54 protein-coding genes and 1 riboswitch (1 of these 55 running past the window's edge) are annotated in these 57,671 nt (G+C 35.9%); of the genes, 45 read left to right on the forward strand and 9 right to left on the reverse strand.

From position 1 onward, the window contains the following. The first annotated feature begins 156 nt into the window (after positions 1-156). Positions 157-1,017 carry a 23S ribosomal RNA methyltransferase Erm gene (gene erm, locus SPD48_RS18865; protein ID WP_336259695.1) on the forward strand — a complete coding sequence of 287 codons (861 nt, stop codon included), beginning with the start codon at positions 157-159 and terminating at the stop codon, positions 1,015-1,017. Positions 1,018-1,217: 200 nt separating this feature from the next. On the opposite strand, the gene SPD48_RS18870 is transcribed toward erm, so the two are convergent. Continuing rightward, a complete protein-coding gene (locus SPD48_RS18870) occupies positions 1,218-1,370 on the reverse strand; it encodes a small acid-soluble spore protein P (protein ID WP_336259696.1) in 153 nt (50 codons plus the stop codon). Further along, the gene (locus SPD48_RS18875; protein ID WP_336259697.1) at positions 1,370-1,627 is read right to left on the reverse strand and encodes a DNA alkylation repair protein; all 258 of its coding nucleotides are present in this window, start codon (positions 1,625-1,627) and stop codon (positions 1,370-1,372) included. Before SPD48_RS18875 ends, SPD48_RS18870 begins: the two co-directional genes overlap by 1 nt. A 144-nt stretch (positions 1,628-1,771) precedes the next feature. On the opposite strand from SPD48_RS18875, the gene SPD48_RS18880 reads away from it, so the two are divergent. The 6 genes from SPD48_RS18880 (at position 1,772) to metE (ending at position 10,738) form a co-directional block, all read left to right on the forward strand. After that, entirely contained in the window at positions 1,772-2,752 is a 981-nt protein-coding gene (locus tag SPD48_RS18880) for a diaminopimelate dehydrogenase (RefSeq protein WP_336259698.1), read from the forward strand. A gap of 582 nt (positions 2,753-3,334) precedes the next feature. Then, the gene (locus SPD48_RS18885; RefSeq protein WP_336259699.1) at positions 3,335-4,624 is read left to right on the forward strand and encodes an NCS2 family permease; all 1,290 of its coding nucleotides are present in this window, start codon (positions 3,335-3,337) and stop codon (positions 4,622-4,624) included. A 105-nt stretch (positions 4,625-4,729) separates the two neighbouring features. Next, positions 4,730-4,832, forward strand: a riboswitch (SAM riboswitch). A 164-nt stretch (positions 4,833-4,996) separates the two neighbouring features. Next, the gene (locus tag SPD48_RS18890; RefSeq protein ID WP_336259700.1) at positions 4,997-5,197 is read left to right on the forward strand and encodes a YezD family protein; all 201 of its coding nucleotides are present in this window, start codon (positions 4,997-4,999) and stop codon (positions 5,195-5,197) included. 209 nt (positions 5,198-5,406) lie between these two features. Next, on the forward strand, positions 5,407-6,534 hold the full coding sequence (locus SPD48_RS18895; protein ID WP_336259701.1) for an aminotransferase class I/II-fold pyridoxal phosphate-dependent enzyme: 1,128 nt from the start codon (positions 5,407-5,409) through the stop codon (positions 6,532-6,534). Further along, the gene (locus SPD48_RS18900) at positions 6,531-8,384 is read left to right on the forward strand and encodes a bifunctional homocysteine S-methyltransferase/methylenetetrahydrofolate reductase (protein ID WP_336259702.1); all 1,854 of its coding nucleotides are present in this window, start codon (positions 6,531-6,533) and stop codon (positions 8,382-8,384) included. The genes SPD48_RS18895 and SPD48_RS18900 overlap by 4 nt, the downstream gene beginning before the upstream one ends. A gap of 65 nt (positions 8,385-8,449) precedes the next feature. Then, complete coding sequence (gene metE / locus SPD48_RS18905) at positions 8,450-10,738, forward strand: 5-methyltetrahydropteroyltriglutamate--homocysteine S-methyltransferase (RefSeq protein WP_336259703.1); 2,289 nt, start codon at positions 8,450-8,452, stop codon at positions 10,736-10,738. Positions 10,739-11,192: 454 nt separating this feature from the next. On the opposite strand, the gene SPD48_RS18910 is transcribed toward metE, so the two are convergent. Together SPD48_RS18910 and SPD48_RS18915 are read right to left on the reverse strand one after the other, a co-directional pair. Further along, complete coding sequence (locus SPD48_RS18910) at positions 11,193-12,611, reverse strand: amidase (RefSeq protein ID WP_336259704.1); 1,419 nt, start codon at positions 12,609-12,611, stop codon at positions 11,193-11,195. After that, complete coding sequence (locus tag SPD48_RS18915) at positions 12,604-12,786, reverse strand: hypothetical protein (protein ID WP_336259705.1); 183 nt, start codon at positions 12,784-12,786, stop codon at positions 12,604-12,606. The genes SPD48_RS18910 and SPD48_RS18915 overlap by 8 nt, the downstream gene beginning before the upstream one ends. Before the next feature lie 267 nt (positions 12,787-13,053). Between SPD48_RS18915 and SPD48_RS18920 the strand changes: the two genes are divergently transcribed. The 15 genes from SPD48_RS18920 (at position 13,054) to spoIID (ending at position 29,682) form a co-directional block, all read left to right on the forward strand. Next, positions 13,054-15,327 carry a transporter substrate-binding protein gene (locus SPD48_RS18920; protein ID WP_336259706.1) on the forward strand — a complete coding sequence of 758 codons (2,274 nt, stop codon included), beginning with the start codon at positions 13,054-13,056 and terminating at the stop codon, positions 15,325-15,327. A 373-nt stretch (positions 15,328-15,700) separates the two neighbouring features. Further along, positions 15,701-17,944: a S8 family serine peptidase gene (locus SPD48_RS18925; protein WP_336259707.1), complete on the forward strand. Its 2,244-nt coding sequence runs from the start codon at positions 15,701-15,703 to the stop codon at positions 17,942-17,944. Between the two features lie 537 nt (positions 17,945-18,481). Then, positions 18,482-18,841: an ATP synthase subunit I gene (locus tag SPD48_RS18930; RefSeq protein ID WP_336259708.1), complete on the forward strand. Its 360-nt coding sequence runs from the start codon at positions 18,482-18,484 to the stop codon at positions 18,839-18,841. A 22-nt stretch (positions 18,842-18,863) separates the two neighbouring features. Then, a complete protein-coding gene (gene atpB / locus SPD48_RS18935) occupies positions 18,864-19,586 on the forward strand; it encodes a F0F1 ATP synthase subunit A (RefSeq protein WP_336259709.1) in 723 nt (240 codons plus the stop codon). Positions 19,587-19,678: 92 nt separating this feature from the next. Continuing rightward, a complete protein-coding gene (atpE, locus tag SPD48_RS18940; RefSeq protein ID WP_110397176.1) occupies positions 19,679-19,891 on the forward strand; it encodes a F0F1 ATP synthase subunit C in 213 nt (70 codons plus the stop codon). A 117-nt stretch (positions 19,892-20,008) separates the two neighbouring features. Continuing rightward, positions 20,009-20,473 (forward strand): F0F1 ATP synthase subunit B, encoded by a 465-nt coding sequence (gene atpF, locus SPD48_RS18945; RefSeq protein WP_336259752.1) that lies wholly within the window; start codon positions 20,009-20,011, stop codon positions 20,471-20,473. Then, positions 20,470-21,015, forward strand: coding sequence for a F0F1 ATP synthase subunit delta (locus SPD48_RS18950; protein ID WP_336259710.1), 546 nt, complete (start codon positions 20,470-20,472; stop codon positions 21,013-21,015). Before atpF ends, SPD48_RS18950 begins: the two co-directional genes overlap by 4 nt. 18 nt (positions 21,016-21,033) lie before the next feature. After that, positions 21,034-22,551, forward strand: a complete 1,518-nt coding sequence (gene atpA, locus SPD48_RS18955; protein WP_336259711.1) for a F0F1 ATP synthase subunit alpha — start codon at positions 21,034-21,036, stop codon at positions 22,549-22,551. Between the two features lie 107 nt (positions 22,552-22,658). Then, positions 22,659-23,516, forward strand: coding sequence for an ATP synthase F1 subunit gamma (gene atpG / locus SPD48_RS18960; protein ID WP_336259712.1), 858 nt, complete (start codon positions 22,659-22,661; stop codon positions 23,514-23,516). A 38-nt stretch (positions 23,517-23,554) separates the two neighbouring features. Beyond that, positions 23,555-24,964, forward strand: a complete 1,410-nt coding sequence (atpD, locus tag SPD48_RS18965) for a F0F1 ATP synthase subunit beta (RefSeq protein ID WP_336259713.1) — start codon at positions 23,555-23,557, stop codon at positions 24,962-24,964. A 213-nt stretch (positions 24,965-25,177) separates the two neighbouring features. Further along, positions 25,178-25,576, forward strand: coding sequence for a F0F1 ATP synthase subunit epsilon (locus tag SPD48_RS18970; protein WP_336259714.1), 399 nt, complete (start codon positions 25,178-25,180; stop codon positions 25,574-25,576). 421 nt (positions 25,577-25,997) lie between these two features. After that, the gene (locus SPD48_RS18975) at positions 25,998-26,246 is read left to right on the forward strand and encodes a DUF1146 family protein (RefSeq protein ID WP_336259715.1); all 249 of its coding nucleotides are present in this window, start codon (positions 25,998-26,000) and stop codon (positions 26,244-26,246) included. An 83-nt stretch (positions 26,247-26,329) separates the two neighbouring features. Beyond that, positions 26,330-27,040, forward strand: coding sequence for a YwmB family TATA-box binding protein (locus SPD48_RS18980; RefSeq protein WP_336259716.1), 711 nt, complete (start codon positions 26,330-26,332; stop codon positions 27,038-27,040). Between the two features lie 33 nt (positions 27,041-27,073). Then, positions 27,074-28,402: a UDP-N-acetylglucosamine 1-carboxyvinyltransferase gene (murA, locus tag SPD48_RS18985; RefSeq protein WP_336259717.1), complete on the forward strand. Its 1,329-nt coding sequence runs from the start codon at positions 27,074-27,076 to the stop codon at positions 28,400-28,402. Between the two features lie 176 nt (positions 28,403-28,578). Beyond that, positions 28,579-29,682, forward strand: a complete 1,104-nt coding sequence (gene spoIID, locus SPD48_RS18990; protein ID WP_336259718.1) for a stage II sporulation protein D — start codon at positions 28,579-28,581, stop codon at positions 29,680-29,682. 53 nt (positions 29,683-29,735) lie between these two features. On the opposite strand, the gene SPD48_RS18995 is transcribed toward spoIID, so the two are convergent. From SPD48_RS18995 to SPD48_RS19005, 3 genes are all read right to left on the reverse strand, one after another. Beyond that, complete coding sequence (locus tag SPD48_RS18995) at positions 29,736-30,815, reverse strand: serine hydrolase domain-containing protein (RefSeq protein WP_336259719.1); 1,080 nt, start codon at positions 30,813-30,815, stop codon at positions 29,736-29,738. A 72-nt stretch (positions 30,816-30,887) separates the two neighbouring features. Then, positions 30,888-31,328, reverse strand: coding sequence for a MarR family winged helix-turn-helix transcriptional regulator (locus SPD48_RS19000; protein ID WP_336259720.1), 441 nt, complete (start codon positions 31,326-31,328; stop codon positions 30,888-30,890). A 130-nt stretch (positions 31,329-31,458) separates the two neighbouring features. Further along, positions 31,459-33,012, reverse strand: coding sequence for a GDSL-type esterase/lipase family protein (locus SPD48_RS19005; RefSeq protein WP_336259721.1), 1,554 nt, complete (start codon positions 33,010-33,012; stop codon positions 31,459-31,461). A gap of 431 nt (positions 33,013-33,443) precedes the next feature. On the opposite strand from SPD48_RS19005, the gene SPD48_RS19010 reads away from it, so the two are divergent. The 10 genes from SPD48_RS19010 (at position 33,444) to SPD48_RS19055 (ending at position 43,108) form a co-directional block, all read left to right on the forward strand. After that, positions 33,444-34,316 carry a M23 family metallopeptidase gene (locus SPD48_RS19010; protein WP_336259722.1) on the forward strand — a complete coding sequence of 291 codons (873 nt, stop codon included), beginning with the start codon at positions 33,444-33,446 and terminating at the stop codon, positions 34,314-34,316. 635 nt (positions 34,317-34,951) lie between these two features. Continuing rightward, positions 34,952-35,218, forward strand: a complete 267-nt coding sequence (gene spoIIID, locus SPD48_RS19015; protein WP_336259723.1) for a sporulation transcriptional regulator SpoIIID — start codon at positions 34,952-34,954, stop codon at positions 35,216-35,218. A 479-nt stretch (positions 35,219-35,697) separates the two neighbouring features. Further along, positions 35,698-36,642: a sugar kinase gene (locus SPD48_RS19020; protein ID WP_336259724.1), complete on the forward strand. Its 945-nt coding sequence runs from the start codon at positions 35,698-35,700 to the stop codon at positions 36,640-36,642. A gap of 10 nt (positions 36,643-36,652) precedes the next feature. Next, positions 36,653-37,297, forward strand: coding sequence for a bifunctional 4-hydroxy-2-oxoglutarate aldolase/2-dehydro-3-deoxy-phosphogluconate aldolase (locus tag SPD48_RS19025; protein ID WP_336259725.1), 645 nt, complete (start codon positions 36,653-36,655; stop codon positions 37,295-37,297). A gap of 165 nt (positions 37,298-37,462) precedes the next feature. Further along, positions 37,463-38,557, forward strand: a complete 1,095-nt coding sequence (locus SPD48_RS19030) for an alanine racemase (RefSeq protein ID WP_336259726.1) — start codon at positions 37,463-37,465, stop codon at positions 38,555-38,557. Between the two features lie 13 nt (positions 38,558-38,570). Next, entirely contained in the window at positions 38,571-39,758 is a 1,188-nt protein-coding gene (locus tag SPD48_RS19035; protein ID WP_336259727.1) for a M20 family metallopeptidase, read from the forward strand. 24 nt (positions 39,759-39,782) lie between these two features. After that, positions 39,783-40,244, forward strand: coding sequence for a RidA family protein (locus SPD48_RS19040; RefSeq protein WP_336259728.1), 462 nt, complete (start codon positions 39,783-39,785; stop codon positions 40,242-40,244). A gap of 84 nt (positions 40,245-40,328) precedes the next feature. Then, entirely contained in the window at positions 40,329-40,541 is a 213-nt protein-coding gene (locus SPD48_RS19045; protein ID WP_336259729.1) for a hypothetical protein, read from the forward strand. Between the two features lie 37 nt (positions 40,542-40,578). Continuing rightward, the gene (locus SPD48_RS19050; protein ID WP_336259730.1) at positions 40,579-42,057 is read left to right on the forward strand and encodes a sodium:solute symporter family protein; all 1,479 of its coding nucleotides are present in this window, start codon (positions 40,579-40,581) and stop codon (positions 42,055-42,057) included. A 289-nt stretch (positions 42,058-42,346) separates the two neighbouring features. Then, positions 42,347-43,108 carry an IclR family transcriptional regulator gene (locus SPD48_RS19055; RefSeq protein ID WP_336259731.1) on the forward strand — a complete coding sequence of 254 codons (762 nt, stop codon included), beginning with the start codon at positions 42,347-42,349 and terminating at the stop codon, positions 43,106-43,108. A gap of 77 nt (positions 43,109-43,185) precedes the next feature. On the opposite strand, the gene SPD48_RS19060 is transcribed toward SPD48_RS19055, so the two are convergent. Then, positions 43,186-43,482, reverse strand: coding sequence for a DUF4190 domain-containing protein (locus SPD48_RS19060; RefSeq protein ID WP_336259732.1), 297 nt, complete (start codon positions 43,480-43,482; stop codon positions 43,186-43,188). Positions 43,483-44,016: 534 nt separating this feature from the next. On the opposite strand from SPD48_RS19060, the gene SPD48_RS19065 reads away from it, so the two are divergent. From SPD48_RS19065 to SPD48_RS19125, 13 genes are all read left to right on the forward strand, one after another. Then, positions 44,017-45,018: a rod shape-determining protein gene (locus SPD48_RS19065; protein WP_336259733.1), complete on the forward strand. Its 1,002-nt coding sequence runs from the start codon at positions 44,017-44,019 to the stop codon at positions 45,016-45,018. A 38-nt stretch (positions 45,019-45,056) separates the two neighbouring features. Next, positions 45,057-45,875 carry a flagellar hook-basal body protein gene (locus SPD48_RS19070; RefSeq protein ID WP_336259734.1) on the forward strand — a complete coding sequence of 273 codons (819 nt, stop codon included), beginning with the start codon at positions 45,057-45,059 and terminating at the stop codon, positions 45,873-45,875. Positions 45,876-45,887: 12 nt separating this feature from the next. Next, the gene (locus SPD48_RS19075; protein WP_336259735.1) at positions 45,888-46,697 is read left to right on the forward strand and encodes a flagellar hook-basal body protein; all 810 of its coding nucleotides are present in this window, start codon (positions 45,888-45,890) and stop codon (positions 46,695-46,697) included. Between the two features lie 126 nt (positions 46,698-46,823). Beyond that, positions 46,824-47,108 carry a DNA-directed RNA polymerase subunit beta gene (locus SPD48_RS19080; RefSeq protein ID WP_336259736.1) on the forward strand — a complete coding sequence of 95 codons (285 nt, stop codon included), beginning with the start codon at positions 46,824-46,826 and terminating at the stop codon, positions 47,106-47,108. A 92-nt stretch (positions 47,109-47,200) separates the two neighbouring features. After that, positions 47,201-47,623 carry a 3-hydroxyacyl-ACP dehydratase FabZ gene (gene fabZ, locus SPD48_RS19085; protein WP_336259737.1) on the forward strand — a complete coding sequence of 141 codons (423 nt, stop codon included), beginning with the start codon at positions 47,201-47,203 and terminating at the stop codon, positions 47,621-47,623. 115 nt (positions 47,624-47,738) lie between these two features. Next, positions 47,739-48,017, forward strand: coding sequence for a hypothetical protein (locus SPD48_RS19090; RefSeq protein WP_336259738.1), 279 nt, complete (start codon positions 47,739-47,741; stop codon positions 48,015-48,017). Positions 48,018-48,696: 679 nt separating this feature from the next. Further along, entirely contained in the window at positions 48,697-49,209 is a 513-nt protein-coding gene (locus tag SPD48_RS19095; RefSeq protein WP_336259739.1) for an MgtC/SapB family protein, read from the forward strand. A gap of 362 nt (positions 49,210-49,571) precedes the next feature. Further along, on the forward strand, positions 49,572-50,615 hold the full coding sequence (locus SPD48_RS19100) for an ABC transporter substrate-binding protein (protein ID WP_336259740.1): 1,044 nt from the start codon (positions 49,572-49,574) through the stop codon (positions 50,613-50,615). A gap of 89 nt (positions 50,616-50,704) precedes the next feature. Next, positions 50,705-52,426, forward strand: coding sequence for an ABC transporter permease (locus tag SPD48_RS19105; protein ID WP_336259741.1), 1,722 nt, complete (start codon positions 50,705-50,707; stop codon positions 52,424-52,426). 19 nt (positions 52,427-52,445) lie between these two features. Beyond that, entirely contained in the window at positions 52,446-53,495 is a 1,050-nt protein-coding gene (locus SPD48_RS19110) for an ABC transporter ATP-binding protein (protein WP_336259742.1), read from the forward strand. Positions 53,496-53,517: 22 nt separating this feature from the next. Then, positions 53,518-54,252 carry an MBL fold metallo-hydrolase gene (locus SPD48_RS19115; protein WP_336259743.1) on the forward strand — a complete coding sequence of 245 codons (735 nt, stop codon included), beginning with the start codon at positions 53,518-53,520 and terminating at the stop codon, positions 54,250-54,252. A gap of 31 nt (positions 54,253-54,283) precedes the next feature. Further along, a complete protein-coding gene (locus SPD48_RS19120; RefSeq protein WP_336259744.1) occupies positions 54,284-55,138 on the forward strand; it encodes a Cof-type HAD-IIB family hydrolase in 855 nt (284 codons plus the stop codon). Between the two features lie 644 nt (positions 55,139-55,782). After that, positions 55,783-57,344, forward strand: a protein-coding gene (locus tag SPD48_RS19125) for an IS3 family transposase (protein ID WP_336259745.1) whose coding sequence is annotated in 2 segments (ribosomal slippage) — positions 55,783-56,440 and positions 56,440-57,344 — 1,563 coding nt in all. Because the reading frame shifts where the segments join, the coding sequence is not laid out codon by codon here. 57 nt (positions 57,345-57,401) lie between these two features. Here the strand turns inward: SPD48_RS19125 and SPD48_RS19130 are convergent. Further along, positions 57,402-57,671, reverse strand: the 3' end of a protein-coding gene (locus SPD48_RS19130; RefSeq protein WP_336259746.1) for a hypothetical protein. 1,356 nt of this gene lie beyond the right edge of the window; only the last 270 of its 1,626 coding nucleotides appear in the window; the start codon falls outside the window, past its right edge; it ends in the stop codon at positions 57,402-57,404.

A 57,671-nucleotide genomic window follows, 5' to 3' on the forward strand; every position in this document is an offset into this window, starting at 1 on the left:
TTGAATAAATTTAACCATTCTTTGTTTTCACCGAAGACGGGTTTATTTGCCGACGGCTTCTAACAGCCCCTAATTGAATAAGGATTGGTCTTTTTCCTTTTACTCTCCAGTCACAAGCAGATGCTTGTGATTTTTTTATGGAAAGGAAGAGACAATATGAATCAAAAGAAAAGTAAAAGAATGAAAAAAATAAATCGTGGGAGGCCACCGAATTTTTCCGGGCAACATTTGATGCATAATAAGAGGCTGATTCATGAGATTGTAGATCAAGCAAAAATCAGCACACATGATTTAGTTTTAGACTTAGGTGCCGGGAGGGGGGCTTTAACATTGGTTTTGAGTAAAAAAGCAAAAAATGTACTTGCTGTGGAATACGATAGTAAGTTTGTTGAAATTTTAAAACAAAAATCATGCCATGACCCAAATACTAAAATTATTCATCAAGATATTTTGAAAATTCATCTACCTAAAAAGCCATTTGTTGTAGTTTCTAATATTCCATATTCCATTACAACGCCAATTATGAAAATGCTTCTAAATAAACCTTCAAGCGGTTTTCAAAGAGGAGTTATTGTAATGGAAAAAGGTGCAGCTAAAAGATTCACATCAAGTTTTGTGAAAGATTCATATGTGCTTGCTTGGAGAATGTGGTTTGATATTAGGTATGTTAAAGGAATTTCAAGAATTAATTTCTTTCCATCTCCAAAAGTAGATTCAGCTATGATTACAATAAATAGAAAGGCTAAACCGATTGTACCTGTTACCGATTATTTAATCTTTTGGGGATTGGCCAATTATGTTCTTAAAAATCCCCAATTATCTATTGATTTCGCATTAAGAGGTGTATTTACCCCACCCCAAATTAAGCATTTAAAAAGAAATCTTCGAATAAAGAATGAGGTTCCAGTTGCAACTTTATCGGAACAGCAATGGGGATTTATATTTGAAACAATGGTGAAGCATGTTCCAAGGTTCAGGTGGCCGAAGATAAATAAAGCTAAAATAAACCATTTTTGAATCCTTAAACAATATAAATATCAAATTGGGCTACTTATTTGCTTTTGGGATATAAATATCTTTCTGCTCTTAAAATAACAGAAATAGAGAGTGTGTTTTCCAATTACCCTTTTACTAAAAGTCTTACCTCTAATATTCCATAATGCATAATCTTATGTAAATTAATAAAACCGCAGCAATAATGCCACGGCTTACATGTACTACATTCCATTTCCTGCATCATTACGCTCGCGATTTTGTTTGCTCATTTTATCCTGATGGGAGCCGCTTAACGGTTCTCCATATGGTTGTTTCGGACTTTTTGGCAAATTCGGTTTTTCTTGTTGCTTTGGTCCTTTAGGTTTTCCGCCCACTATGGATTCTCCTTTCGTTGATAGGTTGCATATTTGGAAAATATTTCTTCGTCCTCTAATAATCCACATACACCACATTGAATCCTTACATTTGGACCTCGATAGGAAAGATGAAAAGGTTCCTTATTTTCAAGATTATATTCCTGGATAATTTCTCCGGTCCCAGCGTCTAATTTTACAATTCTAGGGTGTTGTTCCACGATATTAAATCGACTTCGGTTCGTTTTACAATTTGGGCAGCAATAGGCACTACTCATCATAAACCCCTCCTTGCTAGTAAAGTTCCCAAAAAGTTTATTCTTTATGAATAGGAATGGAAAAATCTATAGATTGCACTTTGAATATAAAAACGATAGTATATAAACTAAATTACATATTGAATATTCTAGGTGGGATAATAGATGGCAGAAAAAATTAAAGTAGGAATTATCGGTTATGGAAATTTAGGTCGAGGCGCGGAACTGGCAATTCAACAACAGCCAGATATGGAACTGGTGGCGGTGTTCTCTAGAAGAGGTGTTGTTCAAACGTTTGATCAAAATGTACCTTCTCTTCATATTGATGAGGCGAAAAATTATCAAGATAAAATTGATGTAATGATTTTATGCGGTGGATCGGCTACAGATCTTCCCGAACAAACACCGCATTTTGCTTCCATGTTTAATACGGTAGACAGTTTTGATACACATGCTAAGATCCCTGAACACTTCGAATCAGTTAATGAAGTCGCTCAAAAAAGTGGTAAAACAAGTATTATTTCGGTTGGTTGGGATCCAGGTTTATTCTCGATTAATCGGGTTATGTCGGAAGCTGTTTTAGCAGAAGGAAATACGTACACTTTCTGGGGGAAAGGTCTCAGTCAAGGACACTCTGATGCAGTTCGTCGGGTGGATGGAGTTAAAGCAGGCGTACAATATACCATTCCTTCTGAAGAGGCAATGAACCGAGTTCGTCAAGGAGAGAATCCAGATCTTTCGACAAGTGAAAAACATAAACGTGAATGCTATGTCGTACTAGAAGATGGGGCGGATGCTGATGAGGTCGCAAACACGATCAAAACAATGCCGAACTATTTTGATGAATATGATACGACGGTTCATTTTATTTCTGAAGCGGAGTTGCAAGAAAACCATTCCCAAATGCCACATGGTGGGTTTGTCATTCATAGTGGTAAAACAGGAGAAGATACGAACCAAATTATTGAGTTCAGTTTAAAGTTAGATAGCAATCCAGAATTTACTGCAAGTGTTCTAGTTGCATATGCACGAGCAGCATGCCGTCTTCATAAGGAAGGCCAAACTGGCGTAAAAACGGTATATGATATTGGACCAGGTTATATTCATCCTTCATCACCAGCTGATTTAAGAAAAAAGTATTTATAAGTTCATTTTTTATCCAACGTAAGGAATATGCCGCGGTATCTTCTGCATACTAGAGGGATTCTGGTTAGACGGGCTAAGGAACCGCGGCGTTTGCCCTTGGGTAGGGTGATTTTTATTTTTCTACTTGGATTTTTTATTAATGGATCAATGTTTATTTCTTACCAAAGTTAGGTGGAATAGCGGTTTATTATCAAGCTGTTCCTTCTCCTTTCATAAAAAAGTCGGTACATTCTAGTCTTATCTGATTTATACCGGCCTCATTTTACTACCTCAATTTTTATTTTCTTCAATTTTTAAATCAACTTTGTAACAATTTTTTTACTATGCCCAGTTTTCAATCTTAATTTGATTTTTAGCAACTGGTGTAGTTTATTTCTTTCCGTGCATAATAATAGCGTTTACTTATACGGGAAATATAGAAAGATTCTTTCAAAAAAATAGTGTAAACATAATGATTTAAGTTTGAAATATTGATTCGGTTCGATTATGATATTTTTTGGAGTTCAACAATGTTGGACTTACTCGGAAATTCTCATAAACAAATAGGACTAGTTTGAGAATTAACATTATAAGGGGTATAACATGGAACGCTTATTTAAATTAAGACAGTCAGGAACGAATGTAAAAACGGAAATTTTAGCAGGTTTTACGACCTTTTTAACAATGGCATATATTGTTGTTGTAAATCCGGCTATTTTATCGGCAGCAGGGGTGCCATTTGATCAAGTGTTTTTAGCGACAATCATTTCAGCAGTAGTTGGTACACTAATTATGGCCTTATGGGCAAATTATCCGATTGCTATTGCTCCTGGAATGGGAATGAATGCATATTTTGTAAGTATTGTGGCAACACAAGGGGTTTCTTATCAAGTTGTCTTCGGGGCTGTGTTATTGGCAGGGCTCATTTTTCTGTTATTGACATTTACAAAGTTTCGAGAGTTACTACTTGAATCCATACCAGACTCTTTAAAGTATGGAATTACAGCGGGTATCGGACTTTTTATTGCTTTTTTAGGATTAAAAATGTCAGGTCTTGTCGTACCGAATGAAGACACATTAGTTTCATTTGGTGAACCTTCTGATCCTCAGACATTACTTGCGATTGTCGGTTTATTAGTTACCTTAATCTTAGTAGCTCGTAATGTGCAAGGTGCACTATTTATCGGGATGTTTGTAACGGCGATCATTGGATATTTTACCGGGATGCTACATATAGATAAAATTGCCTCGGCACCTCCGCCGGTTGTATTTTTTGATTTAGATATTGCGGGAGTATTTTCTCATTCACTTTATACGGTTGTGTTAGCTTATTTGCTTGTGACCATTTTTGATACGACGGGGACAATGATTGGGGTTGCCGAACAAGCAAATTTAATGAAAGATGGAAAACTGCCAAAGGCAAAAGCCGCATTAACTGCTGATGCAGTTGCGACAACGGTAGGGGCGACGCTTGGGTCAACGCCGTCCAGTGCGTATGTTGAATCATCTTCTGGGGTAGCAGTTGGAGGAAGAACAGGGCTAACCACACTAGTTGTTGCGATCTTATTTTTAATTTCATTATTTTTCTCACCAATTGTAGCGGCGATATCTTCTTTATCAGCGATTACAGCTCCGGCTTTAATTATTGTTGGTAGTTTTATGTTGGCAGGTCTGGCAAATATCAAATGGAAAGAATTTGATGAAGCTTTTCCAACTTTTGCTGTTGTTATAATGATGCCATTAACTTCTAGTATCGCAACAGGGATTGCCGTAGGATTTATTACGTATCCGCTTCTAAAAGTGATGCGAGGGAAGTGGCGGGAAGTCCATCCAATTCTATATCTATTTGGAGTAATTTTTGTCTTGCAGATGATTTATTTTCCGGGTCATTAAGTTTTCAGTAGGATAGATGAGGGTAAAAATTAATTAGCAGAAAAGGTTGACAACTTAAGAAAACAGTGTATAGTTATATTTACAATTTAATTTAAAAGTAATTTTTTCTTATCCAGAGAGGTGGAGGGACTGGCCCTTTGAAGCCTCGGCAACAGACTTTTTAAGTACTGTGCCAATTCCAGCAAGCTAAGTGCCTGAAAGATAAGAAGAGAAATGAATGAATAAATTCGACCTCTTCTTATCATGTAAGAAGAGGTTTTTTAATGGTTATTGGTCTACCAAAATCGTTTCTTTTCTTATTAGGCGCGACAGCTTTACGAGTTAGATTTTTGAACTTGTACTTTAATATTAAGCTGAAGGGGAGATGAGAATTTGAGTAAACTTGATGATGCACAAAAGGATTTTTTAACTGCTAGTTTACGAGAAATCGATTATGGTTCAGTAGTCATTACAGTCCATGATGGGCAAGTGACACAGATTGATACGACGGTGAAAAAAAGATTTCAAAAAAAAGCAAGCCGATTAACAAATCGTAATGTAGAAAGTAATTTAAAAACAACTAAACAATTTTGAGAACATAGGAATGAAAATTTAATATTATGCCGATTAGACAACTAAAGGCATCTTTCACTTTTTATCCAGAAATTCAGGCTGGTAAGGTGATAGATGCCTTTTTTTCTGTTAAGAAAATCTAAAACTTTCTTACTGCTCACTGGCTAAAACCGCGATGTCCTGGGACTGTGCTTACTCGTCCCAATTACTATTTGAAAGGGGTTTGGAGGATGACAGAACGATGTCGAAAAGAAACATTTCTTGTGCAAATTGGAAATCGGAGAGAGGAACATTTTCGGGCGGTAAGTACTCCACTATACTTTTCTACTGCATATCGTCATGAAGAAATAGGATTGGAAAATGGGTACGATTATATCCGCACTGGAAATCCGACTCGTAATGTATTGGAAGAAGCAGTTGCAGAATTAGAAGGTGGTGAAGAGGCCTTTGCAACATCCTCTGGTATGGCGGCTGTTCAGTTAGTATTTTCTCTATTTGATAAAGGATCACATTTTATTTCATCGCGTGATATATATGGTGGGAATTACAGATTGTTTGATTTATATGAGAAAAAATATGGATTTGAATTTTCTTATTGGAACGGAACGAATTACGAAGAGCTTGAAAAACTTATTCAAGATCATACGAAAGCAATTTTTATAGAAACACCGACAAATCCATTAATGCAAACGGTAGAGTTAAAGAAAATTTCGGAGATAACGAAACAATATGGAATTTTGCATATTGTGGATAATACGCTCTACACTCCTTATATCCAGCGGCCGTTAGAAGAAGGAGCTGATATTGTGCTCCATAGTGCGACAAAGTATTTGGCTGGACATAATGATGTGTTAGCAGGACTTGTCATTTCAAAAGGTGAGAAGCTTAATGAGGAGTTACGCATCTTACATAACTCAACCGGAGCAGTTCTCTCACCATATGATTGTTGGAGCCTCATTCGAGGGATGAAAACATTGGCACTTCGGATGAGGCAGCACGAATCAAACGCCAAGCATGTTTTAGAATATTTAAAGAATCATCCACTTGTAACAGAAGTATATTATCCGGGACGAGGCGGGATGCTTAGTTTTGAAATTATTGATTCATCCCTCGTCTCTCCATTCTTGCAATCATTAAAGTTATTTACATTTGCAGAAAGTTTAGGTGGGGTAGAAAGTTTCTTAACGTATCCTATTACGCAAACTCATATGGATATTCCAGAAGAAGTACGTGAATCATACGGTCTATCCAATCGACTGCTTCGTGTCTCGGTTGGAGTAGAACACGAGGAAGATATTATTGCCGATCTTGAACAGGCATTTGAAGCAGTCTCGAAATTGGAGGTGACCTATCGTTGACATTACGGGCCGAATTACAAGAGCGCATATTAATTGCAGACGGTGCAATGGGAACCATTCTCTATTCACATGGAGTAGATCGTAGCTTTGAAGAATTGAACCTCACTCACCCGGAACAAATCCAAAATGTGCATGAAGCATACATCAATGCTGGAGCTAACGTGATACAGACGAATACTTATGGAGCAAATTATATTAAACTTGCACGCTATGGATTAGAAGAACAAGTGAAGAAAATTAACCAAAAAGCAGTTCAAATCGCGAAAAAAGCGAGCGATCAGCGAGTTCATGTTTTAGGAAATATCGGTGGCATTCATGGGGCGCAAACAATTCTTGAATCAGATGAAGAAATAAAGCGAAGTTTTCGAGAACAGTTATATTGCTTGCTGTTAGAAGGTGTCGATGGACTTATATTAGAAACGTATTACAACATGGATGAATTAAAAACGGTCTTGCAAATTGCTCGAGAAGAAACGGATTTACCAATCATCACCAATGTCTCAATGCATGAGCCAGGGGTTCTTGAAAATGGAACGCCACTTGCAGAAGCATTAAAACAGTTAGAGGATCTCGGTGCTGATGTCGTTGGGGTGAATTGTCGATTAGGACCATCCCAAATGGTTACATCACTTGAATCAGTGCCTTTATTAGATAAAGCCTATTTAGCTGCTTATCCAAATGCAAGTATTCCAGCTTATCGAGATGGTGTGTTGTTTTATGAAAATGAACCAAATTATTTTACAGCTTGTGCTCGTGATTTAAGGGAACAAGGTGTTCGTCTGATTGGTGGCTGCTGCGGAACTACGCCAGAACATATTCAGGCACTTGCTGTAGGGGTTGAAGGACTCTCACCGGTTATTGAAAAAACAGTGATTAAGGAAGAACGAATTGAACTAATAAGTTCGAAGGGACATACAGAAGAAACATTAACTGAAAAAGCAAAAAAACGACATACGATCATTGTAGAGCTTGATGCACCAAAGCATTTAGATATTACTGAATATATTAATGGGGCAAAAGCTTTAAAGGAAGCAGGAATTGATGCCATAACACTTGCTGATAATTCACTAGCAACTCCTAGAATCAGTAATATAGCCATTGCAACTATCCTGCAGCAACATGGAATCAAACCGCTCGTCCATTTAACATGTCGAGACCGAAATTTAATTGGTCTGCAATCGCATTTAATGGGTCTTCATACACTTGGAATAAATGAAATTCTTGCGATAACAGGTGACCCGACTAAAATAGGAGATTTTCCGGGAGCGACATCCGTATTTGATGTCAATTCATTCAAACTGATTGAACTTATTAAAAAAGGAAATAAAGGAATCTCTTTTTCAGGAAATTCGTTACGAGAAAAAACAACATTTAATGTCGCGGCAGCATTTAATCCAAATGTCGCTAATGTGGAAAAGGCAGTTAACCGACTAGAGAAGAAAATTACAAGTGGTGCTGATTATATTTTAACTCAGCCAGTATATAGTAAAGAAAAAATAATTGAATTAAAGAGAGCTACCGCACATATAGAGACACCTATTTTCATAGGAATTATGCCGCTAACTTCAACGAAAAATGCTGAATTTCTTCATCATGAAGTTCCAGGCATTAAATTGACGGATGAAGTAAGAGTACGGATGAAAGCAGCAGAAGGAGATCGAGCTCAATCAACCGCTGAGAGTATCGCTATTTCAAAAGAGTTAATCGAAACAGCATTAGAGAACTTTAACGGAATTTATTTAATTACTCCGTTTATGCGCTACGACATTTGTGTAGAACTTGTAAAATTTATTCATAGTAAGACAGGAGTAGGAGCCGTAGAACAAAAGGTAGCGGCATTGAAAACGTAACATGTTAGTTGGAGTTTAATACATTTTAATAAAAAAATATTCATATAAAAATGGAGGAAAAAGAAATGGCGAAAATTAAAAGCTCTAATTTAGGTTACCCAAGAATTGGGGAAAATAGAGAATGGAAACGTGCTCTAGAAGCGTATTGGAACAGAACTATTTCCGAAGAAGAACTGACTGAAAAAACGGATGCGATCCGTCTGGAAAACTTAAAAAAACAAAAAGAACAGGGAATCGACCTCATTCCTGTTGGGGATTTTTCCTTATATGACCATGTATTAGATACGTCCGTGACATTTGGCATTGTACCAGAAAGATATAATTATTCCGGCGGTAAAGTAAATATAGATACATATTTTGCTATTGCAAGAGGGATTGATGACGCCGTCGCATCGGAAATGACAAAATGGTTTAATACAAACTATCACTATATCGTACCAGAACTGGACGGAGTTAAGCCGAAGTTAGTAGAAAACCGAGCACTTGATTATTATAAGGAAGCAAAGGAAAACCTCGGAATCGATGGAAAGCCGGTTATTTTAGGGCCGATTACATACCTAAAACTGTCAAAAGGGTATGAGCCAAATGAATTTAACCAACTTGTAGATACATTCCTTCCTTTGTACGTGCAAATTTTACAAGAACTTGCTGAAGCAGGAGCTACGTGGGTTCAGATAGATGAGCCAATTTTTTCGACGAATGTTTCGGAGGAAATTGTAGAAGCAGCTGAGAAAGTATATCGTGTATTTGCTAAAGAAGTGCCTGAAATAAAAATTATTTTTCAGACTTATTTTGAGAAAGTTTTTCATTTTGAAAGAATAAGTCAACTTCCAGTCGCAGGAATTGGCCTTGACTTTGTTCATGGGGATTCCTTAGAGTTACTGAGAACGTATGGTTTCCCGCAAGATAAGGTTCTAGCTGCTGGTATTATAGATGGACGAAATGTATGGCGAGCTAATATTGAAGAAAAGCTTACATTGCTTGAGACGATTCAGCGCTTTGTTCATGATGATCAGCTGATCATCCAGCCATCATCTTCTTTGCTTCATGTGCCAGTGACGAAAACATTAGAAGAAAAAATTGATTCTGTTATTTTAGAAGGTTTATCATTTGCAGATGAAAAATTGCAAGAAGTCGTTACACTCACAAAAGGCTTAGTCACAGGAAGAAAGAGCATTCAAACTGAAATTTACGAAGTAAAAGAAGCATTAGGTAATTTGCAAGCTACGTATCGCTCGAATAAGGAAGTAAGAGAAGAGATTACTAATTTAACTTTGGAAGATGCGAAAAGAAACGAAATCTTTTCAGAGAGAATTAAACTCCAGGAAGAACGTTTTAAATTACCTTTACTTCCGACGACAACAATAGGTAGCCTTCCGCAGACACCGGAAGTGAGAAGTACTCGGACGAAATGGCGAAAAGGAGAGATTACAGATAAAGATTATACTCAATTTGTATTTGATCAAATCAATCGCTGGATTGCCATCCAAGAGGAAATAGATATCGATGTACTTGTTCATGGAGAATTTGAGCGTAATGACATGGTTGAATATTTTGGTGAAAAATTTAATGGATTCTCAGTCACGGAATATGGCTGGGTACAGTCGTACGGTTCTCGTTGTGTAAAGCCGCCGCTCATTTTCGGAGATGTTTCATGGGATAAACCGATTACGGTGAAAGAGAGTGTCTATGCCCAATCATTGACAAACCGTCCGGTAAAAGGAATGCTTACAGGCCCTGTAACGATTTTAAATTGGTCATTTGTCCATGATACAACGCCACGTTATGAAATTATGAAACAAATTGCTTTAGCTCTACAAAAGGAAATCGAAGCTTTAGAAGAAAACGGAATTAAAATTATTCAAGTAGATGAGCCTGCACTTAGAGAAGGATTGCCACTTGATCATGAAAAATGGGAAGAATATCTAGAAGAATCAGCTTATGCGTTCAGGCTCGCAACAGCCACTGTAGCTGCAGATACACAAATTCATACACATATGTGCTATTCGAACTTCGAAGATATTTTTGACTGCATTGATGCCTTAGATGCAGATGTTATTTCTATTGAAACATCTAGAAGTCATGGCGAACTTGTCTCTACCTTTGAAGAAAATACGTATACGAAAGAAATCGGATTAGGGGTGTATGATATTCATAGCCCACGAATTCCGGCTGTCAATGAAATTAAGCAAAATATTAATCGAGCTTTGCAGACAATTACACCGAAACAATTTTGGGTCAACCCGGACTGTGGACTGAAGACACGAAAAGAAGACGAAACAATCGCTGCCCTCAAAGTAATGGTTGAAGCAGCAAAAGAGGTTAGAAAAGAACAATTAACAACACAAAGATAATCCTTGCGCGTCTTCTTAAGTAAGAAATAAGAGTGTTACCGAATAGAGAAAACACCTCTCTTGAATTCCAGTTGGTAGTTCAGAAGGGGAGAATCATCTAGTTCCATTCTTGTTAAGGATTAATTTTCACCTTACTAGTAAAAAAAGAAGAGGCTGCGACAATACAAAATTATCAACCGAAAAAGCGAACAATACGCTAGTTTAGCGGAGGAAATATACGTAGACTCCTCGTCGGCTAAAAACGGTCACGTCCTGTGACCAACGTCGACACTAGGACGTCCTGTCCGTCGCGGGAAAAGCACGAGTCCGCAGATCCCTGTAGCGACTCGAAACGAGGAGCTACAGAAGCTAAGGCCGTGCCCGTGGAAAGCGAAGTATATTTCCGAAGCTATCATACATTTATTTTGTTCGTCTTTTCTTTATTAAAAAATACTTTTGTCCCAGCCACTTTCTATTATGCTTTAAATAATAAATCAGGTTTTTTATTTTCAAGTGGGTTCGTTTGCTCAAAAGCATATCCAGCATTTAAGATTGCTGCTTCTCCAAAAGCAGGCCCCATGAATTGTAAACCTACTGGCAGTCCTTGACTAAAACCACAAGGTACTGATAATGCTGGCAGTCCAGTTAAGTTACCCGGCCCCATAAAGCGAATAATATTATCGATCAAATCAACTTTTTTACCGTTAAGATCTGCAAAGTCATCTCCAATATCATTTGGCAAGATTGGTAATGTTGGCATCGCAAGGATGTCTACTTGTTCAAAAGCTTTTCTGAAGTCATGTTTCAACTGTCTTCTTACTTGTTGTGCTTGCAAGTAATCAACAGCAGAAGGTAGTTCACCTAGTTCAAATAACATACGAATATCATGGCCAAAATCATTTGGTCTTGTTAACATATCGCTATGATGAATAGCAGATGCTTCTGATAGGGAAGTGACTAACTCTGCCCATTCGGCATATTTAAGGGTAGGAATCTTCACTGTTTGAACTTTAGCACCTTGGTCAACTAATTTCTGAATTCCTGCACGTACAAGCTTTTCGATTTCAGAGTCGACTTCTCTAAAGTAGTAGTCTTCCTCTATTCCAATAACAAGATTTTTTACATCTCCAGTTACTTTTCCTATGTAATCGTCAACTGGAACGTAAACCGTTGTAGGGTCGTTTGGATCAAAACCAGCGATGATTTGCAATAATCCAGCAGCATCTTTAACTGTTTTTGTCATTGGTCCAACATGGTCGAGTGACCAAGCTAAAGGATACACTCCATATTTACTTACACGGCCAAAAGTTTGTTTTAACCCAACAATTCCATTTGCAGATGAAGGAATACGGATAGAACCTGCTGTGTCAGTCCCTAATGAAGCGACACTAGAGCCAACAGCAACTGCTGCACCTGATCCACCGCTAGAGCCCCCAGGGATTTTCTCAAGATTCCAAGGGTTTTTCACTGCACCATAATGTGGGTTATTGTTCGTGATTCCCCAAGCGTATTCATGCATACTCACTTTTCCTGTGAAAATAACACCGGCATTTCTTAATTTTTTAATGACCGTGGCATCATAATCAGAAACAAAGTCCTTATGAATTTTCGAAGACATTGTTGTAACTTTATCTTTAAAATATATGTTATCCTTAATCCCCATAGGAATACCGTGATACATGCCGCGATAATTCCCGTTAACAATTTCTTCTTCTACTTTTTTAGCATCCTCTATTGCGTCCTCGCGGTAAACTTCCATATACGCATTAATTTTTCCTTCTGTCGCTTCTGCTTGATTTAATATCTCTTCTGTTAATTCAACAGGGGAAAGTTCTTTTTTCTCAATTAATGGTGCTAACTCTTCAACCGCCATTGCTGCTAAATTTTTACTCAACATGATCACCTCCAGGAATATTTCGAAGCGCTATGTCTGCATCATCAATGTTCACACCATCTAAGTCTCCACGCAGCTGCGCCATTGCTTTCCAACGTCTATCCAAAACTTCAAGATGTTCCTCTCTAGGTTTTATCCCTTTGTTTTCTAACAATTCCTTAATTGTTAACGACACGCTTACCACTCCTTATAAAATTAATTTTCTTAATAAATATATTGCAATTTACGTGCCAACTTTTTGGTTGGACGGACAGAAAAAAATTGTTATAAAGTATTTCTCCGTTGAAACCGCATAGTATCAATAATGGGGTAATAAATAGGTAAGTTTAACAGTTTGAATAGTTCAAATGAAACCGCTATTATTAAAATAAGAATTGTAAATAATCTGTCTCAAATTGAGAACGCTTTCTTGAAATGGGACATAAAAAGGGAGGAAGGAAATGTGCATATAAAGGTAGGCCTCTTATTTTCTTTTACTGGAACCACTGCTATTACCGAGAAAGGACAATATGATGCTGCCTGCTTCGCCATTCATCAATTCCAACAGCAAGGACATATAGTAGAAGTAATTGCTAAAGATATATGTTCTGATCCTTATAAGGCTGCACAGGAAGCCGAGGCACTCGCGAATCAAGGTGTTAACGTATTTATTGGTTGTTACACTTCTGCCTGTCGGAAAGCCATCTTACCTATTTTAGAAAAACATAATTGTTTACTCGTTTACCCTACGCTCTATGAAGGGCAAGAAGATCATCCGAATGTATTTTATACGGGAGAAGTCCCTAATCAGCAAGTCCATACATTACTTGATTATCTAATGGATTCGTATGGAAAACGTATATATTTAGTAGGAAACGATTATATCTATCCTCGTGAAACAAATGCGCAAGTTAAAACATATGCGATGGAAAAGGAAGGTGAAATTGTCCAAGAGCAATATGTTCCATTTGGCCATCGGGAATTCCATAACGTCATTCAAGATATCATTTTAAAAAAACCCGACGTAATTTTTTCGACGTTAGTAGGACAAAGTGTTCCATCCTTTTATAAAACCTATAAACAGATGGGTTTACACTCCGACTCTGTCCCTATATTTAGTCCAATTACAAAAGAAACGGAATTAGAAGCGATGGGATATGAGGTAGGAGCCGGTCATTACAGTTCCGCAAGTTATTTTCAATCACTAGATAATTCATTAAATCATAAATTTGTAGCTCGCTTTAAAAAATTCTTTGGTAAGAACAAATCAATTTCATCCGTTATGTTTAATACGTATTTAGGTACCGAGATTGTACTAGATGCAATCATCCATATAAACAGCTATGATCCTAAGAAAATTTTTAAATATATAAGTGGTAAAAAGATAGAGACAGAATGTGGGCAGCTCCGAATAGGGACGGAAAAACGTCATTTATCACGTCCAGTTAAAGTTGGAAAAGCATTACCAGATGGACAGTTTGAGATTGTTTGGGATTCAGCTAATAATATTCAACCTCGTCCGTATAAAATTAAACTAAATAAACGAAGTCAATTAAATGAGATCGTTCTAAATGCGTGGGGACAAATTAGTGATGAAGCCATTATCGCATTGTCGGAAGAAAAAATAATCCAATATATGAGTCGGAAAGCCCAGGAAATGACGGACTTTAATAAAGGTGATACAGTCAGTTCTACTATGTGGAAAGAACTAGAAAGAAAGTTTGATATCCATTCGTATGAAACGAAACCAAAAACTCTGTTACTATTAAAACCAAATCTTCACAAAGACTTCGACCCTATAAGTCAATTCGGAAATATTTTTACAAAAAACATTATTTTTCAGCATGAATTAGAAACGGCAAAAATAGCTGCGCAAACAACTGCAAATGTGTTAATACTCGGAGAAACAGGTACTGGAAAAGAAGTAATGGCTCGCGCTATTCATGAAGAAAGCAGCAGAAAAAACAATCCATTTATCGCTGTAAATACGGGCGCGATACCAAAAGATTTGATTACGAGTGAGCTATTTGGCTATACAGATGGAACGTTTACAGGTGCAAAAAAAGGTGGAGCAATTGGAAAATTTGAAAGTGCACATACCGGAACTTTATTCCTTGATGAAATAGGGGAAATGCCAAAAGAGCTTCAAGTTGTTCTATTGCGTGCTATTGAAACGAAAAGAATTATTCGTCTCGGTGATACAGTAGAACGTCCCGTTGATATACGGATCATTGCGGCGACCAATAGAAATCTGGAAGAAGAAATAGCGTACAATAATTCTTTCCGTTCAGATCTATATTATCGTTTAAACGTCCTATCTATTGATATTCCTGCTTTAAGGGAAAGACCTGAGGATATTGAAGCGCTCACTTGGAAATTCATCAAGGAATTACAAGAGATCTATGGGAATGGGCCAAGAAAGATTGATCGAGAAGTAATGCAACTCTTTATTGAATATCCATGGCCTGGGAATGTCCGTGAACTTCGAAATATAATGGAACGTGCATATCTGCTTTCGAGAGAAAAATCTGATTCCATTACAGCTCATCATCTGCCAAGAAATATTAAAGGGTATTACCAACGAGCAGTATCTTCAGACCTTTCTTTGAAAGATGTGGAGAAAAATCTGATTACCCAAGCATTAAAGGAGACGAGCAGTGTAAATGAAGCATCAAAAAAATTAGGCATTGGTCGGAGTACTCTATACCGGAAAATGAAAGAATTTGAAATTAGTTAACTCGACTTTCTCGTCAATAAAGTGAGTTACGTTAATTAAAGATGGTAGAAAGTTTATTTTGTCGGCAGCTATTAGCCCCATATAGGGAAAAGAGAAAGAGAAGTCGTTTTCTAGTATGCAAAGGGGTAGTCGATTGATGAGAGTCGTTTTCCTTTATGCAAAAGTAGGAAACGATTAACGCGTATTGTATTTCTGTAGAGGTAATACATTTATTATTCGAAGTTAATGCGCAATTTATATGAAAAAATAGCTAAGCCTCTCGGGAAGATTATGCCCTGAGAGGCTTTCATATGGAGGTTTCCGTTTCGTACAAATAAAAAATGAATAGCCTTCCTTTTTTGGTAAAAACTACACCAAGAAAGGAAGCGGTCGCATGTTTCTAGCATTTATTTTGACTTTTTTTAGCAGTTTCTTATACCAATTCGAAACTCTTCCTGCGATGACACCTATCGATATAACAATCGATGTGAACGATAAAAAGTATGCAGCGCCATCAAAAAAAGATGATGTTTCATTAATCATTGAAGTAGAAGGAAATCCTGAACGACATAAGAAATATATAGAGATATATTATCCGTCTGTTGAGGTTGTTGCCGTCTATGATACATTATTTTACGGTCTTGCTTTAAAAGGTCATCCCGATCGAATGGGACAAATTGTTAACCTCGAATTTGTTAAAGGAATTCATCCGGTTCAGATGTATATGACATTAACCACGCAATCCTATTCGTTGTTTAATCAACCTTCTGATTTTATAAAAGAGAATATTTTTATTCCATACAAGTTGAATAACACGGAATATACGGGAAAAGGAATAAAAATTGGGGTTGTGGATACAGGCATCGATTTTAATCATCCAGACTTACGGATGAATTATCGAGGCGGGTTTGATTTGGTTGATTTGGACGACGAACCGATGGAAACGACTGAAGACGAAGGAATGCCGACATCCCATGGAACACATGTAGCTGGGATAGCTGCAGCTAACGGGAATGTAAAAGGGGTCGCTCCTGATGCGAGTATTTATGCTTATCGAGCGTTAGGTCCTGGTGGATTTGGAACATCGATACAAGTAATTGCGGCGATGGAAGCAGCGGTGAAAGACGGTATGGATGTTATAAATTTATCATTAGGAAATACAATTAATGGGCCAGATTATCCAACAAGTAAAGCAGTAAATGAGGCAGTTAATCAAGGGGTAGCAGTTGTAGTCGCTAATGGAAATGCTGGTCCGACAGACTGGACAGTTGGTGCACCAGCCACCGCATCTGGTGCACTATCGGTAGGGGCATATCAACCAACAGGGCTAGTGCCATATTTAGTTGATCCTGCTAGTAAAAAAGAAATAAAATTATCACCCTTAACTTTTTCAAAGCCATGGACGTTAACGAGGGATTATGAATTGTCTCTCGCTCCAAGAAACAAAGATACAAGAGGAAAAATCCGTTTAATCAGACAGCAAGATAGCCCTGTTGTGGAAGAGGTAATACGAGCCCAAGAAAATGGGGCAGCAGCTGCAATTATCTATGATATCAAACCAAAAGACCAAGAATGGATAGTTGGATTAAAAGAAGCTTCACCTTCAATCCCAATTGCTATCATCTCTACTAAAGATGGCAGATGGATAGAAAAACAATTGAATAAAGAAGCGATATATTTTAAAAACATACAGAAAAAAACAGAAAGCACGATAGCAAACTTTAGCTCTCGTGGTCCAGTTACCGTAAATTGGATGCTTAAACCTGATGTTATCGCCCCTGGTGTCAATATTTTAAGTACAGTCCCGGGTGGATATGATATTTTAAACGGCACTAGTATGGCAGCGCCACATGTAGCAGGAGCAATCGCCGTCATAAAAGAAGCTCAACCTTCTTGGTCGAATGAGCAGATAATCGGTGCTTTAAAAACGACAGCAAGAAAAATTAAGGATGAAAAGAATAATGTCGTTGATCCGATTATACAAGGAGCGGGATTAATTGATATAAATGAAGCAATTAATACAGATGTAATTATTACTAATCCGTCCCTGTCGTTTGGAAAATATGGCTATCATATCGATGAAAGAAAACTAAATCTCGAAATTGAGAATAGATCAGATAAAGAACAACAATTTACATTTGATATTCCTAAAAAGGAAAAAGGTCTATCATGGAAACTTCCCCAAAACTTTACCATAAAGGCAGGAGAGAAAAAGGAAGTACCTATTGAACTAAAAATAAATTCATTACAATTAAAAAATGGGACGCATCAAGGGTTTCTGCAAATGAATCAAGGTACTAAGAAATATTCTTTGCCTTACTTATTTATTAGTGAAACAGCTGATAATCCAAAAATAATGGGATTTGTTTTTCAATTGAATGAAATGAACAAAGATACATACGCATATCAAATGTATGTTTCAGAGCCTGTACGATCAGTACAAATCAAACTCTATGATCCAAATTCATTAATGTTTGAAGGAACTCTTATAAAATGGACAGACTTGCAAGTAGGAATGAATGAAGGAGAAATTAGAAGAAGGGATATAAAGCAAAGGGGAAATTTTTATGGATTAATCGTTGTACAATTGGAAAACGGAGAGATTGTTAATTATGAAACAATTATTAGATTAGAATGAAGGTTTATCTAAATGAGCATGGGACAAAACTAAATAGTAGATAAAAAAACACGAAAAATATTTCTGTAGCGACTATTATAAACGTAAACATTCGTGTTTCAATAACTCTTACTAGCTTTTGTCCTAACCTCGCCTTCGATGATACGACACTCTAAGCCGGCATGTATAAAATAGAAGAAAAAACATTAAAATTCCCATTAGATAGGTAGTGAAAGATTCCGAAATGTCTAGACTTAAAATAAAAGAAAATCCATCAAAAAATGTTCATAAATTTGTCATGAATAATAGAAAGTAAAGAACATAGGCAACTCACCTGCAAATTAAACAGTTAAAGGTTCATTTTCCGCATTAAGTCAGATATAATGTGAATTGACATTATACATGCGCTATTGTAAAATTCTACGTGTGGAATGAAAACTATAATAAACGCATTGTGTGCATTTTACCTTTTATGTGAATAATTTTACATAAAAATACCGATTCCACACTTGTTTGTATGTCTATATAATGTTTAGATCTGGCGAAAGTGAGTACATTATGTCAAATTATCGTACGATGGCTATCAGACAAAGAAAATGGATGCTTATTCTACTCGCTCTATTCACTATTGGAGCAGGCATATTACCGAACAAGCATTTTTTTCTTGCGTTAGTATTGGGGACAGGAATCAGCTTTTATAATCTGTGGCTCCTACAAAGAAAGACGAATCTATTAGGAGAAGCGGCAGAAAGAGACGGTTCCCGAAAAGGGATTGGTACGATATCAAGGCTAGCTTCGGCAGCACTTGGTGTGTTAATCGCACTCCGTTATGATTTGAGCATCACAGGCTTTATTATTGGACTAATGACAGCTTATCCAGTCATTATGATAGATTTTATTTGGTTCAATAGGAAATAATCATTGAAAGAGGGGTGAGACAATGGAGCATGGAGCACCAATCATTGAAAATGTATTCGGTATTCCTTGGCTATCTGTAAACTTGTCAAACGTGTTGATGATTATTGTAACATCAGCGATCGTGTTTATACTATCTGTACTAGGTGCAAGAAAGTTACAAATGAAGCCAACTGGTGCACAAAACGTCATGGAATGGATCCTTGACTTTGTCAAAGGAATTATCAACGATACAATGGATTGGAAAACTGGAAAGACATTTTTACCATTAGCAATCACATTATTTACATTTATATTAGTAGGAAACTTACTAGGTGTTATCACGACGTTTGTTTACAACGGGGAAGTATGGTGGAAATCACCAACTGCCGATCCGGGTATAACATTAACACTATCTTCACTCGTTATTATTCTATCTCATTATTATGGAATAAAACTTCGAGGAACAAAGCATTATTTCAAAAGTTATTTCACTCCAGTGTGGTTCTTATTCCCAATTAAAATTATTGAGGAATTTGCGAACACATTAACACTAGGTTTACGTTTATTCGGTAACTTATTTGCTGGAGAAGTATTACTTGGGTTACTAGTTGCTTTAACCACATCAGGTTTCTTAGGATTCATCGGTGGAGCAATTCCATATTTAGCATGGTCAGGATTTAGTGTGTTTATCGGAGGAATCCAAGCATTTATATTTACGATGCTATCCATGGTGTATATTGCACACAAAGTAAATGAAGAGCATTAAAAAATAAAACATTAATTAACCAGCTTTATAAAACAAACATAAAACTGGAAATTATAAAATATTATATACATTTTTGAGGAGGATTTTATATTATGGGAGCTTTAGCAGCGGCAATTGCAGTAGGTTTAGGTGCATTAGGAGCAGGTATTGGTAACGGTCTTATTGTTAGTAAAACAGTTGAAGGTGTTGCACGTCAGCCAGAATTAAGAGGTCAGTTACAAACAATTATGTTCATCGGTATTGGTTTAGTTGAGGCACTTCCTATTATTGGAGTAGTTATTGCTTTAATGGTAATGGGTAGATAATAATTTTTCATGTTTAGGCGAAGCGGCAATAGTTAAACTTCGCCATCGTTTATGTCTAAATAACGTATTTCCGTGAAAGGAGTGAATTGTGTGCTAGGTGGATTTCATTTATTAGATATGTTAGTCATGCTTTTATTCTTTATTCTGCTTATTTACTTGGTGAGCAAATTTGCTTGGGGTCCAGTAATGGATATGATGCAAAAGCGTGAAGAATATGTAGCCAATGAAATAGAGGCGGCTGAAAAGAGCCGTGCGGAAGCTGAAAAAGCATCCAAAGAAGCTGTTGAACAATTACAGCAAACGAGACAAGAAGCACAACAAATTATTGAAGACGCGAGAAACGCGGGAGTTAAACAAGAACAAGATATTGTTGCTTCTGCGAAGAAAGAGGCAGATCGAATTAAAGAGGCAGCTCAAGAAGAAATTCAAAATGAGAAAGACAAAGCTATTCAAGCGCTTCAGGATCAGGTCGCTTCTCTATCCGTCTTAATTGCAAGTAAGGTAATTGAAAAAGAAATTAGCGCACAAGATCAAGATAAACTGATCGAAGAATATATTAAACAGGTAGGAGAAGAGCAATGAGTGAAGCAGTAGTTGCGAAACGATATGCAGATGCTCTTTTTCAACTTTCAAGTGAGAAAAATAGTGTAGATAAATTGGTAGCCGAATTACCTGTCGTAAAAGAAGTATTTCAAAACGACAAAAAAATTGGAGATTTTTTAAATCATCCACGTATAAGCAATGATGAAAAGATGAAATTAATTGATGAAGCATTTAAACAATGTGATAGAGATGTCATCAACATGTTAAAAATCTTAGTTGAACGCCATCGTATTAATGCTTTATCAGAAGTTGTTGATGCATTTATTGAACAGTATAACGAAGCAAATGGAATTGCAGACGCAACTGTTTATTCAGTTCGAGCCTTATCAGAAGAAGAGCAAGCAAAAGTTGAATCTTCATTAAAAGCAGAACTTAATAAAAAAAGCGTATCAATTAATAATATTGTAGATCCATCCTTACTCGGTGGGCTACGAATTAGAATCGGAAATACGATTTATGATGGATCGATTAGCGGAAAACTCAATCGTATTAAACATCAAATCGCATCTAGTACTATTTAAGGATAGGGGTGACATGGTATGAGCATTACTGCTGAGGAAATCAGTACGCTGATTAAACAGCAAATTCAAAATTTCGATTCAGAAATTGAGATCTCGGACGTCGGTACAGTTATCGAAGTGGGTGACGGAATTGCACGTGCCCATGGATTAGATAATGTTATGGCAGGAGAACTTGTTGAATTTTCAAATGGTGTCGTAGGTATGGCACAAAACTTAGAAGAAAGTAATGTCGGGATCGTTATCTTAGGTCCATATACAGAAATTAAAGAAGGCGATGAAGTTCGTCGTACAGGACGAATCATGCAAGTACCAGTTGGAGAGGAATTAATCGGACGTGTGGTGAACCCACTTGGGCAACCAATCGATGGAAAAGGTCCAATGGAAACAACTAAAACTCGTCCAATCGAATCAGAGGCACCAGGTGTAATGGCGCGTAAATCGGTTCATGAGCCACTTCAAACTGGAATAAAAGCGATCGACGCCCTTGTACCGATCGGAAGAGGACAGCGTGAGCTAATTATTGGAGACCGTCAAACAGGGAAAACGACTGTAGCGGTTGATACGATTTTAAACCAAGCAGATCAAGATATGATTTGTATCTATGTAGCGATTGGTCAAAAAGAATCTACTGTTCGTGGAACGGTTGAAACATTCCGTCGTTACGGCGCGTTAGATTACACGATCGTTGTTTCTGCTGGTGCATCAGATCCAGCACCACTTCTTTACTTAGCTCCATATGCAGGAGTATCAATGGGTGAAGAATTCATGTATAACGGAAAGCACGTGCTAGTTGTTTATGATGATTTATCTAAACAAGCAGCTGCATATCGTGAACTTTCACTATTATTACGTCGTCCACCAGGTCGTGAAGCATTCCCAGGGGATGTCTTCTACCTACACTCACGTCTCTTAGAGCGTGCAGCAAAATTAAATGACGATTTAGGCGGCGGTTCATTAACTGCACTTCCATTTGTTGAAACACAAGCAGGCGATATTTCAGCATACATTCCAACAAACGTTATTTCGATCACAGACGGTCAAATCTTCTTACAGAGTGATTTATTCTTCTCTGGAGTACGTCCGGCTATTAACGCAGGATTGTCTGTATCCCGTGTTGGTGGAGATGCGCAAATTAAAGCAATGAAAAAAGTTGCAGGTACATTACGTCTTGACCTTGCAGCATTCCGTGAACTAGAAGCATTTGCTCAATTTGGATCAGACCTTGATAAAGCAACACAAGCCCGACTAAATCGTGGTCAACGTACTGTTGAAGTGTTAAAACAAGGATTACACAAACCTTTAGTTGTTGAAAAACAAGTAATGATTCTTTATGCATTAACACAAGGATTATTAGATGATATTGCAGTGGATGATATCGTTCGCTTTGAAGAAGAATTCCACGTATGGTCCGAAACAAATGCAAAAGATGTTCTTGATACAATTCGTGAAACAGGGCAACTTGCAGATGAAGAAGCAATGAAAAATGCAATTGAATCCTTTAAGAAAACTTTTTTACCTTCAGAAAAAAACGCATAATGTAATACTTATGTGAAGGTATCAGATATATTTTAAAATTATCTTTGAAACAGAATTTTATGCGGGATGTAACCCTACACTTCTGTTTTAGAAGGGTGGTGAAAAGCTTGGCATCACTAAGAGATATTCAAGACAGAATAAACTCAACCAGTAAAACTAAACAAATTACAAAAGCGATGGAAATGGTGTCTGCTTCAAAACTAAGTAGAGCTGAAGAAAACGCAAAACGTTATTCGTCATACAGTAATAAGATTCAGGAAGTTATTGCAAATATTGCTAGTAACACTACAGACGTTACACATCCGATGTTAGAACGTCGAGAAGTGAAGAAAACTGGATATATTATTGTCACTGCAGATAGCGGTCTTGCAGGTGCTTATAACAGTAACGTGCTCAGAAAGCTTAATCAAACAGTTGAAGAGAGACACAGTTCTACTGATGAATATACGGTGATCGCAATTGGACGTATGGGTGTTGATTTTTGTAATAAACGTAATATGCCTGTAGCAGATACGGTAATCGGATTACAAGATCAACCAAAATATGCAGAAATAAAAGAGATTGCTTCAAACGCTGTCCAAATGTTTGAAAACGAGGAAATTGATGAGTTAATTATTATTTATAATGAATTTGTCAGTGCTATTTCACAAGTCGTTCAGATGGAAACGCTCGTACCGATTTCAAATATTGACAGTGTCAAAGCGACAAGTACGTATGAATATGAACCAGATGAAGAGCAAATTTTAAAAGTTCTTCTGCCTCAGTATGCAGAAAGCTTAATTTACGGTGCACTCCTTGAAGCAAAAGCAAGTGAGCATGCTGCAAGAATGACAGCGATGAAGAGTGCCACAGATAACGCAGATGAGCTTATTGATGAATTAACTCTTTCGTTTAACCGTGCTCGCCAAGCTGCTATTACACAAGAAATCACCGAGATTGTTGGTGGAGCAGCAGCACTTGAATAAATGAAAGTATTTTATAAGGAAGTTAGGAGGGAAATCGATTGAGTAAAGGGTATGTTACACAAGTAATGGGACCAGTTGTTGACGTTAAATTTGAAGACGGACAACTTCCAGAAATTTATCATGCATTACATGTTCAAATAGAAGCAACTGAGCAAAATGAAGCTAGAACACTCGCATTAGAAGTAGCATTACACTTAGGTGATAACTCTGTTCGTACGATTGCGATGTCTTCAACTGACGGAGTACAACGAGGTGTGCGTGTTACAAGTACGGGTGGACCGATTTCTGTTCCTGTCGGTAGTGATACGTTAGGACGTGTGTTTAACGTATTAGGTGAACCTATTGATTTAGGAGAAGATCTTCCAGCAGATACGAAGCTTGATCCAATCCACCGTGATTCACCAAAATTTGAAAACTTATCAACAGAAACAGAAATCTTAGAAACAGGTATTAAAGTTGTTGACTTACTTGCTCCTTATATCAAAGGTGGAAAAATCGGTTTATTTGGTGGTGCAGGAGTAGGTAAAACAGTTCTAATCCAGGAGCTTATTAACAATATCGCTCAAGAGCATGGTGGTATTTCCGTTTTCGCCGGTGTTGGAGAGCGTACGCGTGAAGGTAATGACCTTTACTATGAAATGAAAGATTCTGGAGTTATCGAACGTACAGCAATGGTATTCGGTCAAATGAACGAACCACCTGGTGCGAGAATGCGTGTTGCACTTACAGGTCTTACAATGGCTGAATATTTCCGTGATGAACAGGGACAAGACGTGTTACTTTTCATCGACAATATTTTCCGTTTTACGCAAGCAGGTTCGGAAGTTTCCGCTCTACTTGGTCGTATGCCATCAGCGGTTGGTTATCAGCCAACACTTGCAACGGAAATGGGACAACTGCAAGAACGTATTACATCTACAGATAAAGGATCTGTTACATCGATTCAAGCGATTTATGTACCTGCGGATGACTATACAGACCCGGCGCCAGCTACAACATTCGCTCACTTAGATGCAACGACAAACCTTGATCGTAAGCTTTCTGAGCAAGGTATCTATCCAGCGGTTGATCCACTTGCATCAACTTCACGTGCACTTGACCCTGAAATCGTTGGAGAAGAGCATTATGAAGTTGCTACAGCAGTTCAGCGTACATTACAGCGTTACCGTGAATTACAAGACATTATTGCAATTCTAGGTATGGATGAATTAAATGATGAAGATAAACTAACTGTTTCACGTGCACGTCGCGTACAGTTCTTCTTATCTCAAAACTTCCACGTTGCTGAACAATTTACTGGACAGCCAGGATCTTATGTACCTGTTCAAGAAACAGTAAAAGGATTTAAAGAGATTCTTGAAGGTAAATATGATGACCTTCCTGAAGATGCATTTCGTCTTGTAGGTCGTATTGAAGAAGTAGTCGAGAAAGCAAAAGAAATGGCTTAATATAGAGACATTGTACGTATGATAGGGTTCTTTAATGTAAGTACCCTATCATCTTATCGTACAGTAGTTGGGCTAGTTATTTAAGTGCTACTAAGGGCTTTCGCCGTAAACTTTTTACAATGTGCAATATCGCCTATGTCATGCCGTATAGGCTTGCTAATCGGCGTACTTTCTTTAGCGAAAAGCCAAGTTTTCTAAGGAGGTGTTTCAACTTTGAAAACACTAACAGTAAGTGTAGTTACACCAGATGGGCCAGTTTTAGATGGTGAATATGAAATGCTCAGCTGTAAAGCTGAAAATGGCGAGCTTGGGATATTACCGGGTCATATACCGCTTGTGGCTCCACTTACGATAAATGCTGTTAGATTAAAACATGAAAACACAGAAGATTTAGTCGCAGTAAATGGTGGATTTTTAGAAGTGAGACCTGATAAAGTAACCATTTTAGCCCAATCAGCTGAAAAAGCATCTGACATTGATGTCGAACGTGCGGAAAGAGCAAAAGACCGTGCAGCTAAATTACTCGAATCAAATAATCAAGATATCGACGTAATGAGGGCAAAACTAGCGCTCAATCGAGCAATAAATCGAATTAATGTAGCAAAAAAATAAGTATAAAACCTCATTACACTGGATGAGGTTTTTTTGTTTCTACGAATATATTTTGATAAAATAGAAATTCACTGATCTGTTTTGCTAAGGATGTAAGCTGAAACGGTTTTTATAGTACGATAAGTTCAGTTTCCATTAATACGACATTTCTTAATCGTGCTATTATTACATACTTACAAAGTTGCAGTATGTAAAAATTTGTTCGTAAAAACAATTGAGACGACAATATTTCAAATGATCTGTTATATAGAAGGCAATATTCGCTATTACCCGGGAAATATGTATAAATATATTCAGATTCGACGATATTTATTTCTCTATGTCATAAAAACAAATATAAACACCAATATGATGGGATATTAAACGACAGGATAATCATTCAGTCCTTAGATAGTCAGATTGTTTATCAGAGAACGATATATTGGAAGTTGGTGATAAAATGATTTCGATCGGATACTTTTCAATAATAGGAATGCTCTCTCATATTATTTTTATTTATATTACATGGACAGCAATGCAGGGGATTAATGTGGAAGCTTTTGTTCGTGCAAATAAAGTAACTGAAGCAAGAATTATCCTAGTATTTGTTTCTATCGTTATAGGAACTGGTGTAAGTCGGTTTGTATTAGATATTATACAATGGTCTCAGGATCTAATCTATTTATTCTAAACGTCCTGTTGATTTGTGTAAGAATTTGTATCGTTTAAATAAAATTCCTCTTGTACATACTTCTAATGACGGGGGGATTTTTTATGAAAAAAATTATTTTTATAGTAAGTATTTCATTTCTATTAAACCACACACAATTTAATCATCTACAATATAATGAATTATCTCTACTAGCTGAAGCTGGCCAGAATGAAGGCTGGGATTTAAAAGAGTGGCAAGCTGTAGCTTTTTTAGAGTTGACTCCACAAGAATATGACAATTTATCGAATAAACTACAAAATAGTTATTTAGTCACTATGGAAGAAAACGAAAATGCGGTAAAATATATATTTGAGACGAATGAGCGAGATGAGTTGATAACTCACTCTTTTTATACAGTAATCCCTACAAAGGGAGAACAGAATATCACTGTCCAAGCGATCTTTTTTGGTGAAGAATGGGATGATATGATCAGTGATTATTACGATTCATTGATCAAAGCATTACAGAAAGATTATAATATAAAATTTTCCAAAATTTTCACTTGTTTAAAGTTCGAAGTAAGTGGTATAATTAACAATGGGTTTTCTATTGACGAATTTTGGCAAAAAATGAACGTTGTACATAGAAAAGAACAGTATGATAATGTTCAACAATCGATCTATGAGAAGGAAGTTTACGGCTATTCACCGTTGTGGAGTAATACTATAACTGTAGATAATGAGCCAATTAATTTCCATATGACTATAAAAAACGATGAAGCAAATAAAAAACAAGTAATTGTAGGAACGCCTATGATATTAAATGAATATTAATATACTGAACAGAAATTGAAGGAGAATTGTCAGATGGATAAAATCGTTGTAAAAGGTGGCAGGAGATTAAACGGGAGCGTGAAGGTCGAAGGAGCAAAAAATGCAGTTCTTCCAGTATTGGCAGCAAGTTTAATTGCAAGTGAAGGAAAAAGTATAATTAACGACGTCCCAACTTTAGACGATGTATATACAATAAATGAGGTATTACGTAATTTAAATGCGAAAGTGCAATTTAAAAACAACCAAGTGAAGATAGATGCTACCAGTCGATTAGCAACTGAAGCACCATTTGAATATGTTAGAAAGATGAGAGCTTCTGTCCTTGTGCTGGGGCCTTTATTAGCGCGTTACGGGCACGCAAAAGTAGCTTTACCTGGAGGATGTGCGATTGGTACACGTCCGATTGATTTGCATTTAAAAGGTTTTGAAGCAATGGGTGCTAAAGTAAACTTTGGAAACGGGTTTGTAGAAGTGCGTGTAGATGGAAAGCTACAAGGAGGAACTATATATTTGGATGTAGCCAGTGTAGGTGCTACTGAAAATATTATGATGGCTGCAACCTTAGCTGAGGGAAAAACAGTCATTGAAAACTGTGCAAAAGAACCGGAAATTGTTGACCTAGCAAACTATTTAAATAAAATGGGTGCTAAAATTGTTGGTGCGGGAACAGAAACAATTCGTATTCATGGGGTAGAGAAATTATGTGGAGTTGAACATACGATTATTCCAGATCGTGTCGAAGCAGGAACATTTATGGTTGCTGCCGCTGTAACTGGTGGAGATGTTTTAATACAAAATGTTGTCACAGAACATTTACGTCCTGTAATTGCTAAACTTCGTGAAATGGGTGCTGAAATTACTGAGAATGAAAACAGTATTCAAGTTGTTGGTCCTGAAACATTAAAAGCAACTGATATTAAGACGTTGCCACATCCAGGATTCCCAACTGATATGCAATCTCAAATGATGGTGGCTATGTTATGTTCAGAAGGCACTAGTGTACTTACAGAAACGGTTTTTGAAAATCGATTCATGCATGTGGAAGAATTTCGTAGAATGAATGCGTCTATGAAAATTGAAGGACGAAGCGTTATTATAGAAGGCTTGAATAAACTTCAAGGAGCTCAAGTGCAAGCAACAGACTTAAGAGCTGCAGCTGCGCTTATTTTGGCAGGTCTTTGCGCAGATGGTCTCACAGAAGTTACAGAATTAAAGCATTTAGATCGTGGATATGTGGATTTTGCAGAGAAATTAAAAGCTCTTGGAGCCGATGTGAAAAGAGTAAAAAAAGAAGTATCAAAGTCTGATAACGTGATTTCACTCGATTTTCAATCGAAAAATATTGCAGTCGAACTTCCGTAAAATATCATAAATTAAATAATTTCACATATAGTATAAAGATTACAAAAAACAGGTAGAATGCAAATGCATCTATCTGTTTTTTATTTTGGCATTTTTAAAAATCTATGTTTTAGTTCTATTAATTCAATGAACTGTATATATTTTAATAGAGTTAAAAAATGGTTCACTAGGAGGGAATGGAAATAAAACAATCAAAGTATAATCATCTCAAGAAACGCCGTAATTCAAAGGTTATAAAAGAATTATCAAATCGGAAAAGCCCTCTCACATCTAGTAATAAGTCAGCATGGAAATTAGTAGGAACAATAACATTTTCAATCCTATTATGCACCATTGTTCTAGTTCCTACATTAATTGTCATGATCCCGAAAAAAGAACAGCCTACACAAGGAGAAGTGACAGATGTGTTTGAAGAAGAGCAGATTGAGGTACCACAATTACATGTAACTGTGAAACGAACAGCAACAGGAGAAGTAGAAGAAGTTCCATTGGAGAAATATGTAGCATCTGTCGTAGCGTCTGAAATGCCAGCTGAATTTGAAGTAGAGGCATTAAAAGCTCAAGCGATAGCCGCGCGAACTTACATTGTTAATCATTTATTGCATCAAGAAGATAAAGAGGAAGTAATTATTTCAGATACAACGGAACATCAAGTATATAAAAATGAGGAAGAGTTAAAGAGGGATTTGGGAGCAGACTTCCACTGGAAAATGGAAAAGGTAGCAGATGCTGTAAATGCTACTAAAAATGAAATTATTACGTATGAACAGCAACCAATTACACCAACATTTTTCTCAATGAGTAATGGACTTACAGAAGATGCGGAAAACTATTGGGGAAGCCCACTTCCATATTTAAAAAGTGTCGAAAGCCGTTGGGAAGAAAGTCATCCGAATTTTACCGAACAGACTATTTTTACGATAGAAGAAGTAAACAGTAAATTAGGAACTTCTTTACCCGCACAAACTGCAATCCCTATTAAAATTACTCGTACGGAAAGTAATCGGGTAAATAAATTAACGCTCAATGACAAGGCGTTTTCAGGAAGAGAAGTAAGGGAGAAACTTGGGTTGCGATCTAATGATTTTAGTATTCAACAAAAAGATAATCATTTGATTTTCACTACTAAAGGGTATGGACATGGAGTAGGGATGAGTCAATATGGGGCAAACGGAATGGCTGAAGAAGGGAAAGGTTATAAAGAAATTTTATCCTATTATTATCAAGATGTAGAAATTACAACGATTACAGAAGCAGCCCCAACTTTGGTGGCAAAATAAAAAAGGGAGTGGACATTGTTCACTCTCTTTTTAGATGTGTTATATGGAACCGATTATATTGGTAAATGTCGTTTGAAAATCGAGTTGGCAATATTTACATTGACTAAATCTTCAAGCCCGGTGACCATTCTTAACAGGCGAACGAAAGGGATCTGAATAGTTGAGAAAATAACAACTCCTATTTTATGCTTTTTCATAAATCCGCAATACGTGTGGAATCCTACCGTTGTTCCACCATGTTGAATAATTGGTACGTCCGACCACTTGTTATTTTCTATCATCCAACCGAGTCCCATTTCAATACCTTTAACAGCTTTTACATGTTGGTTTTCATGTGTCATAGATATGCTTTCTTGTAAGGAATTTTCTCTTATACCGATCTGATGCTCCAAATAAGTGAGCATATCATTGATTGAACTCTTAAATGCTCCTGCACCATTTATCGCAGGAAGCTCAATTGGTGGTACAGGTTCTCCTTTTTTAGTATAGCCTTTAACATATCTATCCATCTGATCATTTTTTACCGTAATCATCGTATCATTCATTCCAAGGGGTTCAAGAATATGAGTTTTAATAGCATTTTCATAAGACATATCACATATCTCCGCTAACGTATTGCCAAGCAAGCCAACCCCTAGATTTGAATATGCCCACTTTTTCCCAACATCTTTCGTTAAGGTAAAGTTACTAAAAAAGCGATGTAAGTCAGCAGGTGAAAAATCTTTATACGGATTATTTTTCCTTTTCTTATCTTCTTTTATATTTTTGCGAATTGTTTTCATATCTTCGCGAGGCAACCCTGACGTATGGGTGGCAAGGTGACGAAATGTTACATCTTTTCCTTTATAAGTTAGAGCCTTTTTATACTCAGGTTTATACGCACTGATTGGATCATCGAGTGTAATCCGACCTTCATTTACGAGTTTAGCTAACAACAAGCTAGTAAACGTCTTAGAAGTTGAGCCAATTTCAAACAACATATCCCCAATAGTGGCATCTGAGTTCACAATATCGTCTTGCAGGAAACCAACATACTCTCTTTGCTTATTTTTAGTTAGCCCAACAGCAATACTAGCCTGATGTGCTTTTGAAACTTCATTCTGCATTAATGTGAGCGTGTTCTCAGTAATCAAATTAATTCTCTCCTTATGTTAATGATATTAAATATTAAGTTAACTTAACTATAAGGCAATAAAGAATGACATTTATTTAAATTCATCTTCTGCAACTTGTTTTATATCGAGTAAGATGTCGCGAAACGCAATTAATTTCTCTTCGCCTATTTTCGCATATAGTTTCTCCGTAATGATCCGCTCAACTTTTTCTTGTTTATCGATATATTCAACTCCTTTACGCGATAAGGTGACAAGGATTTCGCGTCTATTTTTTTCATTAATTTCCCGATTAACATAGTTGAGATTTGCCAGTTTTGAGACTTGTTGACTTGCTGCACTTGGTGTAATTTTTAATTTTTCAGCGATTTCGCGAATGGTTAGTTCCTTATGTTGGTGGATGGTTGTTAATAGTAGATCTTGCGCAGATGGAATATTTTCGTCGAGTAGTTTGTTATACTTTTGATAAATTAGAGTATTAACAGACTGAGTAGTATCATTAATTTCTTTAACTATTTCATATATTCTTTTCACTTAATTATTTACCTCCTTAAATAGTTAAGTCAACTTAATTATATAGTAAATTATTTATAATGCAAGAGGAACTTTGCCTAAATTGTGGTAAATAAAAAGAGAGCGGATGCACTCCGCTCTCTTAAATTTATTATATAACATGGTTTTTCCGATTAATGACATGGATACAAAGCCCAATTGAAGATAGTAGTACACCGATCAGTAAAAGATTATAGTTGTTTGTAGCAGTTTTAGGCAGCTGGTTATCTTTTTTATCTACAGTTACAGTGAGATCTTGCTCCTCTTTGTCATTTGTATTGTCTTTATCGTCGTTGGAGTCTTTTATAGGAGAAAGGTCTTCATCTTCATCTGGTTTCTCGATTGGGTCTCCGTTATTAGGATCTTCAGGTTCTGGTGGTTCCACTTTCCTTGTTGGATAATCCGCTCTGATTTTTTCTATAAACGCATCAGCCAATGCTCTGTATCCCGCTTCGTTCGGATGGATATTCGGCTGATTGTCTAAGTAATCATTATAGTGACCAGTAAAAAAACTTTCCGTAGGTACGAATGTTGCTTTAAAATGGGTAGTTGGCGTTTGAATAGCCTCATTTAATCCGCCTAATAACGGACCGGTAATGATAGGTTCTAAAAAAGGTAAGGCATTATAATATCCCATCACATAAATATTAGCATCCGGATTTACAGAACGGATAAAAGATAAAATTCCACCGATATTTTCGCCAACTTTTGCAAGTGTATCTTCAAATGTCTGTAAAGTTTGAACAAACTGTTTTGCATTTGAAGCTAATTCGTTCGCTTTTTCAGCGTATATTTTTGCTTCTTCAAATTCTTTTAGATTTTCTTTCAGATTGTCTAATAGTCCGTCTGTTTCTTTTAAAGAATTTAAAGCATTTGTAATATGTGTCACAATATTTATATGTTCTTCTGGAAGCTCTATGTCATCGATTTTAGTAGAAACTGAAGTCAATAATGCGGAAGTATCTTCTAACAATGTTCGCAGTTTTTCTTCCTCTTCGATTCGCATTGTCTGTTCCATCTCGCTTAAATGATCTTGCAGCAAAATAATATTTTCCGTAGCAGCAGTGAGATCATCGATGATTTCAGTCAGATCGTTTGATTCTTCATTTAAATCTTCTAAAGCAGTACGGGTTACTTCAATTTCAGTTGCAATATCTGTAAGTGCGTTTTTTATTGTACTTATACTTTCCACTACGGATTTTTCTTTCACTGCTTTTTGTTCAGTTGCCACAGCAGCATCCTGCATAATTTTCTGTACGGCATCTGGATCCATAAATCGCGGATCGAATTTGTCAAAAGGAATCGTATTAACAAGTGGTAATATATCATTTGCTCCGACACTTAGCGTAATAATATCAGCATCTGGCAGCTCTTCGACAGAACTTAATTGATCAAGAACTTGCAAAGATGTAAAACCAGATACACCATAATTTTCGGTTAAAACTTCATATCCTCTATCTTCGAGATCAAGGGCGATATTACCGACATATCCAATACTAAATGATTTACCATCAGATAATAATCCTTCCGCTAAGGAATCCCCAAGTGCAACATACACGACTTTCTCATTTTCCTCAGTTTCAGCAATTGCAGACATCGGTGCAAAGATGAGTAAGAACATCATCATCAATAAGAGTGCCTGCGATTGCTTTTTCCATTTTCTCAAAAAATTCATCCTCTCTAATTTGATTTTTTAAAAAGTATGTACGCCCCGTCTAGTTGTTAGTAATAGTTTAACAAATAATGTAAAAGATTGGAATACTTGTTTGTGTACGGCTCTCTCTCAATCTAATAGAAATATTAGGAAAATAATATTTGGATTTATTAGCTGAGGCACTTTAAAGCGATTAAGGAATGAGGAGTTACACAATCAGATAGCCGTGCCCGTTGAAACGAGAAGTATATTTCTGAAACTGTCATACTTCTAATATTGTTCATCGTTTCTTTGATAAAAAGACGTTTGCTTTTTACATTACATCAACAACTCTTGCAAAATAGTAGCAATATTTATGGGAAAGGAAAATATTGAGAAAAAACTAGTAAATAAATGTATATAATTTTTAGATTCTGTTCACAATGGTTGATGAGGTGATAAACATGAAAGAATTTCCAAACGAATCCAAAAATAAGTGGACTCGTATTTTCAAGAAGAAATGGTTTTTCCCAGCGTTATACATTGTAATTGCAGCATTTCTTCTAACAGGAGTTGTCTGGTACCAAAACGCACAAAGTAAATTAATAGAGGGGCTAGATGAGATTGAGGGAACAGATGGCTACAATCAAAATGAATTTGATGAGGAGGCAAAATCTGTCCTGCAACAGCAAGAGATTATTAAGATGCCTGTAGATGATGCGGTGCAAACAGAAATAGTAACTAAATTTTACGATTACAACGCAGAACAAGAAGACCAAGAAAAAGGTTTGACGCTATATAATAATCGCTACTATCAGAGTACAGGAGTCGATATTGCATCCAGTGACGGAGAATCTTTTGATGTCGTAGCTTCCTTAAGTGGAACAGTTACAGAAGTTAAAGAAGATCCACTTCTCGGAAATGTAGTTGTCATGTCTCACGGAGAAGACATCATGACGTATTATGCAAGTTTAGGAGAAGTATCTGTCGAACCTGGTACTGATGTAAAACAAGGCGAGCAAATTGGAACGGCTGGGAAAAATTTATTCAGTGAAGAAAGTGGCACGCATGTTCATTTTGAAATTCGTAAAGGTGAAGCAGAAGTAAATCCTGAAGAGTTTTTCAATGAGCCTTTGAGTAAATTAGTAGATTTTGACGTTGAAGAGAAAGCGGAGCCTGAAGCTGAAGAAGAAAATACAGAAGAAACAGATGCGAATGAAGAAGATCAAGGAAAAGAAGAGGAATCAGATTCAGACGCGGAGATGGATTCAGAGCAAGAGAATAAAGAAGAAGATTCAGAAGCAAGTAAAGATTTATCTTTCTCTATCCCAGTATAAAAAAGTAAACACGGTTTATAGCCCCCTTATTTAAAGGGGCTTTTTTTTATGCTTTGATAAAAAAGTTTTAATTAGAAAAAGCGGTCTTGATTTTAAAAATTCAATTAAACTCCTTGTCCTTTCTGAGAAAAGCTTAAATTTAATCATAAACAAAAAAGCTTATTAATAAAATATGATTAACAGAGTAATCGCTTAATATCTGGGGTGCGAGTTAGTGAATATCTGTCATAAAAGGAAAAAAGATTGTTATATCTTTCGTTTGTTTATTTCCCTTATACTGCTAAAAAATTAGAATTTCAGATTTAAATATGGTACATGACTATGTAAAAAGGGCTCCAAGTCACGTTTTAATCAGTTAATTGAGAAAAGCACAAGCTGTAACGTAAGAAATTTATCGATAAGATAGCAGGGATACATAAATGTAAGTTACAGTTAGTTTTTCGTCTGGAAATAGACAGTGACATCGTAAGGGCCTATAAATAGTCGATCTTCGGATAATCATAACAAATATTATTGGTTGGGAATAAAAGAAGAAATAGATTTTTTACTCATCTTTGTCTAATCGTAATAACATGTTGACACCGCACCTTGTCTCACTTAACACCTCAGAAAATCAACATAGGGAGGCGAACGGTGTGCATGATTACATCAAAGAAAGGACTATCAGGATAGGGAATTATGTTATAGAGACGAGAAAGACTGTCCGAATGATAGCAAAAGAATTTGGTGTTTCGAAAAGCACGGTTCATAAAGATTTAACAGAACGTTTACCGGAAATAAATGCGGAACTTGCAAAACAAGTTAAAGAAATTTTGGAATATCACAAATCAATTCGACATATTCGAGGAGGTGAAGCAACAAGAGAAAAATACAGGATGGAACGTGAAAGACAGCCAGAGTAAATTTTTAATCAAATTTAGATTAAGAGGAGGAGATTGATCGAAGAGATTGTTTTTTGTATCTGTTTACTTATCCAGCTGGGGAAAACCCTAGCTGGAGTTTAATTTTTATAGAGAAGTTTATTTAAAAGTTAGAACGATTATCCAGCTGATTCTCAAAATAAGCATAGATATTGTAATTTAACTACGAAATAATACTACTAGATCTGTTAACTTGTTTTTCAAGATAAATCAATCTTTTTATAAGATGGGACATGGTAGTTGTATAGTAAGTTTTCATTCCTTTTGATTGGATTAGATTCGCAAAGTTCCTTCTTAAATTTATTGACAAGTATGTCTTAGGGTTTTATAATTATTTTAACTTATAAATTGGAACGCTATTCCGTAATGTGGAATGGCGTAATGGAAACGTAAACTTTTTGATGTTTTGAAACTGTATTCAATTTTATCGATTAAAGATATAAGAGAGGAATGGTTGAATATTGGATGTTGTGACAATAGGAGAAACAATGGCTTTATTTACATCGGATTCTACGATTCGATATGGAGGTTCATTTTCAAAGAAGTTAGGGGGAGCGGAAAGTAATGTCGCAATAGGACTTACTAGATTGGGATACTCAGTCGGTTGGGTGAGTCGATTAGGGAATGATGAATTAGGGAAATTTATCCTATCATTTATTCGTGGAGAAGGTATTGATGTCAGTCAAGTATCAATAGATAAACATGCACAAACAGGTATTTATATCAAGGAATTACGTCATGCAGCGGATGTTCGTGTACAATATTATCGGAAATTTTCGGCTGCAAGCTATATGTCAGAAGAGGATTTAGATGAAGAATATTTATCAAAAGCCAAGTATTTGCACTTAACAGGTATTACTCCGGCTTTGAGTGAAAGTGCTTATAAGATGACTTTAAAAGCGATTGAGATTGCCAAAAAAAATGGAACGAAAATTATATTTGATCCTAATATTAGACAGAAATTATGGAGCAAAGATCTGGCAAAGGAAGTTTTGCTACAAATTGCCTTACAATCAGATATATTCCTTCCAGGCTTAAGTGAAGCAACCTTTTTAACTGATGAGGAACAACCCGAAAAGATTGGGGAGTATTTTCGTAATCGCGGGGTTTCAATAGTGGTTATGAAGGATGGAGAAAAGGGGGCATATTATTCAACGAATAAAGAGTTTCATCATGTACCTGGTTTTTATGTAAAAAATGTAATAGATCCTGTGGGTGCTGGTGATGGATTTGCCGCTGGGTTTATATCAGGACTATTAGATAAATTGTCTATTCATGAAGCAGTTGAAAGAGGAAATGCGGTTGGAGCCCTCGTTACCATGGTAAATGGAGATTTTGAAGGGTTGCCTTATAGAGAAGAATTAGAGAGATTTTTAAATCATAATGATGTAGATGTTTCCAGATGAGGTGAAGAAAATGAATATATTAAATCAGTTAGAAGCTTCTCGAGTAATTGCTGTACTTCGTGGACTTCGTTTAGATAATGCTCTTGATATTGCAAATGCATTGTATCAAGGGGGAATTACTACGTTAGAAATAACAATGGAAACCCCAAAGGCATTACAAATTATAGAAAAAATAAGAACGGAACTAGGGGAGAAGGTATTAGTTGGTGCCGGAACGGTATTAGATCCTGAAACAGCAAGATCTGCTATAATGGCAGGTTCTGCATTTGTTTTCTCTCCTACGGTAAATGAAAAAACGATTGAGATGACTAAACGCTATGGTGTTTTTAGCGTCCCGGGAGCCTTTAGTCCAACTGAAGTATTATCAGCTGTTGAAGCTGGTGCAGATGCAGTGAAGATTTTCCCAGCATCTGTATTGGGGTCAAGATACTTAAAGGATATAAAGGGACCACTACCACATATTCCATTAATACCTACAGGTGGAATTGACTTGGATAATGCCCATGAATTTATAAAAGCAGGAGCGATTGCTGTTGGTGTTGGTGGTTCGTTAGTTGATTTAAAAGAAGAAACAAAAAGTGATTTCTTAGAGAACATTACGATGAAAAGCAAACAATTTATACAAGCAATCGAAACAGGACATGTAAATAATTGAATGGATTTTTCTAGCATAAAACTGGCTGGTAATTTATGAATTAAAGGTATGTGGGGCAATGGGAAAGTAATGACGACTTTTTTCCAGCCTCCAATGAAAATGTTTTTTAAAAAAAGCTAAGTTCAAAAAAAGTTGAAAACAAGTAAAGAAACGGAGGAATTATTAATGACGAATCCTATATTAAGTACACCATATGTATATGTTGATTTGACTAAATTGGATAAAAATATCGAGCTAATGGAAAGTCGCTTAAGTAATTCAGGAATAGAACATTGGCCACATATTAAAACACATAAAAGTATCGAGATTGCACGTAAACAGCTTGCAGCAGGTGCAAAAGGAATTACATGTGCAAAATTATCTGAAGCAGAAGTATTTGTAAATGCAGGAATTAAAAATATTTTATTGGCTTATCCAATCGTTGGACAAGATAAGCTTGCTAGGCTAGAAAAGTTAGTTGAAAAAACTACTATCCGAACAATTGCTGATAGCTTAGTTGTTGCACAAGGATTATCAAAAGTAGGAGAGTCAGCAGGTAACAAGATTGAAGTTTTAATTGAAATAGATGGTGGCAGTCATCGAGGAGGAGTTCAATCAGGAAAAGACACGCTGGACTTTGCTAAGGAATTATTAAAATTACCAGGTATAGAACTTAAAGGACTATTCACATATGTAGGGCAAATTTATAGTTTTGATTCTGAAGAGGAAGTGAAACAAGAAGCAAAACGAGAGGCTGAACTTTTGCTAGAGAATAAGGAACTTCTAAATTTAAATGGTATTGAAGTGGAAATAACATCTGGGGGTTCGACGCTTTCTTCCTTTTATGCAGAACAATTAAAAGGTATTTCAGAAAGCCGAGCAGGTAACTATGTGTTTGGAGATATTAATGCAGTTTCACATGGTATCTATTCACCGGAGGAATGTGCACTTAGAATTCGTTCTACGATTGTTAGTATACCGCTACCTGGACATGCAACAATTGATGCTGGTTCAAAAACGTTAACAAGTGATTTATCAGTAGCTGGAAGTAATTATGGATTTATTCTTGGAAAACCTGAAGTGGAAATTGTAAATCTTAATGAAGAACATGGTTACCTTAGATTTGATCCTGAAAAATATAGCTTTGAAATAGGGGATCAGATTGAAATAGTTCCCAATCATTCCTGTGTAATTCCTAATTTAAATGAATCTGTACATGCTTTCAAAAATGGAGAGTATATAAGGGAAATCAGTATAGACGCTAAAGGTAAGAACTATTAAAGGAGGTGGGTTAGTGAGGGAAAGTAGTAAGTTACAAAGCTTTAGTGATCACTTTAATTCAGAGGAATTATTGGAGATTTTACAAACGTTAATTTATCACAAAAGTGAATATCCAATTAATACCGAAGAGTCAGCTGCTCGCTATGTTAAAGATCTACTTATAGAGAATGGAATAGAAGCTAAATTGAAGTGGGTTGCAGATGGTAGACCAAATGTCTATGCTGAGCTAACTGGAAGCCAAAGCGGGCCAACATTATTATACAATGGGCACTTGGATGTTGTGCCCGCAGGTGAGGGGTGGAAAAGTAATCCATTTGAAAGCGTTGTCCGGGACGGTAAGCTCTATGGCAGAGGAGCTGCTGATATGAAATCAGGTGTAGCTGCAATGATTTACTCCGCTATTGTTTTAAAAAGAATGGGCAGTCCATTTAAAGGAAAATTAATACTCTTTTTCAATGTCGACGAAGAACGTGAAAATCTTGGAATGCGCGAATTTTTAAAAGAAGATGTAAGTGCAGACTATGCTGTGATTAGTGAACCTACCGATTTGAATATTTGTATTGCCCATAAAGGTGTCGCTAGGTATCGATTAAGAACGAATGGTATACCAATGCATGCGGCAAAAGTTAAAGATAATGATAATAATGCAATTATTAATATGTCTATCTTACTCTCAGCGCTAGAAAATTTAAATAAAGAAATTAAGAGTAAAAAGGATCCCGTACTTGGAAACGCCTCATTAACTGTTACGGAAATTAAGGGTGGCACAGCAATTAATATCGTTCCAAGTAAATGTGAGATTGAGATTGATCGCAGGCTGCTAGATGGGGAAACAGAAGAAGACGTATTAATGAAAATGGAAAATGTATTACAAAATGTTGCTGAAAAAAATAATATTGATTATGAATTAGAAAACTATTTATTTATCCCAGCAACTAATATTTCAATGAAACATGAATTAGTTAAAAGTTTGCAGAAAGTAATAGAGGAACGCTATTCAAAAGAGGCAAAAGTAGAGGCTTTCGGAGCGACATGCGAGGCACCATTTTTATCTATATATAAGGGTATACCAACTATTATTTATGGTCCGGGCTCATTAAATCAGGCACATGTTGTAGATGAATTTGTTGAGGTTCAACAAGTAATTGATGCATCACAAACCTTTATTGACCTAGCACTGAAATTACTACAAGGAAAATAATTTAAATTAAAAGGAGCGTTATTTATGTTAATTGAAAATAGATTAAAAGAATTAGGGATTACGTTAGAAGAAATAGGAACACCAAAGTTTTCATACACCCCAGCTACTCAAGTAGGAAACGTAGTGTATACATCTGGTCAAGATTGCCGAGTTAAAGGTGAGCTAATATTAGAGGGGAAATTAGGTAGAGAATTAACCGTTGATCAAGGAAAAGAAGCAGCAAGACAATGCGCCATTAACTGCATATCGGTTCTTAAATGGCACTTAGGTGATTTAGATAAAGTAAAAAAAATTGTAAAAGTATTAGGATTTGTACAAAGTGATGATGAATTTAAAGAACAACCTTATGTTATGAATGGTGCTTCCGATTTATTTTTGGAGGTATTTGGAGATAAAGGGAAGCATGCACGGTCTGCTATTGGTACTAATGAGCTGCCATTTAATACTCCAGTAGAAGTTGAAATAATTGTAGAAATAGAAGATTAATTCAGTTAGTAATTCTGAAAACGTTAGCAACTTATTTTATAAATTATATAAAATTCAAAGAATTGTTATTAGGAGGTTGTAAACTTGAGTAATAAAAAATCAAAACAAATTGTCATTTTATTAATTGTTATATCTGTTTGTATGACTGCCACTCCTATTGTAATGTTAGCAAATAATATAAGGCCATTTGTGTTAGGTCTTCCATTTTTCTTCTTTTGGAACATATTCTGGCCGACAATGCTATTTATCCTATCTATTGTTTACACAAGAATAGCAAACAAAGAAGAAAGCAATTAGAAAAGAATATATAAGTTAATACGAGAGGGTGTTACTTTTGACAGTAATAATAATAATATTTGCATTTTTATTTATGACATTAGGTGTCGGGTTAATTCCTGCAATCTTAGGTAAAAAAGAAAACAAAACACTTTCAATTGATGAATATACGCTCGGTAAGCGTGGGTTGGGAGTAGTATTAATTTTCTTTACTACTATGGCGACATGGTATAGTTCGTCACTATTCTTGGGAGCAGTTGCAGAGGTTTATACGAAGGGACTAGAGTGGGTCTTCGGTTTCACAAGTAGTGCAATTGCTGGTCTGGTATTCTTCTTTCTTGGACCTAAAATTAAGGAAGTTAGTGACAGGAAATTATATACTACCCAAGCAGAATTATTTGCGGACCGATTTAAAAGTGACTTTTTAGGATACGCATCTAGTCTTGTTGGGATAGTATTCATGATTCCTTACATCGTTATTCAAATGGTAGGAACTGGTTATATTTTAGAAGTATTTACTGATGGGAAAATCCCATATTGGTTAGGTTTATTAATTGGATTATCGATATGTCTTATTTTTATTTATTTTGGTGGAGTACGAAGTGTTGCTTGGACAGACGTATTCATGGGAATTGTCTTTTTAATTAGTATTTGGTCAGCTGTTCTTTTAGTGGCATATAAAGGTTTCGGATCCATCCCGAATCTTTTCAGCGAAGCAGAATTAAAAGTTCCGGATTTATTAACTTTACCTGGACCTGAAGGTGTAAGTTGGTCCTATTTCATCTCGATGGCATGGGTGATCGGTTTAGGTGGGTATATGTGGCCACATATGTTTATGAGAATATATTCCTCGGATTCTGTACAGTCAGTAAGAAAAGTTGGTTCTCTCGTAATTTTTGCTAGTTTAATTGCACAATTGCCTATTGTAATTGGAGCGGTTGCAGCTGCTATTCTACTACCAGATTTACAGGTTGCCGATACTGCACTCTTAGAATTGGTAAAAATGTATGCACCTGTTTGGATGATTGGGGTTTTAGGTGCAGGAGGAATTGCAGCGTCACTTTCTACCGTAAATAGTTTGATTCATGCGGAAGGTGTTCTAATTTCAAAAGACTTTTATTCTAAAATTTCTAAGAAGAAGAAAAGTGAAAAAGACATACTAAAAGTAACAAGACTTATTATTGTTTTTATTTCAATAATGGCATATTTTCTATCGTTAACTAAACCGCAATTTTTGTGGACAATACTAGCACAGGCATATGGAGGAGTTTCCCAATTTTTCCCGCTGATTATTGCTGTTTTATTTTGGAGAAAAGTTACAAAGCAAGGAGCTATTACAGGGTTGCTCGTAGGAGTTTTTGTATCGTTATTCTTTAACTTTGGACCAATTGCATCACCTTTTGGAATTGTCCCAATGTTTTGGGGAATGATCGCAAATACACTGTTATTAATTATTGTAAGCTTATTGACCCAAAATGAGGCTAATGATAAGATTACTGAAGATTACTTTAGTGATTCGGGGTTAGAACAAAAATAGAAGGTAAGATAAGTTATTGTGACTTTTTGATCAGTTGAAAACAATTCTAGTAAAAGAAACTTTGTTGTTTACTATGAATTAACTCAAATAGGCAGGTAACCTTAGTATAAATTTGCATGCTTATAATTAATCGTTTTTGAAGAACTTTAATATATTAAAGAAATTATCATACACGAATGCTTATAAAGCATGCAGTCTAGTATTCATTATTGCTAGCTTATCGCTCTTTTTATTGCGGTTTATATTATAATGAAATTAGGGTTTTCAACAATTATAGGAGAGGTTAACAATGTCTAATGTTCAATCTGTAGAACGTGCTTTAATTATTTTAGAAACGCTGTCCCAAGCGCAAAGAGGAATGAGTGTCAAGGAAATATCAAACAAGGTAGACTTAGCCAAAAGTACTACCCATCGCTTACTAACTACATTAATGAGTAAGGGATATGTTATACAAAATAATGAGAATGATGATTATTTGCTTGGTTTAAAATTAGTTGAAATATCTAGTTCTATTCTTGAAAATTTGGATATTCGCTCATATGCTAAAGATGCTTTAGAACACCTAAGCGATGTTACAAACGAATCGGTTCATTTATGTATTCATGAAAATGGGGAAGTAGTTTATATTGATAAATTTGAAGGAAACCATACGATACGAATGCACTCTAGGATCGGAAAAAGAGGTATGATGCATTGTACTGGTGTCGGAAAAATTCTATTATCTGGAATGACCGAAGAAGAGATTAGTAACATCATTCGTAAAAAAGGCCTGCCCAAACTTACTTCGAAAACAATAACAGATACGGAGACTCTATATAAACGTTTGGAGAAGATTAGAGCCGATGGATATGATATTGATGATATAGAAAACGAAGAGGGTATACGTTGTATGGCCGCACCAATTTTTAATCATCGCGGTGAAATTATTGCAGCTTTTAGTATTTCTGGTCCTGAAATGCGGATAACAAAAGAACGAATAGAATCAGAGTTAAAAAAGCTTATTCTTGAGACATCCACCCTCATTTCACAAAAAATGGGATATACTAGGTAGATTATTCCGACTTGAGAATTACTATGTTCTCAAGTCGGAATTTTCATGTTTAAAATAAAAAGCTCAGCTTAGTCTCACTAAGCCGAGGCTGCTGCACTTAGAATAACAATAATCCAAAAACCAATTTTAAATAAGAAAGTAACGATTCCTAAAATAATTCCCGCAATTGAAAATCCACGACGTACTGGTTCAGATAAAGCGAAAATTCCAAAGATGATTGCTAAAAGTCCAAGAATATAAGGGATGAACGGGATCCAGTTTAATACAACACCAATTATTCCAATTACTAGAGCTGCTATTGCCAGTCCATTACTAGGTTGAGTCTGGACTTGAATCACTCGCGATTCTACATGTTCGCCCGTCTCGTTTTCCACGCAAGTTCCTCCTTTCAAACCTACTCTATATTATGTATACAATAAACCTAGATTACCCTAATTATGTACGATTTTCAATAAGCCTTTAATCCTTGACTCGGCTCATGTTATGGGTGAAGTCGCGCAATTAGTGTGAAAGTTGCTCCAGTTAAGTTGAAAGTCGCTCAACCGGCGTAAAAGTTGCTCGAGTTGCGGTAGAAGTCGCTCAATCGGCGTGAAAGTCGCGCAAGCAACATAAAACTCGCGCAAATCGAGGCGAAGCTCGCTCATATTACGTTCAATCAACTAATTTTTTATTAAAAAATCAGATATTCATCCGTAACACATTATTTTCATTCTTAGCATAAATATAGTGTTGTCATGTTATTTTTAATGGTATTTAAGGTAAAAAATGGACTAAATTAAAGTTAAATGAAATTTATTAAGATTTTTGCGGTTTATTGTATAACTTTGTGGTAGAATGTAATGTTAGAAGTATACAATTTTACAGGTGGGAAAATGGGAAACGATCTGTGTTAGGAGGACTAGAAACGAATGTTTTCGAGAGATATTGGAATTGACCTGGGAACGGCAAATGTTTTGATACACGTAAAAGGAAAAGGAATTGTTTTAAATGAACCGGCTGTCGTAGCAATGGACCGTACAGCGGGGAAAGTACTGGCAGTTGGAGAGGAAGCTTATTTAATGGTTGGAAGAACGCCTGGGAATATTGAGGCGATTCGACCACTGAAAGACGGCGTTATAGCAGATTTTGATGTGACAGAAGCAATGCTTAAGCATTTTATAAATAAAATAAATGTACGTGGATTTTTATCGAAGCCAAGAATGTTAATATGTTGTCCTACTAATATTACAAAAGTAGAACAGAAAGCAATTAAAGAGGCAGCAGAAAAGTCTGGCGGACGTAAAGTGTATTTGGAAGAAGAACCGAAAGTAGCAGCAATCGGAGCGGGAATGGAAATATTCCAGCCGAGTGGAAATATGGTAATTGATATTGGTGGCGGAACAACGGATGTAGCTGTTCTCTCAATGGGTGATATTGTTACAGCAGAATCGATTAAACTTGCTGGTGATACGTTTGATCATGATATTTTACAGTATATCAAACAAAAGTATAAATTGCTGATCGGTGAACGAACTGCCGAAGATATTAAAATAAATGTAGGTACTGTATTTAAAGATTCTAGAAATGAAGAATTGGATATTCGTGGCCGTGATATGGTAAGCGGTCTCCCGAGAACTATAACAGTTCGTTCGGAAGAAATTGAAGAAGCGCTTCGAGAATCGGTATCGCTTATTGTACAGGCAGCGAAGTCTGTTTTAGAGCGCACACCTCCGGAATTATCTGCTGATATTATTGACCGCGGAGTTATCTTAACTGGTGGTGGTGCAATGATTCATGGAATCGATCAGTTACTTGCAGAAGAGCTTAAAGTTCCAGTATTAGTAGCGGACGAGCCAATGAATTGTGTAGCCAAAGGAACGGGTATTATGTTAGCGAATATTGATAAAATTGATCGAGTGAAAATCGGTTAAATGAAGCTAGAGCTTCGATTGGGTAAGGAGGATTTCATTTGTTAAGAGGATTTTATACAGCAGCTAGTGGAATGATTGCCCAGCAACGTCAACAAGAAATATTATCAAATAATATAGCGAATGCGAATACCCCTGGATATCAGGCAGATCAAGCTGTTCTGCGTTCGTTTCCAGAGTTATTGCTCCAACAAATGGGGTCAAAAAACATACCGACTGAAAATGGGCTGAAAATTCCAGAAAACCGTGTAATTGGCGGTTTAACTACAGGAGTATATGCGCAAGAAGCTATCCCAAACTTTGCACAAGGGGATATTAGAGAAACAGGTATATTTACTGACATGGCGCTTGTTGAAGGATTAAAGCCTGATGAAACAGGTGGGATTTTCTTTACAGTCCAAAATAATGAGGGCGAGATACGTTATACACGAAATGGTCACTTCACTGTGGACGCAGAAGGTTATTTGACGACGAATGAAGGGTATTATGTTCTAAATCAGGCGGGAAACCCAATTCAGACAAATGGATTGGATTTCACAGTGACTCCTGAGGGGGGTGTTCAAGCTGCAGGATTGAATACTCAGCTTGGGCTTGCCTATATTGCGGATGTTCAGGACCTAATTAAAGGAGAGAATGATTTATTGCAACTTGAAGGAGATGCGGTAGCAGCGAATGCATATACTTCAGGTGCAGAATTTACAGTACAGCAAAATTATCTTGAAAGTTCTAATGTTAACCCGATGCAATCCATGACCGATATGATTCAAGCATACCGGAGTTTTGAATTAAATCAACGAGTGTTAAAAGCTTACGATGATAGTATGGGCAAAGCAGTAAATGAGATCGCTAGATTAGGATAGGGGGGATAAACAATGTCACTTCGCACAATGGGCCAAGCGGCTGTAACAATGAACCAATTACAACATCAGATGGATATGATTGGTCATAATTTAGCTAACAGTCAAACAACTGGATATAAATCGAGGCAGGCTGAATTTTCCAACTTGTTAACTCAACAAATAAACAATATGTCAAATCCAGACAATGCGATAAATCGAGTCACTCCAGATGGTATTCGGATTGGTACAGGAGCCAGACTTGGAGCAATTCATAATAATTTATCCCTTGGATCCATGCAAAAGACGGGTCGAGATTTAGATACGATGTTACTTAATGAAAATCACTTTTATCAAATAATGGTAGATGGTGAAACGCACTATACGAGAGATGGCGCATTTTATTTACAACCGGTAAATAATGGAGCAGAAGTTGTATTAGTAACTCAAGATGGTTATCCAGTGAATGGCGTAAACGGACCTATTCAATTTGAAGGGAACTTTGACGCTATACAAATTGATAGAAATGGTGCAGTCATTGTTAGACGAGGCGATCAAAATGTATTAGCAGGAACGATCGCTGTAGCTCAAATTGAGCGACCACGTAGTTTGGAAGCTGTTGGAGATAATTTGTTTCGAATTCCACAAAATTTTACAGACAATGGTCTTGTTCAGCAAGCTCCGTTGGATGGTTCATTAATTGAGAGTGGATCGTTAGAAATGTCAAACGTAAGTATCCAAGAGCAAATGACACAATTAATTAATGCGCAACGTTCATATCAATTTAATTCAAGGACAATTTCAATGGCAGATCAGATGCAAGGGTTAGTTAACCAACTTCGATAAAAATTCATGAGCATGTTTTACATTTATTAGAGTAGGTAATACGATAATAGAGCATGCTCATAATTACTCTTAGCTATTTAACAAACTTTATACAACGTTAAATAGAGAAATAAAGGTGAATTCGAGATGGCTACAGATTTAGTGAATAAAGAAACGAGTGAGAAGACAACAATAGCGACGGAAGAACCTTCCGAACAACCAACTAAAAAATCCAGGAAGAAAAATAAGAAAAAGTATCGTGTCCGAAAATTTCCAATCTGGTTACGAATTATTGTTGTGCTCATCCTGTTTGTATTTTGTTTAGTGCTCGGTGTAATTGTTGGCTATAGCATTTTAGGTGACGGATCTCCAGCAGATGCACTTGATAAACAAACATGGCAACATATTATTGATATTGTGAATAAAGAATAATCATTTTATACTACTCCCAACTTTATAAAAGTGGGAGCATTCTTTTTATTGACGCAATTTTATTAAAAAAATTCAAGAAAAGAGGGTTTTATATGTTAGATGTACAAAAAATAAAAGAAATCATTCCACATCGATATCCGTTTTTACTAGTTGATCGAGTAACGGAAATGGAAGAAGGAAAACGAGTAGTTGGTCTAAAAAACGTTTCAGCAAATGAACCATTTTTTTCTGGCCATTTTCCTGAATATCCTGTTATGCCTGGCGTATTAATTTTGGAAGCATTGGCACAAGTAGGAGCAATTGCAGTACTTGATATGGAACAAAATAAAGGAAAAATTGGCTTTTTAGCAGGAGTGGATAAATGTCGGTTTAAAAGAGAAGTTAAACCGGGTGATCAGCTGCAATTAGAAGTAGAAATTATTCGTATGAGAGGTGCGATTGGAAAAGGAAAAGGCGTTGCAACAGTAAATGGTGAAATTGCTTGCGAGGCTGAGATAATGTTTGCCATTAAGTAATTCTGAACAAGTATAAACTATTCCCTTTATTTTAATCTTCCTTTTAATTTTAGAATGACTAGAAAAAAATTGGATAAGCTAAAAAGGAAGAATTGAGGTAAGGGAGGGATATTATATGTTGAAAAGAGTACTTATCGTTATGATGGCACTTACTTTTGTTACTGCTTGTGGAACACCTGGAAACAATAATAACAATAATGCACCAGTTCCAGATGATAATGCACCAGCTAACGATAATAATGATTTAAATCGTAATCAAGATATGAATAACAATAATAATTTTGATACGAATGATAATTTAAATCGTGATCAAATGAACAATAACAATAATAATATGGGTCCAGATGATCGACAAAACAATGATATGTTCAATAATAATAACAATGTAAGATAACTTCTTTACAAGAATGCCCTAACTATTAGGCATTCTTTTTTTGTCATCATTATTATCAAGTGATTCAACGAATATTTTTACTACCCGCTTTTGTCGGATATGAAATAAATTTATTTTACTAAAGGGTGGCGTTGCATACGTAAAGAAAGACCAAATCGTAATGCTGTTAACGAACAACATTACAATTTGAAAAAAATAATCAAAAAGTGATTATAGATGAAAAACACAAAACATCTTGACATATTTACTAAAGGTTAGTAATATTATTACAAATGTAATGAGTTGATACAAAAGTAACTAATTGTTTTTATTTATACTCTGTATGAACTAACCAATTATGAAATTATTTATTTTCGCTCCAAATTATTAAATAGCAGCTTGAAATTTCGGAAATTGAAACTAATAATTATGCCACAAATGTTAGCGGTTACATAAGATTTAGTTGGTTTTTGGACAAACTCTACAATTGCACTAGGGAAAGTATAAATATCAAATGAAAAGAGTTAAACAGAAAGAGGTTATCTATAATGGAACTCTGTTTAACAATTAAGAGAGTATTTGAGGATGAAACGTAAATCTAGATGGTCTGCCGATATACTTAATTAGTAATAAATCAATTAAAAATCACAGAATTTTCAATTACATTATTAGGAAACTGTAAGAAAGGAGATACAACAATGTGAGTGACTTTTCAATAGTAAGTTATCTTGATCAAAATGCTGAGTACTTAATACGCGTACTATTGAGTGCTGTTTTAGGATTTTTAATAGGCCTTGATCGTGAATATAAAAAGAAACCCGCAGGTGTAAAAACATATATGTATGTTACAGTTGCATGTACATTATTGACAATTATATCAGTTGAAAGTGTTGAAAAGTATGGAGAATTAAACCATCTCGTCCGAATGGATCCTTTACGTTTAGCTGCTCAAATTGTTTCCGGTCTTGGTTTTCTTGGTGCAGGTGTAATTTTAAAAGATGGACTTGAAATTAGAGGTTTAACTTCTGCCGCAATGATTTTATTTGCAGGAGGAGTTGGAATAGGAATTGGAGCAGGATTTTACGGAATTATAATTTTTACAATGCTTATAGCTTGGTGTTTAGCAAAACTAGGTGAGAAATTGGAAAGAGATTATAATTTGGGAAACAGAAGAAAAAGAAAACGATCTATCCAAAAGAGAGAGACGAGTTAGTCTGAAGAAAAATTTAATTAACAATCAAATAACGATCAATTAACAATTAATTAACAATAAATTGTTAAAGTAAAGGAGTCGCTTAATTGGATAAAATTCGCTTGATTAAAAGAAAGTGATACTCAATATTCAATTAGTGATGAGGACATAAGATTAAAAGGGCAAGCATCTTTTAGTTTTCTGAATAGAAGACTGTTGTAGCAATATTAGAGATTCATGAAACAAGTAAGGAAAAATTTAATCATTAATACCTCTCTATACAATACAACTTACGTTTGCTTCTTTAAAGGGGGGATGCATTTATTTTATTAGCCGTATTATATAAAAAACTAAAAACTAAAAGAAAAAAGGTGGCAATTAAAATGATAAATATTAAAAGGCTTACGATGTTATTATTACTTATGGCTTTATCAATTATTGTTGTAGCGTGTTCAAATAATGATAGTGAAAAAGCATCAACTAATGAAGGAAAATCTTCGGATGACGAAAAAGTAACCGTCAATCTGTATACCTCAGAGTCACAAGATCTTGTTGGGGAAATGATGAATGAATTTACCGCTCAAAATCCGAACATTAAAGTAGAGATATTCCGTACAGGTACTGAGGAATTAATTGCTAAATTAGAAGCAGAAAGATCGGCTGGAGGTATTGATGCAGATATGGTTTGGTTTGCTGATATTGATTATTTCAATACTTTAGATGAAGAAGGTCTGCTTGAAGAATACCAATCCCCAAATGCGGAAGAAATTGATGAGAAATTTATTTATAACAACGGAAAATATTACGAAGTACGTCAAATTTTCAATGTTCTAGCTTATAATACTGCACAAGTAAGTGAGCCGTTAACGTCATGGGAAGACTTATATCGTGAAGATTTAAAAGGAAAAATTGCCATGGCAAGTCCAGATTACTCTGGAGCAGCATTTTTAACATTGGCTACCATCGTTGATAATGATGATCTTGGTTGGGATTTCTATCAGTCTTTGAAAGATAATGATTTAAAATTCGAACAAGGAAATGGTGCATTAGCTAGTAAAATTGCGAGCGGAGAGTATCACGCTGTATCAGTAGTTGACTTTATGGCTCTAAATGCGAAGAACGAAGGTGCTCCTGTTGAGATAGTTTGGCCTGAAGAAGGAGCTGCAATCATTCCAACGCCGGTAGGAATTATGAAAGATTCAGAAGTGGTAGACGCTTCAAAGAAAGTGTTGGATTTCTTATTATCTGAGGAAAATCAAGAAATGTTCAAAGAACAAGGTTATATTCCGGTAAATCCTAACGTAGGAGTTCCAGAAAACGCTCCAGCAGCGGATGAGATTGAGATAATGCCATTAGATCTGGACTTTATAAAGGAAAACAGAGAAGAATTAAAGTCAGAATTTAGTAATATTTTTGGTTCTAATTAATAAAGAGTAATTTGGAAAACTTCAAAGCTGTCTTAGAAATAGTTTGGTTTCTAAGACAGCTTATATAAAGTAAAGAAAGGATGAGAATAATGTCCCAAATGCCTCCAGAAAAGAAGATATCAAAAAAACTGTCTGCATCCTTTTTTAACATACCAAATATAGTATGGTGGATCATCATTATTTTATTAACATTTACAGTTTTTTATCCTTCGGTTGTACTTGTAATCGAGAGCTTTATGACCGATGGTAAGTTATCATTTTCAAATTATTTACATATATTTGATGCCCCTGAAATAGTAAAAAGTATGTTAAATAGTTTAATAGTAGTAATTCCTTCTACATTAATTTCTACTATATTAGCAGTAATTTTAGCTTGGCTAGTGTCTAGAACAGATTTACCCGGAAAAACTATTTGGCAAACATTACTAGTTATTCCTTATTTAATTCCTCCATTTATAGGTGCTATTTCATGGACATATTTATTAGGACCGGTTGGATTTTTAAATAAATGGTATATGGCTTTATTTAATGCGACCGATCCTCTGATAAATATATATAGCTTGGGTGGAATGACCTTTGTAATGTCCATTTATGGATTTGCTATTCCGTATATTATTATTCTACCTACTATGAAGAAAATTAATGCGTCGGTTGAAGAATCAGCACGTATATCAGGTGCCAGTACACTAAGAACGTTAAAAGATGTAACGATTCCGGTTCTTGCGCCAGCTATTTTCGGTGGTATGTTACTTCTATTTATGTATAATTTAGCGGACTTCGGGATTCCGGCTGTTTTAGGTGCTCCTGAACAAATAAATCTGATGACTACGCAAATTTATTATACAATTCTATCTACGGATATACCTAATAACTTGCAAATAGCGTCTGCTCAATCTATGTTACTTGTTTTAGTTGGAGTAATTGGCTTATATTTTTATTCTAAATTTACTAAGTCAAGTAAATATGTAGTAGTTAGTGGAAAAAGCGGGTCAGCTGAAAACACAAAATTAGGAGCTTGGCATTGGCTTGGACAACTTTTCTTGCTTTTCGTTGTTCTAACTACATTTATCGCACCAATGATGGCGATATTAGTTACAAGTTTATCTAAAGTTTATGGACTGCCTGTAAGTATTTCTAATTTAACATTAAGTAATTTCCTTAAACTTTTTGAATTAGAATACATTCAGCGATCATTATTTAATAGTTTGTCACTCTCTGTAACAGCAGGCTTGATCGTAGGGTTTTGTGGACTTATTATTGCGTATATGACTATTCGAGGTAAGGCTAAAGGCGCTGGAATTATGACTGCTTTAGTAGCGATACCATATGCAGTTCCAGGTACTATTGTTGCTTTAGCAATGATTATGGCATTCTCCCAACCACTCCCTATTATTGGCTGGAAGTTATATAGTACATATGCAATTTTATTGGTTGCATATATTGCTAGATTTATGAATTTAGGTGTGACTACCCTTTCTGGTGCAATTGGCCAAATCGATCCGTCATTGGAAGAAGCCAGTAGGATATCAGGTGCGTCGCGAGCAAGATCCTTTGCTGACGTAATGTTCCCTTTACTCAGACCAAGTTTGTATAGTGCCTTCTTTTTAGTCATGATCCCTGCACTGGGAGAAATTTCGCTTTCCGCATTATTATGGTCTGTAGGAAATGAAACAATAGGGGTATCAGTATTCTCGACCCAGATGGAAGGAAAGGTTACTTTAACTGCGGCATTAGCTATCTTACTATTGTCATTTACCATTATATTAAATTTAGTAGTTCGAATTGTTTCAAGAGGACGGGTCGGAATTTAAGAGTGCTAGGAGGAAAAAGATGAGTACATTAATTTTTGATAATATTACAAAAAAATACGGAAATAAAACTGTAGTTAATAATTTCAATGCGAAAATAAATCAGAATGAGCTAATCACAATTGTAGGACCTTCAGGATGCGGAAAAACAACAACATTAAGAATGATAGCAGGGTTTGTTGAGCCTACTACAGGAATTATTAAAGTTGGTGATCAAGAGCTTGTAAATAAGGAAAAAAATCACTTTTTAGAACCAGAAAAAAGAGAGATAGGGATGGTTTTTCAATCGTATGCAGTCTGGCCGCATATGGATGTTTTTAAGAACGTCTCTTACCCTCTGAAAATTCGAAAAGTTAATAAAAGCGAATTAGCTAGAAGAACAAGAGAGGTATTAAAATTAGTTCATTTAGAAAAGTATGAAAATAGTTTCGTCCATGAATTGTCTGGTGGACAGCAACAAAGGGTTGCTCTAGCTAGAGCGTTAGTAATGGAACCGCAATTATTATTACTTGACGAACCACTTTCAAACTTAGATGCTGCTTTAAGAGAGTCAATGAGAAGTGAAATTAAAGAAATTCAACGTAAGTTAGATGTAACGATTATTAATGTAACCCATGACCAAATTGAAGCCATGACAATGTCTGATCGAGTTATTATAATGGATCATGGAAATATAAAACAGATTGGTACACCAGAGGAAATCTATAATGATCCTGCCGATTCTTTTGTTGCTAAGTTTATTGGTTCAGCAAATCTTCTTGATTGTCACCATATTAAGACAGAAGGTTCTTCGATGACGATCAAAGTTTTAGGAGTTGAAATGGATGTAAATACAAAAGACATCCAACAAAAGGAAGGTAAATTATGTGTCAGACCTCACCATATTGTCATCGATAACTCGTCGCACTTAATTGGAAAGATAGTAAGAAGGCTTTATCAAGGAGATCGGGTAGAATTCCATATTGAGACGAAAGGCCAAGTAGTTAGAATGATCACTGATGCAAAAGAAAAATATAAAGTTGATGATAAAATTGGCATTAAATTTGTCGAAGGAATTTGGTTAGATAACTAATTTAAAATAGGATTGATTAAAAATGAAAATTAAAATTTTAGGCTATTGGGGTGGATATCCATCACAAGGCGGAGCTACTGCAGGCTATTTAATAACTACTGAGGAAGGACAGATATTACTAGATTGCGGAAGCGGGGTAATGAGTAAATTATCGTTGCACACTAAAGTGGAGAATCTTAATGCTGTAATTCTTTCTCATTTACATTTTGACCATACAGCCGATATAGGGATTTTACAATATGCTGCTGTAGGTGCGCTTAGAACGGAAAAAATGAAAAATAAATTAAAGGTGTATGCTCCAACAGAACCTGCAAGTAATTGGAAGGCAATTCAAAGTGAAGAAACTGAATTTCTGCCTATAGATGAGAGTAGAACTATTTATACGGCAGGCCTAAAAATTGAATTTAAATCTGTTACCCATACAATTCCTTGCTATGCGGTAAAGTTCACATATAAAGATAAAGTGTTTGTTTACTCAGCAGATACAGCTTATGACGAAAGTTTAATTGACTTTGCACAAGGTGCCGACATATTTATTTGTGAGGCAACCATTTGTCCCGGTAGTATTCATACGGTTGGAACCGGCCATATGGATGCTACAGAAGCGGGACAAATTGCTAAAAAGGCGAATGTAAAGCAATTGATTTTAACACATTTACCTCATGATGGCGACTTTCAACTAATGAAAGAACAAGCTGAAGAAGCCTTTGGTAATCGAGTGTTTTTACCAATGGAAACAGAAGAGTTGTTTTTATAGTCATTTGACAATTAAGAAAAGGTGGATATAAATGTATAAATTACTTGCATTGGATATGGATGGGACTCTTTTAAATAATAAAAAAGTCATTACTGAAGAAGTAAGACAGGAAATAAATAATTTATTAAAGAAAGACATAAAAGTAACTATTGCAACGGGAAGGTTTCCCGCATCAGTTTGGTTACATGGACAATCATTAAATTTAACAAGCCCTTTAGTTGCTTTGAATGGAGCGGTAATTTTAGAACCAGTAAATGGAGAATCAATAGAAACAAGTCCTCTACCATCCAAAGTTGCAAAAAAGATAGCAGATTTTGCTCAAAAGAATAATGTGTATGTTCATTTTTACGGATATAATGTTTTATATGTTGAGAAAACGAATGATATGAATCAAAGATGGGCGATTGCAAATGTGGTGATGGACGAAGCAAAGGAATTAACAGAAACGAATTATAGAGATCAACTTGCCCATTTCAGCTTGGAAGAGGTAGGTAATCTCTCAGATTTTGTAACTAAAGCAGATCACCCAGCTTTATTTAAAGCAACAATTATTGATGAAGACACAGATCTGATAGAAAAGCTCTATCAAGATATAAGCAATTGGTCAGAATTGAATGTAACACGAACAGGGAAAAGAAGATTCGATATAAATTTAGCGGGAGTAAGTAAAAAAACAGCTTTAATTGATATTTGTAAAAGGCTTGGAGTTAAGCAAAGAGAAGTAGTGGCAGCCGGAGATTACGATAATGATGCAGAAATGATAAATTGGGCAGGTTTAGGGGTTGCTATGGAAAATGGTAATGACTTTATTAAAGAAATGGCTGATGATATAACCACTTCAAATGAAGAAAATGGAGTTGCTGAATTGATTAAAAAGCATTTTTAAAAAATACGATTAAACCCATTAGTTTGAACTCAGTATCGTGAATATTTATTGCTATTAATTTTTTCATCCGCTATTATAATTTTTTTATAAATACATTTTAGCGGAATCGCTCAATTCGAGTTGAAGTCGTGCAATTCGGGGTGAAAGTCGCGCAATCACTTCGGAAGTCGCGCGAGTCAAGTTAAAAGTCGCGCAATCACGTTGGAAGTCACTCAATTCGAGGTAAAAGTCGCGCAATTAGCGTGAAAGTTGCGCGAGTCGAGGTAGAAGTCGCTCAATTAGCGTGAAAGTTGCGCAATTCGGGGTGAAAGTCGCTCGATCACTTCGGAAGTCGCGCGAGTCAAGTTAAAAGTCGCGCAATCACGTCGGAAGTCGCTCAATTCGGATTGAAGTCGCGCAATTCGGGGTAAAAGTCGCGCAATCGCGTCAGAAGTCGCTCAATTCGAGTTGAAGTCGCGCAATTAGCGTGAAAGTCGCGCAAGTTATGTTAGAAGTCTTTGCAAACATATAGCTTGTTTGAGAAATGTTGATTCTTTAAGTTTTTTAAAAGAAAAAAAGTCCCATTTGTGAGGATTTGATATGCTCCCCTGTAGGTAGACTGATTTTAAATAAATAAAATCTGGTTACTTATAGGGGAGCTTTTTATGTCAAATAAAAGAAGCCGTTCTTTAAAAGAAAAAGTTGAAATATTAAATGCTTATGAATCGGGGAATCATTCTTTAAGTGAATTATACGATCTTTATAATGTGTATCCTAGTTCAATTAAGGACTGGAAATATAAGTATGAAAGGTATGGGATAGAAGGATTAAAGGAATCTAACACCTGGAATAAATACTCTAAAGAATTAAAATTAGCTGCCATAAAAGATTATGAATCTGGTAATTATTCTTTAAGACAAGTGGTTAGAAAATATGAAATTTCGGATGCTAAAGTTTTGAGGGATTGGATTAAGAAGTATAATGGTCATAGAGAGATTAAGAGTGCCGGGAAAGGACGGAATCATTCTATGACTAAAGGAAGATCCACTTCGTGGAAAGAGAGAATTGATATTGTTTACTATTGCTTATCTGTGGACAAGAATTACCAGGAAACAGCTGTTAAATATAAAGTGTCCTACCAACAAGTTTATCAATGGGTTAGAAAGTATGAATCTGGCGGTATAGATGCATTAAAGGACAGACGCGGAAGAAATAAAACAGAAGAAGAGTTAACTCCAGAAGAGAAAATGAAATTGGAAATAAAGAGAATCGCAAAAGAAAATGAACGATTAAGAGCGGAGAATGCATTTTTAAAAAAGTTGGAGGAAATAGAAAGGAGGCGGTCTTAAGTAAAGTTCGTCAAGAACATAAGTATTTAGCAATCAAAGAACTAAATGAAAATGAAGGGTTTAATATATCTTTATTATGTGAAATAGCCGTTATTGCACGTTCAGCGTACTATAAATGGGATAAACGAATACCTTCTCCGGAAGAACGATTGAACGAAAAAATTCTTGAAGAAATTAAAGAGTTGCATAAAAAACATGATGGGATTTTGGGTTATCGTAGAATGACGCTGTATATAAATCGTTTATTTAAAAATAGCTATAACAAAAAGAGAATCCGAAGGATTATGAAAATCGCAGGCATAGAATCTGTTATTAGAAGAAAAAAGAATCGATATGTAAAATCTACTCCGCAACATGTTGCGGAAAACACGCTAAATAGAGACTTTACAGCAGAAAAGCCAAATCAGAAATGGGTAACAGATGTTACTGAATTTAAATATGGTCATTCAAAGAAAGCCTATTTAAGTGCTATTTTGGACTTATATGATAACACTATTGTCAGCTATGTAGTTGGTCATTCAAATAATAATCAACTTGTATTTGAAACATTGGATAATGCCATCCAAACATTATCGGCAACAAAGCCATTAATCCATAGTGATCGTGGATATCAGTATACTTCTTATCCATTTAAACGGAAAATTGATGAAGCAAAGATGACACAAAGTATGTCAAGGGTCGGAAAGTGTATTGATAATGGACCAATAGAGGCATTTTGGGGAACAATAAAATGCGAAAAATATTATTTAAATAAATATGATACTTTTGAAGAACTCGTAAAGGCAATAGATGAATACATATATTTTTTCAATTACGAACGATTACAAGAAAGATTAAACGGCCTTAGCCCCATGGAATTTAGGGCTAAGGCCGCTTAAGCACATTTTATTATTCCACTGTCTACTTGACAGGGAGCAGTTCACTTTTTACATTCTTTATATTACTTTCCTAAAGCGATACGCTGCATGAACACCGAAGCCAAGGATGACAGAAATAATTCCGGCAAAAACGTAATTCCAGCTGTTTGTTGCTGTCTTTGGAAGGTTACCGCCTTTCTTATCATCACCATCACCTGAGTCGCCAGATCCAGTTCCAGATGCACCAGATTCGGGGTCTTCTTCTTCGCCTTTGACATCTTCTTCTTTCATCAATTCAAGACTTTCATATGCTTCTTTTAAATGAGCTAAAGCTGTATCAACATCATC

This window comes from Pseudogracilibacillus sp. SE30717A, from assembly GCF_037071985.1.
Taxonomy (GTDB): domain Bacteria; phylum Bacillota; class Bacilli; order Bacillales; family Amphibacillaceae; genus Pseudogracilibacillus.

What these genes read in the sequence shown, in the direction of transcription:
- atpE (WP_110397176.1), top strand. Translation starts at nt 19,679, where the DNA reads ATGGGAGCTTTAGCAGCGGCAATTGCAGTAGGTTTAGGTGCATTAGGA.
- metE (WP_336259703.1), top strand. Translation starts at nt 8,450, where the DNA reads ATGGCGAAAATTAAAAGCTCTAATTTAGGTTACCCAAGAATTGGGGAA.
- fabZ (WP_336259737.1), top strand. Translation starts at nt 47,201, where the DNA reads ATGTTAGATGTACAAAAAATAAAAGAAATCATTCCACATCGATATCCG.
- SPD48_RS18875 (WP_336259697.1), bottom strand. Translation starts at nt 1,627, where the DNA reads ATGAGTAGTGCCTATTGCTGCCCAAATTGTAAAACGAACCGAAGTCGA.
- SPD48_RS19105 (WP_336259741.1), top strand. Translation starts at nt 50,705, where the DNA reads ATGTCCCAAATGCCTCCAGAAAAGAAGATATCAAAAAAACTGTCTGCA.
- SPD48_RS19110 (WP_336259742.1), top strand. Translation starts at nt 52,446, where the DNA reads ATGAGTACATTAATTTTTGATAATATTACAAAAAAATACGGAAATAAA.
- SPD48_RS19115 (WP_336259743.1), top strand. Translation starts at nt 53,518, where the DNA reads ATGAAAATTAAAATTTTAGGCTATTGGGGTGGATATCCATCACAAGGC.
- atpA (WP_336259711.1), top strand. Translation starts at nt 21,034, where the DNA reads ATGAGCATTACTGCTGAGGAAATCAGTACGCTGATTAAACAGCAAATT.
- SPD48_RS18885 (WP_336259699.1), top strand. Translation starts at nt 3,335, where the DNA reads ATGGAACGCTTATTTAAATTAAGACAGTCAGGAACGAATGTAAAAACG.
- SPD48_RS19055 (WP_336259731.1), top strand. Translation starts at nt 42,347, where the DNA reads ATGTCTAATGTTCAATCTGTAGAACGTGCTTTAATTATTTTAGAAACG.
- erm (WP_336259695.1), top strand. Translation starts at nt 157, where the DNA reads ATGAATCAAAAGAAAAGTAAAAGAATGAAAAAAATAAATCGTGGGAGG.
- SPD48_RS19065 (WP_336259733.1), top strand. Translation starts at nt 44,017, where the DNA reads ATGTTTTCGAGAGATATTGGAATTGACCTGGGAACGGCAAATGTTTTG.
- SPD48_RS19030 (WP_336259726.1), top strand. Translation starts at nt 37,463, where the DNA reads ATGACGAATCCTATATTAAGTACACCATATGTATATGTTGATTTGACT.
- SPD48_RS19080 (WP_336259736.1), top strand. Translation starts at nt 46,824, where the DNA reads ATGGCTACAGATTTAGTGAATAAAGAAACGAGTGAGAAGACAACAATA.
- atpB (WP_336259709.1), top strand. Translation starts at nt 18,864, where the DNA reads ATGGAGCATGGAGCACCAATCATTGAAAATGTATTCGGTATTCCTTGG.
- SPD48_RS19090 (WP_336259738.1), top strand. Translation starts at nt 47,739, where the DNA reads ATGTTGAAAAGAGTACTTATCGTTATGATGGCACTTACTTTTGTTACT.
- SPD48_RS18925 (WP_336259707.1), top strand. Translation starts at nt 15,701, where the DNA reads ATGTTTCTAGCATTTATTTTGACTTTTTTTAGCAGTTTCTTATACCAA.
- SPD48_RS19120 (WP_336259744.1), top strand. Translation starts at nt 54,284, where the DNA reads ATGTATAAATTACTTGCATTGGATATGGATGGGACTCTTTTAAATAAT.
- SPD48_RS18950 (WP_336259710.1), top strand. Translation starts at nt 20,470, where the DNA reads ATGAGTGAAGCAGTAGTTGCGAAACGATATGCAGATGCTCTTTTTCAA.
- murA (WP_336259717.1), top strand. Translation starts at nt 27,074, where the DNA reads ATGGATAAAATCGTTGTAAAAGGTGGCAGGAGATTAAACGGGAGCGTG.
- SPD48_RS19025 (WP_336259725.1), top strand. Translation starts at nt 36,653, where the DNA reads ATGAATATATTAAATCAGTTAGAAGCTTCTCGAGTAATTGCTGTACTT.
- atpF (WP_336259752.1), top strand. Translation starts at nt 20,009, where the DNA reads ATGTTAGTCATGCTTTTATTCTTTATTCTGCTTATTTACTTGGTGAGC.
- spoIID (WP_336259718.1), top strand. Translation starts at nt 28,579, where the DNA reads ATGGAAATAAAACAATCAAAGTATAATCATCTCAAGAAACGCCGTAAT.
- SPD48_RS18895 (WP_336259701.1), top strand. Translation starts at nt 5,407, where the DNA reads ATGACAGAACGATGTCGAAAAGAAACATTTCTTGTGCAAATTGGAAAT.
- SPD48_RS19100 (WP_336259740.1), top strand. Translation starts at nt 49,572, where the DNA reads ATGATAAATATTAAAAGGCTTACGATGTTATTATTACTTATGGCTTTA.
- SPD48_RS18930 (WP_336259708.1), top strand. Translation starts at nt 18,482, where the DNA reads ATGTCAAATTATCGTACGATGGCTATCAGACAAAGAAAATGGATGCTT.
- SPD48_RS18880 (WP_336259698.1), top strand. Translation starts at nt 1,772, where the DNA reads ATGGCAGAAAAAATTAAAGTAGGAATTATCGGTTATGGAAATTTAGGT.
- SPD48_RS19040 (WP_336259728.1), top strand. Translation starts at nt 39,783, where the DNA reads ATGTTAATTGAAAATAGATTAAAAGAATTAGGGATTACGTTAGAAGAA.
- SPD48_RS19010 (WP_336259722.1), top strand. Translation starts at nt 33,444, where the DNA reads ATGAAAGAATTTCCAAACGAATCCAAAAATAAGTGGACTCGTATTTTC.
- SPD48_RS19075 (WP_336259735.1), top strand. Translation starts at nt 45,888, where the DNA reads ATGTCACTTCGCACAATGGGCCAAGCGGCTGTAACAATGAACCAATTA.
- SPD48_RS18980 (WP_336259716.1), top strand. Translation starts at nt 26,330, where the DNA reads ATGAAAAAAATTATTTTTATAGTAAGTATTTCATTTCTATTAAACCAC.